Consider the following 56,378-nt stretch of genomic DNA (forward strand, 5'->3'; position numbering starts at 1 on the left):
TGGCCCGCTACATGCAGGTTCTGTCGGATGCGCTGTGCCGGAAAATGTCGGGCCGCATCATCAACATCCACCATTCCTTCCTGCCGTCCTTCAAGGGGGCGAATCCCTACAAGCAGGCCTATGAGCGTGGGGTGAAGCTGATTGGGGCGACGGCGCATTATGTGACAGCCGATCTCGACGAGGGTCCGATCATCGAGCAGGACACGGCGCGCATCACGCATGCGCAGTCGGCCGAGGATTATGTCTCGATCGGCCGCGATGTGGAGAGCCAGGTACTGGCGCGCGCCATCCATGCCCATATCCACTATCGCACTTTCCTCAACGGCAACCGCACCGTCGTCTTCCCGGCAAGCCCAGGCTCCTACGCCTCCGAGCGCATGGGGTGAGGCGCAAGCGCGCGATTTCGGCTGGCTTCTTTCCCTTTTCGCTCCGACACGCGATTTGATATCACCGGTATCGAATCGCCCGGAGATCGAGGAGAGGACATGTCATTCTACCGCAACGGCGCGCTGCTGCTGGCGGCGCTCCTGCTATTTGCGCCGGCATCCCATGCCCAAACGGCAGAACAGGACCCTTCGAAGATCGATCTTGCCAAATTGATCGAATGCACGACCTATGACGTGCCGAGCTACAACAATTTCGCTCTATGGCTGACCGGACCGGAACGCGCCACGGCCATGAAACAGTTCGGCATCAGCGAGCTGCCGTCGGATAATCCGTTGTTGCGCGAATTCCAGCTTTCGATGCCTATGACCGTTTTCGGGCGGCAGACGAACAGGATCGCCTTCGCCTCCACCGGGCCGCTTGCCGTGCTTGACGAGGCGGATCCGCATCGGCTCGCCAAGCAGCTTGGCGTCACAGCTTCCGTCGACCAGCCGAACAAGTTTCTCGGCGAGAAGGTCGTCCTGTCGCGCAAGGACCAGCAGGAAAATTCGGACACCGTACTGGAAACGCGCATCTCGCTGAACGTCTCCACTGTCGATACTCATCCGAGCAAGACGCTAGCCGGTTGCAGCTATTCCATCGAGGTCGAATAGGCTGTTATGCCTGGCTGGCTGCATTCCGTGGCCTATCTTCCTACTCGCTGCTCGACTACCCTATCTGTTTTGGGTAATTTTCTTTAGGATGGAATGGTTTAGTGTCGATGCGAATGAACCATCCGGGGGATGCCATGGCCGACGCCACGCTCGTGAACCGTATGCAACTGCCGAGACCGGACGTGACACCGGAGGAGGCGGCCGAGATCCTGCAGACGCATTACGGTCTGAGCGGAACACTGACCGAGCTCGGCAGCCAGCAGGACCGCAACTATCGCATCGATGCCGGCGAGAACGCCTATGTGCTGAAGATCTGCCGGGCCGAATACGAGCTGGTCGAGCTCGAGGCGCAGAATGCCGCGATCCGCCATCTGCACGCCAAGCCGGATGCGCCGCGCGTACCCGAGGTCATCCCCTCACTGAATGGTCGCGATATCCTCGCCATCACTCTCCGCGAGCAGGATTACCTCGTCCGGCTGCTCCGCTTTCTCCCCGGCCAGACGCTGACGCGGCGCAACTACCTGCCGCAAGCTTCCGTGGCCGGGCTCGGCGCGCTTTCGGCTAGGCTTGCACGCGATCTTGCCGATTTCGATCATCCCGGCCTGCACCGCAGCCTGCAATGGGACCTGCGACGGGCAGGACCCGTTGCCGTGCAGCTGCTGTCGGCCATAACCGATCACGAGGCGCGCGACCGCATCGCCAAGGCAATGGTCGCCGCCGTCAAGCGCATCCAGCCGCTCGCGAGCCAATTGCGTGTTCAGCCGGTGCATCACGATGTCACCGACGATAATGTCGTCAGCCATCCCGATGCGCGCGGACAGCTCGTGCCCGATGGCGTCATCGACTTCGGCGATATCATCCAGGGCTGGCTGGTCGGCGATCTTGCTGTCACCTGTGCGTCGCTGCTACATCATGCAGGCGGCAACCCCTTCCACATCCTTCCGGCAATCAGTGCCTATCATGCGATCTATCCGCTGGAGGAAGTCGAAGCCAAAGCCCTGTGGCCGCTGATCGTCGCGCGGGCCGTCATCCTCACCGCCAGCACCGAACAGCAGCTCGCTATCGACCCCGACAACGACTATGTGCGCGGCAATCTCGATTTCGAGCGCGAAATCTTCGATGTCGCAACCGAGGCGCAGCCGGATGTGATGGAAGCGGCGATCCTGCGGACGATCGGTTTTGATGTCGCCCCGGTCGTGACTGACGGCTGGTCGCCGCTGCTGCCCGACATCGACTCCTCGCAGATTGCCGCCATCGATCTTTCCGCCACCGGGCCTGACTTCACGGACGGCAACTGGCAGAAGCCTGATATGGACTGGCGGCTGCTTGCCCAGACGGCAATCGCTTCCGGGGCTGCGGCGACCCGCTACGGCGAATTCCGCCTCTCCCTTGCTGCGCCGCTTAACATGAGGCAGCCACAGAATTTCGCCCTGCATTGCGATATCTGCCTGCCGGCTGGCGCGACGGTTGCGGCTCCCTTCCCTGGCCTTCTGCAACGGCAGGGCCAGCATTTCGTGCTGGTCGGTGAAGAAATCAGCCTGCATCTCGACGGTATCGAAAGTGCTCTCGAGGACGGAGCGGCTATCGAGCAAGGCGCGACAATTGGAACGATCGGCAGCGAGGGCTCGGCAATTGGAGGATTGCGCATTCAGCTTTGCCGCGTGCCCGGCCTTGTGCCGCCGCTTTTTGCGACGGCGGATCAGGCAGAGGGGTGGTCGGCCGTCTCCCCCTCGCCCGCCGCTCTTTTGAACCCGGCCTGCGAGGCGCCGCGGCCGGACGCTTCCGCGCTGCTGTCACTGCGCAATGCCCGTTTCGCCAAGCCGCAGAAGCACTATTACGAGTTCCCGCCACAGATCGAGCGCGGCTGGCGCGAATTCCTGTTCGACACGCGAGGGCGCTGCTACCTCGATATGGTCAACAACGTCACGACGCTCGGCCACGCCCATCCGCGCCTGACGGCAGCGATCGCCCAGCAATGGTCTCGCCTCAATACCAACTCCCGCTTCCATTATGCCGCCGTTGCCGAATTCTCCGAGCGACTGGCAACGCTGGCACCTGAGGGACTGGACAGCGTCTTCCTCGTCAATAGCGGCTCGGAAGCCAACGATCTGGCAATCCGCCTAGCCTGGGCGCACACGGCCAAGAGAAACATGCTCTGCCTGCTGGAGGCCTATCACGGCTGGACGGTTGCGAGTGACGCCGTCTCCACCTCGATTGCCGACAATCCGCAGGCGCGGACGACACGGCCGGATTGGGTGCACCCCGTCCTCTCGCCGAATACCTATCGCGGGCCGTTCCGCGGCCCGGATTCTGCTCCGCATTATCTCGGCGACGTCATGGCGAAACTGCGGGCGATCGACGAAAAGGGCGACGGCCTTGCCGGCTTCATCGCCGAACCGGTCTATGGCAATGCCGGCGGCATCGCGCTGCCGCATGGCTATCTCGCAGGCGTTTATGACGCAGTGCGCCAACGCGGCGGCCTTTGCATCGCCGATGAAGTGCAGGTGGGCTACGGCCGTCTCGGCGAGCATTTTTGGGGCTTCGAAACGCAGGGTGTCACGCCCGACATCATCACCATCGCCAAGGGCATGGGGAACGGCCATCCGCTCGGCGCCGTCATCACCCGCCGCGAGATCGCCGAATCGCTGGAAAAGGAAGGCTATTTCTTCTCTTCCGCCGGCGGCAGCCCTGTCAGCTGCGTCGTCGGTCTCACCGTTCTCGATATCCTCAAGGATGAAAATCTGCAGGAAAATGCCCGCGTCATCGGTGACCGGCTGAAGGCCGGGCTGATCGCTCTCATGGATCGGTTCCCGTTGATCGGCGCCGTGCATGGCACTGGGCTTTATCTCGGCGTGGAATTCGTGCGCGACCGCGAAAGCCTGACGCCGGCGACCGAAGAAACGGCTGCGATCTGCGAGCACCTGCTCGATCTCGGGGTCATCATGCAGCCGACCGGCGATCACTTGAATGTGTTGAAGATCAAGCCGCCGCTATGCCTCGCAGCCGAGAGCGCCGATTTCTTCGTGAAGGCCCTGGAAAAGGTGCTTGAGGATAGATTTTGACGTTCTCGTCACGCCATTAACCATTGAGGTGTTTTAGCGGCGCGTGAATTTTAATGCTGCCGGGGCATTGTCGAATCTCGCGCCAGTTCCTATCTGTTGCTCGGTGATCGGCGAGCCGTACCGACACGGGTAGCAATCCGAAGGTTTTAAGACAACCTTCCCTGCAACCCGCAAGACTCGGAATTTTATTTTCCCGATCGTCGACATTTTGACATCTTTCGGAATATGTTTCTGAGGATGCAATCGCTATTATCTACTAATGTAGTGGATAATAGTACATCGATCGCGGTGCCCCCTAACGGGCCCCCTAACAAGTACAACGCCAATTGAGGAAGTGACATGCTGAATAGAAAAGTCATTGCTTCGATCCCTAGGCGGTCCGTGCTTGGCAATGACCGCTCGGGCGCGCTCTCCCGCCCGTGCTGTCGAATGTGACGTTCGTCCTCCTTACCGGAATCAAACAGTCAATTCGCCATGTCTGCGCTGTGCTTGCGCAGAGGGAGTCTATTTATGAAGAAGCAAGTCATCGAATACGCTGGCGTCCCCGTCGGCATCGTCGTTCCCGATCAGGATCGGCTCAAGTTCATCGCTGTAAAATATCATGTCCATGATCTGGACGAGCAGCATTTCAGAAATGCGGACGAAGTGAAGCTTGCGATCCGCGACCTTCTTTCCCGCCAGCAGGCAAAACCGATCCATGTTTGATGGGTCGGATCACCTGCGCTTTTACTCATTCCCGTCCCCAGCCCCTCACCCTTTGATAGAATCAGGGTGGGGGCTTTTTTATTTGAGGCCATCGTGTCGCTTCCTGCGAAGGAAGCTTGCGCCGGCTCCCCCGTGAAACGCCGAAGCTCCAAAGCCTCCGGTCCCGGACCGCTCGGGTTGAACAAACCCATCTTGTCTTTTCCCCGTCTTTACGATCCTATCGCCATGGCGACCTCGCGTTGTAAACGGCGAAGGATTTTTCATTGGCTGACCTCCTCAATCTCCTGACCGATGTCGAAGGCGTCGCTGTCGGTCACTCCACCGACCTTACGCTCGGCTCCGGCGTCACTGCCATCGTCTTCGATGAGCCGGCTATCGCCTCCTGCACCGTTCTCGGCGGCGCGCCGGGTGGGCGGGATACCGCATTGCTGGATCCTGCAATGACGGTCGGTGCTGTGGATGGTCTCGTGCTCTCAGGCGGCTCGGCCTTCGGCCTCGATGCGGCCGGCGGCGTGCAGGCAGGCTTGAGGGAGATGGGCCGCGGCTTGAAGGTTGGCGATGCGCTGGTGCCAATCGTGCCGCAGGCGATCCTGTTTGATCTCATCAACGGCGGCAACAAGGATTGGGGGCTGCACTCGCCCTATCGCGACATGGGATATGCCGCCTTCAAGGCTGCAAATAAAGGGCCGTTTGCGCTTGGAAGCGTCGGCGCCGGCACCGGTGCCACGACGGCAACGGTCAAGGGCGGCCTCGGCTCGGCAAGTGCCGTCAGCAGTCGCGGATACAGAATCGCCGCCATCGTCGCCGTCAATGCGCTCGGTTCCGCCACCATCGGCGACGGCCCGCATTTCTGGGCGGCTCCCTTCGAGCAGAATGGCGAATTTGGCGGTCTCGGCATGCCACAGGTGGTCGATTCACGCCTGCGGCTGAAGGGCACCAACATCACCGCCACGACCATCGGCGTCGTCGTCACCGACGCTCAGCTGACTAAGACTGAGGCGCATCGCCTCTCCATCTGCGCTCACGACGGCTTTGCGCGTGCGCTTTTACCGACGCATCTGCCGCTCGACGGCGATACCGTATTTGCCGCTTCCACCGGCAGGCATGCGCGCGACGATATGCCTGGTTTCATGGAGCTCTGCCACCTCGCCACCATTGTCATGGCGCGCGCCATCGCCCGCGGCGTCTACGAAGCGACGGCGCTGCCGGTCGAAGGCGGGCAAGTGGCGTGGCGGGATCGCTTCGCCAAGCCCACCATCTAACGGGAGCTCCCGCGCATGCAGATCCGCGCGCTGATCTATTTCGACGAGCTGGTGCGCACCAATTCGATGCGCCAGGCGGCTGAAAACCTGAACGTGGCGCCGACGGCCATCAGCCGCCAGATCGAGAATCTCGAATATCATTTCGGCACGCAACTGGTCGAACGCAGTGCCCGCGGCATCAAATTGACGGCTGCCGGCGAATTGCTGGCGGAACGCGCCGGCCGGACGCTGCGCGAGCTCGACCATGTTCACCAGTTGATCGAAGACCTGAAAGGCCTGCAGCGCGGGACCGTCAGTATCTTTGCCAATGGCGCGTCCGTCGCCAATATCCTTGCTCCGGCGCTGGCCGAATTCAGTCTGCGCTATCCCGGCCTACGCTTCGAAGTGACCATTACCAGCGCCCGCGGCGCCATCGAAGCCGTCAACAATGCCGAGGCCGATATTGCGGTGACGCTGTTTGCCCCGCCGCTTTCCGGCACAAAGGTGCGCCTGCGCTCCGAGCTCGTCTATGACGTGATCGCTGCCGCCTCTCATCCGCTTGCTGCCGCCAGCGAGATCACACTTGCGGAACTCTCGGCCCACGCGCTTGCCGTCCCCGATCGCTCCTTCGGCGCAAGACAGGCCTTCGACGCACTGTTCGAGCAGGAGGGGCTGAGGCTCGATCCAGTCTTTGAGACCGGCTCGCTTGAAATGCAGAAGGAGCTGGTGCTGCGCGGCGCGGCAATCACCATGCTGCCGGCACTCACCGTTCAAAGGGAGATCGAGGCGGGGCAGCTCGTCGCACGGCCCGTGGCGGGCGGCATGGGGGTGCGGACGCCGGTCGATCTCTGCGTCGCGCCCGATCGCCAGCTCTCCTTCGCCGCCGGCAAGCTACTCGATTTCATCGAACGCTTCATGCATCAGCAACTTTCCGCCAGGAGGAGGCATGATTGAACGAAACGCTGTAACCACGAAAAGAGTGTAGCGATTTCAGCTACACCGAGCACACATTTTCGGAATTGTGTGTGCGCCGATGAGATGACACTATCCTGAAAAAAGACCGCAGGCCGGAAGGGAAGCCGGACGTGCGGGCAAAAGCAAGGGAACCGACATGACCAAGTTTTCACGCCCGAGCCTGGGCGACGTTGCGCGCCGGCTTGCCTATGGCGCCGCAGTTTCTGCCGGCCTGTTGATGATGGGCCTGACGCAGGCTGAAGCCGCGAAGACGACACTCAATCTCGGCATGAGCGTCGAGCCAACAGGTCTAGATCCGACGATCGCCGCGCCCGTCGCGATCGGCCAGGTCACCTGGCAAAACATTTTCGAAGGCCTGGTTGCGATCGACGAAAACGGCAAGATCGCGCCGCAGCTCGCCAAGAGCTGGGAGATTTCACCTGACGGCCTGACCTATACGTTCAAGCTGCAGGCCGGCGTGAAATTCCATGACGGCGAAGCCTTCGATTCGGCTGCCGCCAAGTTCACGCTCGATCGCGCTCGTGGCGCCGACTCCGTCAACCCGCAGAAGCGCTTCTTTTCGACCATCGCCTCGATCGATACGCCGGATGCGGAAACGCTTGTACTGCATCTGTCCTCGCCAACCGGCAGCCTTCTCTATTGGCTAGGCTGGCCGAGCTCCGTGATGGTTGGGCCGAAATCCTCGGCCAATGACAAGACGACGCCCATCGGCACCGGCCCGTTCAAATTCTCCTCCTGGGCGAAGGGCGATCATGTCGACCTCGTCAAGAACCCGGATTACTGGAACAAGTCGGTCGACGTGAAGCTCGAGAAGGTAACCTTCCGCTTCATTTCCGATCCGCAGGCGGAGGCGGCGGCGCTGAAGGCCGGCGATCTCGATGCCTTTCCGGAATTCGCCGCGCCGGAGCTCATGAGTTCCTTCGAGGGCGACGCCAGGCTGACGACCAAGGTCGGCAATACCGAACTCAAGGTCGTGGCCGGCATGAACAACACCCGCAAGCCCTTCGACGACAAGCGCGTGCGCCAGGCGCTGATGATGGCGCTCGACCGGAAGACGATCATCGAAGGCGCGTGGTCCGGTTTAGGCACCGCGATCGGCAGTCACTACACGCCGAACGATCCCGGCTACAAGGATTTGACCGGCACGCTGCCCTACGACACCGCCAAGGCCAAGGCGCTGCTTGCAGAGGCCGGCTATCCGAACGGTTTCACCTTTACCATCAAGACGCCGCAGATGGCTTATGCGCCGCGTAGCGCCCAGGTGATGCAGGCGATGTTTGCCGATATCGGCGTGACGATGAACATCGAGCCGACGGAATTCCCGGCGAAATGGGTGCAGGACGTCTTCACCGGCCGCAACTACGACATGACCATCGTCGCCCATGCTGAGCCGCTGGATATCGATATCTATTCGCGCGACCCCTATTACTTCAACTACAAGAATTCCGCCTTCAACGAGCTGATGAAGAAGATCCAGCTCACGTCCGATGTATCCGAGCAGAACAAGCTCTATGGCGAGGCGCAGAGCATTCTTGCCGAGGACGTGCCGGCGCTCTTTCTTTTCGTCATGCCGAAGCTCGGCGTCTGGGACAAGAAGCTGAAGGGGCTTTGGGAGAACGAACCGATCCCTTCCAACGTGCTGACCAACGTCTCCTGGGAAGACTGACCGCTCCAACAGTTTGATTGGGCATGATCTTGGTATTTCTTTCGCGCACGACGACCAACTCCCTCTCCCCGATGGGGAGAAGGAGGAGTCAAAGGCCGCACCAACTCCGTATTCTTAGCCGAATTAGCCTGGCCATGGACTTGCTATGATCGTACTGCTCACCCGCCGGATTTTCGGACTTGTGCTGACGCTGATTGCCGTCTCGCTGCTGGTCTTTGCCGTCATGGCGCTGCTGCCGGGCGACCCGGCCGCGATCACGCTCGGCACATCGGCGACGCCGGAAACACTTGCCGCGCTCCGGCATGATATGGGTCTCGATCAGCCGCTGATTGTCCGCTACGGCCAATGGCTCGCCGGCGCGCTGGCGGGGGATCTCGGCACGTCCTATACCTATGGCGTTCCGGTCGCAGGCCTGATTGCCGAGCGGCTTGCCGTTACCCTGCCGCTTGCGCTGCTTGCCATCCTGTTGTCGGTTCTTGTCGCCGTACCGCTCGGCGTTGCGGCAGCGGCAAGACGCGGCGGCGTCTTCGATATCATCGCCACGCTGTTTTCGCAGATGGGCATCGCCGTGCCGGGCTTCTGGGTCGGCCTGTTGCTGGTTCTTCTGTTCGCCACCTCGCTCGGCTGGATGCCGGCCGGCGGTTTTCCCGGTTGGGAAAGCGGATTCTGGCCCTCCCTGAAATCTTTGGTGTTACCCGCGATCGCACTTGCGCTGCCGCAGGCGGCAGTGTTGACCCGCGTGACGCGCTCGGCCGTGCTCGACACGCTGCATGAGGATTTTGCCCGCACGGCGATCGCCAAGGGCCTGTCACGCAGCCGCGTGCTGTGGGGACATGTGGTGCCGAACGCCCTGGTGCCGGTGCTGACCATTCTCGGGCTGCAATTCACCTTTCTCGTCGCCGGGGCCGTGTTGATCGAAAATGTCTTCACCCTGCCCGGCCTTGGCCGCCTCGCCTACCAGGCACTCAGCCAGCGCGACGTCATCGTTCTGCAGGATGTCGTGCTGTTCTTTGCCGGCCTCGTCATCGTCGTGAATTTTCTGGTCGATCTCTCCTATCTCGCCATCGATCCACGATTGCGAGCAGGAGGTGCGCGATGACTGCTGTCGAGACCAAAATCGCTGCGACGTCTTCCCGCCGTCGTTTTCGGGCGCTGCGGCGGATGAATCTGATCGTCGGCGCCCTCATCATCCTTGCTCTTGTCGGCGTCGCCATCGTCTCCTTGTTCTGGACACCGGTGCCGCCGGCGAAGATGCAGATCCTCCACAAGCTGCAGCCACCCTTCGGCTTCGGACTTCTCGGCACCGATCAGATCGGCCGTGATGTCCTGTCGATGCTGATGGCGGGCTGCTGGAATTCGCTGTCAATCTCCGTATCGGCGGTTGCGATCGGCGGGACGCTCGGAACGATCATCGGCGTTTCCGCCGCCGCCCAACGCGGCCTGTTCGAGGCGCTGGTTATGCGCGCCTGCGACGTGATCTTCGCCCTGCCACCGATCCTTTCGGCCATGATCCTTGGTGCATTTCTTGGGACCGGGCGCTCCACGGCAATCATCGCCATTGCGGTTTTCATGGTGCCGGTCTTCGCCCGCGTCGCGCTCGGCTCTGCCTTGCAGGCGTGGAGCCGCGACTATGTGCTGGCGGCGCGCGCCATCGGCAATACGCAGCTTTCCATCACGCTGCGCCATGTCCTGCCCAACATCATGGGCAGTATCATCGTCCAGGCGACCATCCAGCTCGGCCTTGCGATCCTGACTGAGGCTGGGCTCGCTTTCCTGGGTTTGAGCGTACCGCCGCCCGCGCCGACCTGGGGTCGGATGCTGGCCGATGCGCAGACCTATTTCCACGTTGCGCCGTGGCTCGCCCTGCTGCCGGGGCTTGCCATTGCGCTCTCCGTGCTCGGCTTCAACCTGCTCGGCGACGGGCTGCGTGATCTCCTCGACCCCCGCGAGGCGACGCGCTGATTGAGACATGAAGAGTATAGATCATGACCGAACCTACCGATCTTTCCATCCGAGACCTCCGGCGCCAATTTGCCAACAAGAGCCTGTCTCCCAGCGAATACTGGCTGGCACTCGAGACGCATATCGAGGCATGGGAGCCGACTATCGCTGCTCTTTACGCCTATGATCCGGAGGATGCTCGCCGGCAAGCCGCGGCCTCCACGGAGCGCTGGACGAAGGGTACGCCGCTTGGAACCCTGGACGGTATTCCAGTAACGTTGAAGGAGCTGATCGCCACCAAAGGCCAGCCGGTGCCGCTCGGCACGGCGGCGGTCGAGCTCGTTCCCGCTGCCGAAGACGCGCCGATCGCCGCGCGGATGCGCGAGGATGGCGCGGTGATTTTCGCGAAAACCACCTGCCCCGATTACGGCATGCTCTCATCAGGCCTATCGAGCTTTCACAAGCTCAGCCGCAATCCCTGGGACCCCAGCCAAAATCCGGGCGGCTCCAGCGCCGGCGCATCCGCCGCTGCCGCTGCCGGCTATGGGCCGCTGCATATCGGTACCGATATCGGCGGCTCGATACGCCTGCCGGCAGGATGGACCGGCATTTTCGGCTTCAAGCCGAGCAATGGCCGTATTCCGATCGATCCCTATTATCTCGGCCGATGCGCCGGACCGATGACCCGCACGGTCGAGGATGCGGCCTTTTCCATGGCGACGCTCTCACGACCCGACTGGCGCGACAGCACGAGCCTGCCGCCGAACGGGATCGACTGGATGGATCTCGATATAGACATCCGTGGCATGAAGATCGGCCTTATGCTGGATGCAGGCTGCGGCCTGCCCATCGAGGACGAGATACGCGATGTTGTCACTGCTGCCGCCAAACGCTTCGAGGAAGCGGGCGCCATCATCGTCGATGTCGCACCGGTGCTGACCAGGCAGATGCTGGATGGCCTCGATGCCTTCTGGCGCGCGCGCTTCTGGGGCGACATGACAGCACTGAGCGAGGAACGCCGCAACAGCATCCTGCCCTATATTTATAGCTGGGCGAAGGGCGGCGCCGGTATCAGCGGCGTCGATGCCGTTCGCGGTTTCAACCAGACCTACGAGATGCGCAGGAGCTGCGCCAAGCTCTTCGCGGAGGTGGATGCCGTGCTTTCGCCAACCAATCCGATCGTCTCCTATCCCGCAGAATGGGCCTCCCCCACCAACGAGCCTGCGCGACCCTTCGAACACATCGCCTTTACCGTTCCGTGGAACATGTCGGAGCAGCCGGCGGCATCGATCAATTGCGGCTTCTCCCGCTCCGGTATGCCGATCGGCATGCAGATCATCGGCCCGCGCTTCGACGACATGCTGGTACTTCGTCTCTCGAAGGCTTTTGAGGACTGGACCGGCGGCGTGACGAACTGGCCGAAACGGCCGTCATGAAGCAAACTTGGAGACAGCCAGCTAGTCCAGCGACAATGGCAGCGAAAGGCCGACCTTGACCCGGTCCATGGTCACGAGCGACTTGAACTTCGTGACATTCGGATTGTCGTAGAACAGACGCCGGGCCACCTCCTCATAGGCGGACATGCTGGGGGCGACGATGATGAGCACGAAATCGGCCTCGCCGGTGACACCGTAGCATTGCTGCACCTCCGGCGCTTCGAGGAAGCTGCGCTTGATCGCGTTGATGAGGTCGTACCGCTCGTTGGCGATATGGACCTCGACGACGATAGTGATCGGCAGGCCTATTGCCGCCGGATCGACGACCGCGATATTGGCCTGGATGACGCCGCTTTCCTGCATGCGCTTGATGCGCCTCTGCACAGCCGGCGCCGACAGGTTGATCCGTTCACCGATCTCCCGTTGCGGAACCGTACTGTCCTTTTGGAGAATCTCGAGAATTGCCAGGTCGAACTCATCGAGATCGGCGGGTTTGCGCATTTCAGTACATCCTTACCGCAAAGAGGAAACAAAATTGCATGAAAGCCATCAAAATGGAGCCAAATCCTCTTCCCCTATGTACTAGCTTTGCGCCACAAATCACCTGACTTGCAAAGGCACGAGAATGTCACAGCCGGACACCGAATACGATATGCGCAGCGCGAGCCTCGGGGAAAGCGAAGATACGAAAGGCTTTCTTCTTGGCGTTGTCGCGATGATCCTCGCGGCGCTGGCCATGAGCATTTCGCCCAGCCTCGTGCGTCTTGCCGATGTCGGGCCTTTCGCCAGCGCCTTCTGGCGTGTCTTTCTGGCGCTGCCGATCCTTTGGATATGGATGCGATATGGCGAGGCTGCGGAACCCGATGCACCTCACGCCAGCTTTACGATACCGACGATTCTCGCCGGCATTGCTTTCACAGGCGACCTGTTCTTCTGGCATCTCTCGATCATGCGGACGACGATCGCCAACGCCACTTTCTTCGCAACGATGGCGCCGCTATGGGTCGTGATCTTCGGCTGGCTTCTGTTGAGACAGCGTGTCAGCCGCGCCACGCTTCTCGGGCTTCTCGTCTGCCTTGCGGGCGGAACGGCACTCGTCGTCCAAAGCCTGGCATTCAATCCAGACCGGGCCGTCGGCGATGCGCTCGCCATCATCACCGGCGCCTTCTTCGGCCTTTATTTCCTGGCAGTCGGCGCGGCACGCCCGGGAACTAATGCCGCGCGCGTTACCTTCGAATTAAGTATCATAACCTCGGCGATCCTGTTCCTGATCGCCTTCTTCTTCGAGCCGCGCATCCTGCCGCAGTCGATCTCGGGGTGGGGCGTGCTTCTCGCGCTCGGCCTGATCAGCCACGCCGGCGGACAGGGACTGCTTTCGGTGGCGCTCGGACGATTGCCAACCGTTTTCTCCTCGCTCGTCATTTTTCTGGAATCGATCGCGGCCGCCGTTTTCGCCTGGTTCCTGTTTGGCGAAAACGTCACCCTGCTGCAGGCGCTCGGCGGCATCGTCATCGTCGCCGGCATCTGGATCGCGCGCCCTCGCACTCCGTAGACTATCGCTATCGGGAGTGCAGAAAGTCGCCACTACAAGGTCGCTGCACCCTTGTGCGAGACATCGGCATCCAGATCGTGCAGCGCCTTTTCAATTACGCGCAAATCATCCTGGAGGCCGTCGTCGGCGCTCATCGAGCTTTCGCTGCCGGCGCGCTGGATAGCCCGAGCCTCGCTGCGCAGCTCGCGAAGCCTGTCGATCTTGCCACTCTTGCGCAGATGATTGTCGAACAGAATATCCCGCACCGTCTTTTCCATGGCCGTGATGGGCATGAGTTTTCTCCTCTCGATAGGATATCTCGATCAAGAAGATAACGAGTGAAAGAAAAGACGGTTCCGGAGCGCAATCAATCGATGAAACGGCGGTAACCTGTCGGCCGCTCATAAAGCCAGCCGATGCGCTCAATAGCTGCAGCAAAATTCTCGCGGGCGACGGTCATGGTATGGCCGTTGGCATGGACGATGGTGTCCGGATCTTCCATGATCGCGACATGACCTTTCCAGAAGACGAAATCGCCGCGCTTCAACTCCTCGCGCTCGATCGGCTGGCCGAGGCTGGCAGCCTGCATGTCGGTATCGCGCGGCGCGGCGCGGCCCGTCATCGACAGTGCCAGCTGGACGAGGCCAGAGCAATCAATGCCGAGACCTGAACGGCCACCCCACAGATAGGGCGTCTCCAGAAAGCGTACGGCGACATCGACGAAGTCGCCGCCCTTATTGTAGCCGATCGGCTCGACATGCTTTGCGAAAATGGCGGTGCCATCCTCCAGGACGACATAATGATTGCCGCGCGCCTCCGCCGTGCCGGCCACATGCACGAGGCTGCCCATGGAGAGAATTGCCACGTGCGGCTTGCGCAGCTCCGGCTCCGGATAGAGGAAGGTGCGCTGCGGGACGACGATGTGGGTCGGGGGTGCCGCACCCTCCTTGATCGCCGTTTCCGGGAGATAGCCGACGTAACCATCGGACAGAGCCTTGACCCAGCACCAGCCGCCGCGGCGCTCGAATATAGTCACCTCTTCGCCCATCAGTAGCTCGGTATCGATGCCCGAGGCGAGATCCGGCTTCGGCCGAAGCGCAATGACCGGGACGGCGATACGCGCGCCGGTACCATCGACGAAGCGCTCGGCCTCGACCTTGCCCTTGAGAGACGCCTCGGCGAGATCGGGCCTGAAAGCATTGAGACGGCGGTCGAGCATCATGACGGAATTCCTGAGGTTACAGTTTGCGGCCATGCTCGATGATGAGATCGCCGAGTTTTTCAAGATAGAGCGCACCGGTGACCGTTCGCTTAATAATGACGTTGCGACGATCGCGATCGTCGCGGACACGATCGACCAACCCCATCACGCCCATGGTATCAAGCGCCCGGGTGATGACCGGCTTGGTAACGCCGAGGGTCGCGGCCAGACCGCGCACGGTATGAGGAGGCGGCACAAGATAGATCTGCAGCAGGATTGCCGTCTGCCGCAGCGTCAAGTCATGATCCTCGCGGCGCACCTGAGCGAGCGTCACGCCATGCCAGAGGCCGAGAGCCTGTGAGGCGGTGAGTTCAAGCGGCAAGGGCAACCCCGGAATTCGTTACGCTGCCGTTCCAGTCTCGGCCAAGATCATGGCGGTTTCAAGGGGTGTTTTGGTTCCAGCTCCTTCGAAGATGAACCATCGCCAATAGTAGTCGTAGAATTCAAGGAGGGTGCGCACCCCCCTCTGTCACTTCGTGACATCTCCCCCACAAGGGGGGAGATTGGTAACTCGCTGCATACACCTGCCACAAGTTGACATCGCGCCTGTTGAAATTGCAGTTCGTTGTTTTACGAACGACAAGCAGCAGACTCCCAACGATCTCCCCCCTTGTGGGGGAGATGTCACGAAGTGACAGAGGGGGGTATCAAACGTGCGGCAGGCTTAAAAGCCCGCTTGCCTTCCTAAGCTGCTGGCCAGGTGAGCCCGACTTTGTTGCGCTTACGTGCCTGGCCCCTCACCCTAACCCTCTCCCCGCAATGCGGGGAGAGGGAATAACAATGACCTACCGTACGCTCTGCCTGATATGATGATACAGAGCCCGGATCGCCTGTGCCTCGCCGCCGCCGGGGGAATGCGGGCGTTCGCTCGGCGCCCAGCCGAAAATATCGAAATGCACCCAGCTCGGCGTCTTTGTCACGAAGCGCTTGAGGAACAGGGCAGCCGTAATGGAGCCGGCCATGCCGCCTGATGGAGCATTGGTGATATCGGCGAATTTGGTCCGGATGTCCTTGTCGTAGCCCATATAGAGCGGCATCCGCCACAGCGGATCATCCGTCTCCAGGCTCGCCTCGGTCAGATCGCTGGCAAGCTCGCTATCGTCTGTGAAGAAAGGCGGCAGGTCGGGGCCGAGCGCAACGCGGGCTGCACCTGTCAGCGTTGCCATGTCGATCATCAGGTCCGGCGCGTCTTCGTCGGCATAAGCCAGCGCATCGGCGAGGATCAGCCGGCCCTCGGCATCCGTATTGTCGATCTGCACGGTCAGGCCCTTGCGGCTCCTGTAGATATCGCCAGGACGGAAGGCGTTGGATGAAATCGAGTTCTCGACGACCGGAATGATGACGCGAAGATCGACCTTGAGCTTGGCGTCCATGATCATCAGCGCCAGGCCCATGACGTTGGCGGCACCGCCCATGTCCTTCTTCATCAGCAGCATGGAGGATGCCGGCTTGATATCGAGGCCACCGGTGTCGAAGCACACGCCCTTGCCGACCAGGGTGATACGGCGATGACCCTTCTTGCCCCAGCGCAGTTCCAGAAGGCGTGGTGCATCGGCGCTGGCGCGACCGACCGTGTGCACGAGAGGGAAATTCTCCTTCAGGAGATCATCGCCGATGATGACGGACATCTCTGCCTTGTAGTGCTCGGCAAGCGCCCGGAAGGCGGCTTCGAGCTGTTCCGGACCCATGTCGTTGGTCGGCGTGTTGATGAGATCGCGGGCAAGGAAGACACCGGCGAGCTGGCGCTTGATATCGGCGGCATCGGCATCGCGCGGGATCATCAGCGTCGGCATCGCGGCTTTTTCCGACTTGTAGCGGTCGAAGCGATAGCTGCCGAGGCCGAAGCCAAGCGAGAGCCGGTTCGCCGTCAGCGGCGCCGTCTCGATATGCCAGTCGCCGGCCGGCAGGCTGCGCGCCAGCTTGCCCGTGAGGAAGGGTTGTTCGGACGGGTTGGAGCCGAGGCCGAAGAGAGCGCCGCCCAGATGCCCTTCAGCGGTCGGAATCAGCAGCAACGAACCGCTCTCTGCCTTGTAACCCGCCTTGCGTGCCCAATCGAGCGCGATGGGATCGATGGTGCCGGTCTCGATATGCGCGGGGGTAACGGCAAAGATCGGCAGGGTCGCGCCACCCTTCGAATTGAAGGGCGTCGCGCGCTCGATGAATTGAAAGGGGGCCATGACTATCCTTTGGCGGTGACTGAGAAGAATCGAGAGTTAACCGTCTGTTAGGGTTAACAGATTATTGCTGGAGCGAACATTGCGTCGAACCTTTCCCTGTTCCGATTCTAGGCCGGGCGCAAGACTATAAGGAATTCAGGGATACGCGACATGCCCGCCGTCTCAGCTGCGTCTTCATTCAGAACCTTTCTTTTCCGCGGAGCTTCGGCTGCGCTTCTGGCGCTCGCGCTCGCAAGCTGCTCGACAACCGGAAAAGACCGGATGACGACGGGCTCAATTCCGAAGACGTCACAATCTCTCGACACGATGAACAGCACTGATCTGGCGCAGGCGACCGCGACGTTCGGCAAGGCCTACGACGCCAATCCCAAAGATCGCGATGCAGGTGTCAACTACGCCAACGCCTTGCGCATGAGCGGCCGCAACGACCAGGCGCTTGCGGTCATGCAGCAGGTGGCGATCGCCAATCCGAGCGATCGCGGCGTGCTGGCCGCCTACGGCAAGGCACAGGCGGCAGCAGGGCAGCTCGACGAAGCGCTCTCGACCATTGACCGCGCACAGCTGCCGGACCGGCCGGACTGGCGGCTGGTTTCCGCGCAGGGCGCCATTCTCGATCAGCTCGGACGTTCCAGCGATGCACGGGCCAAATATCGGGATGCGCTGGTGCTCGCCCCCAACGAGCCGACGGTCCTTTCCAATCTTGGTATGTCCTACGTGCTGACCGGCGATCTCAAGAATGCGGAAAACTATCTCCGCACGGCCGTCGCCCAGCCGGGCGCCGACAGCCGCGTGCGGCAGAATCTGGCGCTCGTCGTCGGCCTGCAGGGCCGCTTTGCTGAAGCCGAACAAATCGCTCGCCAGGAACTGACGCCGCAGCAGGCAAACGCCAATGTCGCCTATCTGCGCGGCATGCTGGCACAGCAGAACTCCTGGCAGAAGCTTGCCGCCAGTGGCGATAACAGGAAAGTAGCCCAGCAATAGAGCGGGAGAGCCGAAACAGCTTCCCTACCCAACTTTCGAAAACGGCACTCGTTAGCGGAGCGGTTGAGGCGCACGCCCGGTAGCCGTAGGCCTTAACGCCAGATGTGGCGCGGCAACCCCTCGGCGACAAGCCGCGCGCCGAGGGCGCCCATCACAACGCCGGCCACCAGATCTATCCATAGTTTCGCACCGAGATAGATGGCGCGCGGCCGGTTCGACGAAAAGGCCAGCGTTACCACCGTGTACCAGCCCACCTCGACAAGGAAGACTGCGGGCGGAACCGTAAACAGCAGCCAGGGAGCCGGAGCCGCCGGCAGAAGTGCGGCAAAGATACTACCGTAGAAAATGGCTGTCTTCGGATTGCTGAGCTGCGTGCCGAGCGCAAAGAGGAAATTGCGCATCACACCGCCTGCAGCCGGCGTCGTTGGTGCATCGATGGGAAGATCGTCCGCGGCGCTGCGCCAGATGCGGATGCCAACATAGATCAGATAGAGGCCACCGGCGACTTTTAGCGCCAGATATAGCCATTCGACTTTCATCAGCAATGCGCTCAAGCCGAAGAGGGCCAAGGTCGCGAAAATGACGCTGCCCGTTCCCATGCCGAAGGCCGCGGCAAGACCTGCCTTGCGTGAGCGGGAAACAGCGATGCGCGAAACGAGCACGAAGCTTGGGCCGGGGCTCACCGCTCCGATGAAGACTGCCGCGATGACGCTGAAAAATATTGCCAAGGATGACATGCGAGACCTCCCAATATGGGCGACATTGCATGGAAGATAACCATGCCCGCATGCCGCGAGCAAGTCGGCGGCTCAGAATTTGTCCATTGCCTGAATGATCGCCGGGCCGAGAATGACCGCCATCAAGACCGGCAGGAAGAAGACGATCATCGGTACGGTGAGCTTCGGCGGCAGTGCGGCCGCTTTCTTTTCCGCCTCGTTCATGCGCTCGTCGCGGCCTTCCTGCGCCATGACACGCAAGGCCTGCGAGAGCGGCGTACCATAGCGTTCCGCCTGGATGAGCGCCTGCGTGACCGATTTGACGAGCTCGATCTGGGTGCGGGCGGCGAGATTGTCGAAAGCGGTGCGGCGATCCTGGAGGAAGGAAAGCTCGGCCGTGGTCAGAACCATTTCCTCGGCGAGTGCCGGGGACTGCTCGGCCATTTCCTCGGACACGCGATGCATGCCGGCTTCGATTGAAATGCCAGACTCCACGCAGATCAGCATCAGGTCGAGCGCATCCGGCCAGGCGCGCTTGATCGATTTCTGGCGCTTGGTCACCAGATTGGAGATATAGATGTTCGGCGCGTAGAAGCCCAGATAGGCGAAGCCGATGACGCCAAGCAGCCGGATCGGCAGGGGCTTCGCGGCAAACCAGCCGAGAACGAAGACGATGACGATCGCAATTGCCAGAAAAAGGAAGGGCAGCAGGAATCGCGCCACCAGGAACATGTTGAGCGCATTTTCAGAACGCAGGCCGGCAGACCGCAAGCGATTAACGGTATTGGCATCGACAAGCGCATTGCGCAGGTTGAACCGCTCGACGATCTGTCTGACGTTTCGATTGTTGTGGCTGCGCAGCGATGCCTTGCCGCCCTCTGCGCTCAGCCGTGCGCGTTCACGGGCGCGAATCTGCTCGCGCTCTGTCGACACAGCCTTCATGCGCTTGCTGAGATCGCCACGCTCCAGCAGCGGTATGGCGATCGTGTAGAAGGTCGCGAAGACGGCGATGGCAACCACAACGGCAAGAAGGGTGCCAGGATCGGTCAAATTGGCTGCCAGATCGGACATGGGCGACGCGGCTCCTTCCGCTCAGATCTCGAAATTGACCATGTTGCGCATGATGAAGATGCCGAGCGACATCCAGATGCCGGCTCCAAGCAAGATCAGATGGCCGCGCGGATCGGTGAACAGGATCAACATGTATTGCGGCGACGTCAGATAGACGAGCAGCATCACGATGAAGGGCAGAGCGCCGATGATGACGGCGGATGCCTTGGCCTCCATCGACAATGCCTTGACCTTCGCCTTCATTTTCTTGCGTTCGCGCAGCACCTTCGAGAGGTTGCCCAGGGCTTCCGACAGGTTGCCGCCCGCCTGCGCCTGAATGGCGATGACGATCGAGAAGAAATTTACTTCCTGCAGCGGCATATGGTTCGCGATGCGTGCGCAGGCGTCCGACATGCTAAGACCGACCTGCTGCGCCTCGACCACCCGCCGAAACTCCGTCTTGACAGGCTCTCGCGCCTCGCCAGCCACCAGCCGCACTGCATCGTTGAGCGGCAGGCCCGAGCGAAGCGAGCGCGTGATGAGGTCAAGCGAGTTCGGAAACTCTTCGAGGAACTTGCCTTGCCGGCGCTTGATGAGAAAGCCTATGACCCAGCGCGGCAGGCCGAAGGCAGACGCAAAGAACATTCCCAAAATGACGAGAGGCGGCGCGCCGACGATGAAAAAGACCAGCATGACGAAAAGACCGAAGAGCACGCTGAAGATGTAGAAGCGCGACGGCGTCAACGACAGGCCGGCCTGCGCCAGACGCGCCTTCAGCGACTGCTTCTTCTTCGTATTTTCGCTCTGTCGCCGCTCCAGGTCCTTGAGGGTGTCCTGCACCGACTTGCGCCGCTTGGACATTTCCTGGACGCGATCGCGCGCAGCCTTGACCTTGACGCGATCGGTCTCAGCCTGCTTGACCCGGTTGACCCGGCTATCGGCCTTTTTCTGTGTCTCGATCCGTGAATAGAGAATGCCGTAGCAGACCGCGGCGGCTGAGACCGCCGTCAGCAGGACAATCAGCAGCACTATCGGATCGATACCAAACATCGCGAGCCCTATTGCGCCTTCTGTTCCATCTCATCGAGGGCGGCTGCCAGACGCCGCTCCTCGTTATAATAGCGAGCACGATCCCAGAAATGCGGCTTGCCGATACCGGTGGAGACGTGCCGCCCGATGATCCGGCCGTTCGCATCCTCGCCCTCGATTTCGTAGCGCATCAAATCCTGGGTAATGATCACATCCCCTTCCATGCCGATCACCTCGGTGATCTGGGTGATGCGGCGCGAACCGTCACGCAGGCGGGCAGCCTGGATGACGACGTCGACGGAGCTGGATATGATCTCACGGACGGTCTTGGCCGGCAGGCTGAAACCACCCATGGCGATCATCGATTCCATGCGGCTCAGGCATTCGCGCGGCGTATTGGCGTGGATCGTGCCCATGGAGCCGTCGTGACCCGTGTTCATCGCCTGCAGCAGGTCGAAGACCTCGGGTCCGCGCACTTCGCCGACGATAATGCGTTCGGGGCGCATACGCAGGCAGTTCTTGACGAGATCGCGCATGGTGATCTCACCCTCGCCCTCGATGTTGGGCGGACGGGTTTCGAGGCGCACCACGTGCGGCTGCTGCAATTGCAGTTCGGCGGTGTCTTCGCAGGTGATGACGCGTTCGTCTCGATCGATATAGTTGGTCAGGCAGTTCAGAAGCGTCGTCTTGCCCGAGCCCGTACCGCCTGAAATGACGACGTTGCAGCGCACGCGGCCGATGATCTGCAAAAGCGTCGCGCCCTCTGGCGTGATGGCGCCGAAGCGGACGAGCTGCTCGAGCGTCAGCTTGTCCTTCTTGAACTTACGAATGGTGAGTGCAGGACCGTCGATCGCCAGCGGTGGGGCGATGACGTTGACGCGCGAACCATCGGGCAGGCGCGCATCGCAGATGGGGCTCGATTCATCGACGCGGCGGCCGACCTGGCTGACAATGCGCTGGCAGATGGATAGAAGCTGGGAATTGTCGCGGAAGCGGATTTCGGATTCGACGGTCTTGCCGCCAACTTCGATGAAGGTCTGGCCGGCGCCGTTGACCATGATGTCGGCGATGTCGTCGCGGGCGAGCAGCGGCTCCAGCGGACCGTAGCCAAGCACGTCATTGCAGATGTCCTCGAGCAATTCCTCCTGCTCGGAGATCGACATCGCGAAATTCTTGATCGTGATGATATCGTTGACGATATCGCGGATTTCCTCACGCGCCGCCTCGTTACCGAGCTTGGAGAGCTGCGAGAGATCGATCGTATCGATCAGCGCGGAGAAAACCTGCGATTTCGTATCGTAATATTCTTCGGTGCGCGCCACGCGACGCCGGCTAGGCGTCTGCATCGGCGGCGGAGCGACCTGCTGACGTGGCTGCGCGGCATCACGGGACGGCTCTATCAGCACAGCCGGCGCCGTTGGCCCGCCAGCGGGAACGGGTGCACGCGCCGGTGCCGGCGGAGGCATTGCGCCGCCGCTCTTTGCAGGACCTTCACTTCCGCGCTTGCCAAACATGTCTTCGATCCAATTCTACTGCTGCTGCATGGCTTTCACGAAAGATTGGCTTTCGGAATCCATGTGAAATCATAGGGTTACTTCCGCTTTAAAAGGCCAAGCAAACCGCCCTTTCTTGCCTTCTTCAAAGCAACACGCCCGGTAACGATGTGCGATATCTGCGAGAAAGTTTCCGCAATCGGCGACTTGGGATCAGTCTCGGAGATCATCTGCCCGCTGTTGGCGGCATTACCGAACAGGTTGATGTCAAAGGGTATGATGGCGATCGGGTCGGTCTCCAGCGGCGCGCAGAATTCCGAAGGATTGATCTCCGGGCGCTTCGGCATGCCGACCTGATTGAGAATGAGGTGCGGTGCCTTATCGTTCGGCCGCAGCTTGCGCAGAGCGTCGATCAGGTTCTTGGCGTTGCGCAGATTGGCAAGATCAGGCGCGGCACAGATGACGACCTCGTCTACGGCACCAAGCACCGAACGCGTCCATTCCGTCCAGACATGCGGCACGTCGAGAACCGCCACCGGCGCGCTGCGCTGGAGAACGTCGAGCACCGGCAGGAATGCCTGCCCTTCGAAATCATAGGCGCGGTCCAGCATCGAGGGCGCGGCGAGTAGCGACAGATGCTGCGAGCATTTGGTCAGGAGCCGGTCGAGAAAGACCTCGTCGAGGCGTTCCGGCGCATAGACGGCCTCGGCTATCCCCTGAGCCGGGTCCTGGTCAAAATCGATATTGGCGGTGCCGTAGGGCAGATCGAGATCGGCGAGAATGGTTTCGGTCGAGAAGAGGCTGGAGATGCCGAAGGCGCAATTATGGGCGATGGTGGATGCGCCCACCCCACCCTTGGCACCGATGAAGGCAATGCTGCGGCCGAGCGGTTCGGCATCGGGGTCGATGAAGATCGATGCCACCGCCGTCATCAGATCGATCATATCGGTCGGCTGTACGATATATTCTGAGATACCGTTGCGGATGAGTTCGCGGTAAAGACCGATATCGTTGTGATAGCCGACGATGATGACCTTGGTGCTCGGATCGCAGACGGCAGCGAGCGGTTCGAGTTCCGCCAGGAGGCCGCGTGGGTTGGCGCGCGTCTCCAGAATGATCAGGTTTGGGGTCGGCGCTGAGGCGAACATGTTCGCCGCAGCCGCCACACCGCCGCTGGTGATCCGCAGGCTGACCTTGGACATGCGCCGATCGTTGGCGCACTGATCCATCACCTGCTGCAGCTGCTCGCTTTCGCAAAAAGCATGTATGGAAATACGCGGCAGCGGCCGCAGATTGTCGAGGTTGCCCGAGCGCGAAGCTTCCTCCGCTTCCGGGGCAGTCGAGCCGATATCGTATTCGATGGCGTTCATGATCTCATCCCGTTGCGCCAGCCTCTTGCGTTCAATTTCCGCTACCGAAGCCGCCGACCGTCGCCGTGCTGGTCGGAGTTGAGCCGCTGCGATAATCGCTGATGACCTTGCTGCGCTGATCGGCATCGATCGGTGTCATCGCGCGCGGCGAAATCAAATCGGTCGGATTAGCGACCTGCGCTGCCAGATTGTGCTGGGTCGCACAGCCGAAATTATAATAGTTCTGATTGTCGAATGCGTTGTCGGAAAGATCGTCCGGCCACTGGCCGCAGGCGTTGGTGGCCGCCGTCGTTGCGGTAAAGCGCAGGCGGATCGGCGCAGCATCGCCCGGGCCGCCCGCCGGGTAATAGCTGTTGACGATTCGCGCCGACGGAATACCGTTCGTGACCAGCTCCCGACGGATTTGTGAGTTGAGCGCCGATGCGGCGAAGGCATTTGGCGATTGCCGCGGCGACAGGATTTCCACCGTGCCACTTGCATGGGCGCGATAATCCTGAACGAAACCGCGAACCGTATCGCGCATGCCTGTTGTCAGGTGCCGGTCACTGGCCGCGACCGGTATATCGACGCTATGCTCCTTTTCGGTGAGCACGATGGGATGCCGTTGGCGATAGTCATCCCTGATGGCGCTCGTCGTCATGCCATCTGGGGAGCCCGCGCAACTGCTGACGGCCGATATCAGCGCCAATGTCGGGAGGATCAGCATCGATCTTGAAAAACGAGGCCGGGCACCGCCGGGTGTATTGCGTTCGAGGCTGGCCATCTCTTGCTCTCTCGTTGACCTCGTTGAAAAGGCTGGCGTCATGATCCCGCTCTTCACTTGTAGATGAAGCCGACTGTGCCGTGGAAATCGGCATCGGCGACCGGCGGACCATCCTTGCGGCCGTAGATCTTGTTGACCCGGTTCATGAAGAAGACACCGGCATCGTTCGTCGGAGAAAAATTGTCGTCGGGGCGAGCAAGCTTGTCGCGCGCTACGGGGCGCACGAGATAGGGTGTCGCGATAATCACAAGCTCGCTCTCATCCCGCTGGAAGCTCTTCTGACGGAACAGGGCACCCAGGATCGGAATCTTCGATGCACCCGGCGTTCCCGAGGTCGTCTGCTGCACGTTATCGCTCAGCAAGCCGGCAAGCGCGATCGATCCCCCGGATGGCAGCTCGACCGAAGTATTGGCGGCACGCTGGTTGTAGGTCGGGGTGGATGACGATGCGACCGGTTCCGAGACCTGGGTCTGCACATGCAGGCTGATGCGGCCACCGGCCAGGACCACAGGCGTGAAGGCCAGCGTAATACCATAGGTATAGGGCGTAATCGTCGTGTTGCCGTCCTTGTCGGTCGTGGAATAGAGCGTCTGACCACCGGAATTGAAGGTAGCAGCCTGTCCGGAAATGGCGGTCAATGTCGGCTCCGCCAAGGTGCGCACGGCACCTGCCTGCTCGAGAGCATTCAGATAGGTGCTGATATTGTATTTGCCGAGCGCATATTTGAAGAGTGTCGAGATACCACCCGCGCCGGTGGCGTTTGTGGGATCGCCGTTTACTCCCAGGAAATTCGTGGTTCCGCTGTTTCCGATATTGCCGAGTTGAGCGACGCCGAGGCCGGAGGAATTGCTGACCAGGTTGTCGAAACCAATCTGCTTCAGGACGCTGCGCTTGATTTCGGCGACGGTCACCTTGAGCGTCACCTGATCCTCGCCTTCGATTTGCAGCATGTTGACGATCTGCGAGGTCTGCCGCCCTTCGGCGAAAATGGCGACTGCGTTGTTGTCGCCGCTGCCGGAGGCGGTCTGGTTTCGTGTCGTCGCTTCGCCGCCCTTCAGGAAGGCTTGGGCGAGCTGCTGTGCGCGGATCGAATCCTGCGGCGTGCGCACGATGCCGGTGAGGACGATGTTGTCGGAGATGATCTCGACGTTGATATCGGAGTCCGGGATGAAGCGCTTGATATTATCCTGCAGGCCAGCAATATCGCGCTCGATCTGGAGATCGAGGCTGACGATCTCCTTGCCGTCGGCGCCGAAGATGAAGATGTTGGTCTGGCCGACCGTCTTGCCGAAAAGGTAGATGCGGCGCGAGGTCCGCGTCACCGCATCGGCCATCTTGGGATCGGAGACAAGGATGTCATGGGCGTCGGCGGGCAGATCGACGACAAGCGCCTTGTTGAGACCAAGCTTCAAAGTGCGCTTGGTGCCGAGGCCGGCTATTGTGACGATACTGTCCGAGCCGCCTGCAAAAGCTGTGGGCGTGCGCAGAAAGGCCGGAACATCTGCCAAGGGCAGGCCGGCAAAGGCAACCGAGAAGGAGAGGCTTACGGCAAGGGGGAGGCTGGCTTTCTTGCTTGTCTTTAACATGGTCTCGCCCCTTCTCATTGCGGTTTCGGCCCGCTGGGGCCGTCGGTCACGATCGCTCCCGATTTGATGACCTGGATCATGCTGCCGCCATTGTCCCCGGCCAGCAGATAATCGGCGGCCGTCGTATCGGGTTGCTGCGCGTCGGCAACGGAGCGCAGTGCCAGCGTCAGGCGATCGGCCATCTGATGCGCGACCGCCAGGACCTTCGTCTGGTCCGGCGTCAGCTCCAGCGTCGCGGTTGCCCCAACGACGGCTTTGCTTCCGTCCTGCTTTTCCTCGATCTGCTGATCGACCGCCAGAACGCGAACGTTGCTGAGCACGGTTTCGGTGACGAGCTGCTGCTGCGAACCCTTGCGCACCATGATGACATCGACGCGGTCATTCGGAAGGATGAAACCGCCTGCGCCGGTGGCGACGGAAATCTCGGTGGCGACGGCGCGCTTGCCCGCCGGTAGCAACGAAGAAAGGATACGGCTGTTGGAATCGGCGACCTTTTCCTCGCGGATCGGCTCGCCCTCGAAGATCGGCAGGCGAACAACCGCGCCGGTCAGATCTTTCAACGCATTAGGGCGCTCGCGTTCAGTGATGAGACCTTTGACGATGCCGCTTTCCGGCCAGGGCATCCAATGGATCGATTGCTCGTTCAGACGCGAACCGACGGGCAGATTGGCACCGGCAACGAGGACATTGATCGTCGCCTCCTTCTCCACCACCGCCGCAATCTGCTGGGGAACGATATCGCGCGAACCAGCCAGGCGCATTGCGAGCAGACCGGCCATCCCGGCCGCGACGGCTGCCACTGCGAGTATCATTATGCGAGCGGGTTTCATGGTCATTCCTTGAGGAACAGGATTCTTCGCCCTGCAGAATGACCGATAATTGGTGTAATTATGGTTAATGGCTGGTTACATTTATTGTTATTTAACCATGATTACTTGGTGTATATTAGAAAATGTATATGTGCGAGTTTGTTTTTACTAGTCGACTCAAGCCAAGGCGCGCGTCGCCGCAATCAACACCGGTGAAGATGGAAAGGCGAGAATGCCAGCAATCGCGATCGCGATGCCGTAAGGAATTTTCTTCGCGATCACCAGAGAGTTCGGCAGAGGAAGACCAATGGCCAAAATCGTGTTGGCCTGCGAGCGGAGCAAGATGATCAAAACCGTCAACGCCCCACCGATAAAGGCTACGTAGATCAAGAACTCTAGGAGGGATGCATCAAAGCCGAACCAAAGCGCGGCCGCGGCCAGGAGCTTGGCGTCACCGCCGCCCATGACATTTAATGCGAACAGTGCGAAGCAGGCGAGGAAGACGGCGATGGCACCGGCGAAATGAATACCGATTTCCGAAAACGACAAGCCGAAGATCTGCGCGAGTACCAGAAATGCGAGTGCGAGTGCCAGTGAAACGCGATTGGGGATCGTCATCGTCAGAAGATCGGAGATCGCCGCGATCGACATGCAGAGCGGAAATATTAACAATGTTGAAGCTTCAATCATTGAAGATACATCGCCTATTGCGAAAGTAAAAACATCGAAAACCGCTCACTATACCGAGCGGTTTTCGCCAAGAATCTGCACTAAATATATACTGGGCTTATTTGTTGACCGCAGCAGCATTAGTCATGTGGTTCGAGATATTCTGAAAGGTGGTGTTCAATGTACTACCGAGGGTCGTCGCGCCGGTGATGATGGCGACCGAGATCAGGGCGGCGATCAGGCCGTATTCAATTGCGGTCGCGCCGGATTCATCCTTCAGGAAACGCGAAAAAAGCTTGGACATAAGTTTAACTCCACTTTGTTGACAGCACGTCCGCCAACTGTTGCCGTTGATCGGATGAGTTGCACGGTAGCTTCCCGCCGTTTCCATCGCTTTAAAGAATTAGGTTAATGTGCAGTAAATACAAAAGCGAAAATAGAATAGTTAATGTGACTTGCATGTTCTTCTGTGCGTTTTTAAAGAAAATCTTCAGCCAAATAGAAATTATTAGATGTATGAATATTAGTACGATATACGATTCGTCTCGAATTAATACACGATCTGCGGAAGAAGGCGACGAGGAGGGTCCGCATGGGACATCTGCGCCATAATTACATGACAGAAGGCGAGCTTAATCGTTCATTCACCATTCTTTCTCATTCTATCGGGAAATTCTTTTCGCCATAGCTTTCCAAGAGGCCAAGCCATGCCAATCGGCGGCAGAACAGCATTCCTTGCCGGCATTGTCGCCATGGCCGGCATGATGCCGCAGCTTTCCCACGCTGCCGGAGAAAGCATGCTGCGCGTCTATATGGATCACGCGCGCGTATTGAAGCTGGACCGCCCTGTCAGCAAGGTCATCGTCGGCAATTCGCAAGTCGCCGATGCCACGGTCGCCGATCCGAAAACCATCGTACTGACCGGCCGCAGCTTCGGGACGACGAATATCATCCTGCTCGATACCGACGGCAATGCCATCGTGGACGAGCAGATCCTGGTATCGATCGACGAAGGCAATACGGTCCGTGTCTTCCGCCAGACGGATCGCGCCGTGCTGTCATGCACGCCCAATTGCGAACAGCATGCCCAGCAGAACAATACGACGACGACCCCAACGGCTGCAGCCGGACAATAGAAACATTCGATAACTCAAATATTCTAAAGTACTTTCAAAGAATTGAGCAGCAAACGATAATCCTTGTTTCCTCTAAATATGAAGAGAGAAGAGAAACGGATTATCAAGAAAGCAATTCTAGTGTCGTCCGCGTGTAAATCGCCGCGGACTTCCCATGACGCCAGATAATACCCCTCACGCCAATACAGGCCGCGCACGTCGCAGTGCCCGAAGCAGCTTGCGTGAATTCCTGCGTTCTCGGGACGGGACAGCAGCGATCGAATTTGCCCTGCTTGCGATCCCTTATTTTCTGATCGTCTTTGCGATCATCGAAACCTTCGTCGCCTTTACCGCGGAGCAAGTCGTCTCAAACGCCGTCGATACTCTGTCGCGCCAGATCCGGACGGGACAGATTACGGCAGCCAATACAACTTCGCAGCAGTTCCGACAGGCATTCTGCAATCAGATTTCCGTGCTCATTACCTGCTCCTCCACCGAAGTACAGACGCCGGCGAACCTCTATCTCGATGTGGAGAGCTATTCGAGCTTCGCATCCATGCCGACGACGATCCCCCGCAAGTCGTCGACCGATCCTTATTCCGATCTCAGCACCACCGGATTCACTTTTACACCCGGCGGCGCCAAGTCGCTGAACATGGTGCGCGCCTATTATCGCTGGCAGATCATAACGGATCTGCTGCGCCCCTATCTTACCAACGTGCATCCAACCGACGGCTCGGCGTCGGTCTATCTCATCGTCGCAACCGCAGCCTTTCAGAACGAGAATTATCCGTGAGCGGCCTCAAGAGCATGATCGGGAAAGAAAGTACGCGCCTTGGCATACTAAGACGCTTCGCTCGCGACAAAGATGGCGTCGGCGCGATCGAATTCGCCATTCTTTTTCCCGTATTGCTGATGCTTTATCTCGGTGCATTCGAGCTTACCGTCGGCCTCAATGCCTCGAAACGTGCCAGCCGTTCTGCAGGTTCCATCGCGGACATCGTCTCGCAGCAGCCGTCTGTCACCAAGTCCGTGCTTGCGGGCATGCCTTCCGTTGCCGGCGCGATCTTCGCGCCCTATAGCACGACGGGCCTGACGCTGAAGATCACCGGCATTGCGATCGACACGGCCGGCAAGGCGACCGTCGCCTGGTCCTGGGCGCAGGACGGAACCAGACCGTATACACCAGGCTCCACGGTCACGGTGCCGGCCAACATGAACCAGGCGAGCACATTCCTCGTCCGTAGCGAGCTTGCCCTGCCCTATCAGCTCCTCAGCTTCGGTGCCAATTTCCTGCCAAGCGGCACAAACCAGATCACCATCAGCCGGCAATATTATTACCGGCAGCGCGTCGGCACTTCGATCAGCTGCAGCGATTGCTGAAAACGCCGAGGAAAGGCGCCTGACGGGTGCTTCCAAACGGAAAATTGCCAAGTCGATGCCTCCGTTATATGGGTGACGTCCAATAACCCGGAAGACCTGCCGGGTGACGGCATTCTATCGGGTGATCTATGGCGCGCGCCTTTCTCTTCGTTCTGGATTCTTTCGGTGTAGGCGGCGGCCCGGATGCGGCAAGCTATGGTGACGAGGGCGCCGATACGCTTGGCCATATCGCCGAGTTCTGCGCCGCTGGTGCGGCCGATCGCGAAGGCCTGCGTCAGGGTCCATTGACATTGCCGATCATGTCCGGCCTCGGCCTGCTGGAGATCGCCAAGGCGGCGACGGGCAATTATCCCGCCGGCATGCCTCTGCCGGAAAAACTCTACGGCCTTTATGGCTGCGCCAGCGAAACCTCGCGCGGCAAGGATACACCATCGGGTCATTGGGAGATCGCCGGTACGCCGGTCATGTTCGACTGGGGTTACTTTCCGGCAGAGGGCGATGCCTTTCCGCCGGAGCTGGTGAAGGCCATCTGCGAAGCCGCCGATCTGCCAGGGATTCTCGGCAATTGCCATGCATCCGGCACGGATATCATCGCCAAGCTTGGCGAAGAGCACATACGTAGCGGCAAGCCGATCTGCTACACCTCGTCGGACTCCGTCTTCCAGATTGCAGCACACGAACAGCATTTCGGGCTCGATCGGCTGATCGGCCTCTGCAAGATCGTGCGCACCCTGCTCGATTCTCACAATATCGGCCGCGTCATTGCCCGCCCCTTCGTCGGCGAGACAGCAGCGACCTTCGAGCGGACCGGAAACCGCCGCGATTTCTCTGTGCTGCCGCCTGAGCCGACGCTGCTCGATCGTCTCGTCAAGGCAGAGCGCACGGTGCATGCCGTCGGCAAGATCGGCGATATTTTCGCCCATCAGGGCATTTCCAGGGTCATCAAGGCCAATGGCAACATGGCACTGATGGATGCGACGCTGAAGGCCATGGACGAAGCCGAGGATGGTGATCTGGTTTTCACCAATTTCGTCGATTTCGACATGGTCTATGGTCACCGCCGCGACGTGCCGGGTTATGCCGCAGCACTCGAGGCATTCGACGCGCGGCTGCCTGAAGTGCACAAGAAGCTGAAGGCGGGCGATCTCGTCATCCTGACCGCCGATCACGGCTGCGATCCGACCTGGCGCGGCACGGATCACACACGCGAGCGCGTGCCCGTCATGGCTTACGGGCCAGGTATTCGATCCCGTTCCATTGGCGTCCGTCAGACCTATGCCGATATCGGCGAAACGGTTGCGAAACATCTGGGAATTGCGGCAGGGCCGCACGGGAGGAGCTTCCTTTGACATCGCATTTGAAGAAAGTGGAACTGCATTGCCATCTGGAAGGCGCAGCTCCACCGGCATTGACGCTCGCACAAGCAGAGAAATACGGGGTAGACACCAGCGCCTTCCTCAAGGACGGTGTTTACCTTTGGAAGGATTTTGCCGAATTCCTCCTCTGCTACGACAAGGTTTCAGAAGTCTATCGCACCGAGGAAGACTATGCGCTGCTGACGGAGACCTATCTGGAAGAGCTGGCCGGCATTGGCACGATCTATAGCGAGCTCATCGTTTCGCCCGATCATGGCGATCGCATCGGCCTCGGCGCCGACGCCTATATGGCAGGCGTTTCCGCCGGCATCCGTGCCGCCAAGGCAAAGACCGGCATCGAGGCTCGGCTGATCGTAACCGGCGAACGCCACTTTGGGCCTGAGCGCGTCATGAAGGCGGCGGAATATGCCGCCAAGAGCGACAATCCGCTGATAACAGGCTTCAACATGGCCGGCGAGGAGCGCATGGGCCGCGTCGCCGATTACGCCCGCGCCTTCGATATAGCCCGCGAGGCGGGACTTGGCATAACCATCCATGCCGGCGAGGTCTGCGGCGCTTTTAGCGTCGCCGACGCGGTGGATCTGGTGCGCCCCCAGCGTATCGGCCATGGCGTGCGCGCCATCGAGGATATGGATCTCGTCAAGCGCCTTGCCGATCTCGGCACCGTGCTGGAAGTCTGCCCCGGCTCCAACGTTGCACTCAACGTCTTCCCGGACTTCCAATCGCACCCACTGCGCAGGCTGCGTGACGCCGGCGTGAAGGTGACGATAAGCTCCGATGATCCGCCCTTCTTCCACACATCGCTGAAGCGCGAATACGAGCTGGCGTCGTCAGCCTTCGGTTTTAGCGACGACGAGATCGATGCCATGACCCGCACGGCGATCGAAGCGGCGTTCGTGGACGAGGCGACGCGGGCGACGCTGCTGGCGAGATTAAAGTAATCAACGCTCAGAATTGAAAAATGCACCATAGGGCGGTACATTAACTCATACCGGAACCAAGGATGATCGTAAGCTTTCGAGATGAGTGGCTGCGTGATTTTTTTGTCGAAGATGTACACTCGAAGAAAATACCGTCTGATCTGGATAGCCGCTGTTTCGTAAGCTCCAGATGATTGATGATGCGGTGACGGACCAAGATCTACGGATCCCTCCCAGCAATCATTTCGAGAAATTGCGCGGCAATCTCGAGGGTTTTTGCTCTGTCCGTGTCAACAAGCAATGGCGGCTTATCTTCCGATGGGATGGTGGTCGTGGCGAAGCGGCGGACATCTATCTGGACGACCATAGCTATCGGTAGGGCAATTGCGATGTTGATGACAAAACGTAAGCCGGCAAGTGTCGGCGAAATATTGGTCGAAGAATTCATGGAGCCCATGGGTCTGACGCAAAGTGCGTTGGCCGAAGCCATGGGCGTCCAGCGCAAGCATGTGAATGAACTATGCAATAATCGCCGCGGCGTGACGGCTGCAACGGCGCTTATCCTTGCTCGTGTGTTCGGCAATAGCCCGGAATTCTGGCTGAACGTGCAACGGCGCAATGACCTGTGGGATGTCATGCACTCTCCGCACGAGCGCGAACGAATCGAGCGGGCCCGTCCGTTGTCTGCGGCATGAGTTTGGGGATGATATCGGGAGTTTTTCCCTATTTTCTTGCACCAGAGGCGATTTCCGTGGAAGAACCATCTCATATCACGGAATTACTGGAAGGCTGAAACCATGGACGGCGTCACTGTCATCGATCACCCGCTTGTGCAGCACAAGCTCACAATCATGCGCAAGAAGGACACGTCGACGGGAAGCTTCCGCCGGCTGCTGCGCGAGATTTCGACGCTGCTCTGTTACGAAGTGACGCGCGACCTCGAACTGACCATCGAGACCATCGAGACGCCGCTGCAGCCGATGGATGCGCCGATCCTCGAGGGCAAGAAGCTGGTCTTCGCCTCGATCCTGCGCGCCGGAAACGGCCTGCTCGAGGGCATGCTCGACCTGGTGCCTTCAGCCCGCGTCTCGCACATCGGCGTCTACCGCGATCACGAAACGCTGCAGCCGGTCGAATATTACTTCAAGGCGCCCGAGGATATCTCAGAGCGCTTGATCATCGTCGTCGATCCGATGCTGGCAACAGGCAACTCCTCGATTGCCGCGATCGAGAAGCTGAAGGAGCGCGGTGCCCACAATATCCGCTTCCTGTGCCTGCTGGCGGCTCCCGAAGGCATCGCCAATTTCCGCAAGGCACATCCGGATGTGCCGGTCTTCACCGCCGCCATCGACAGCCATCTCAACGAGAAGGGCTATATCGTGCCCGGTCTCGGCGATGCCGGCGACCGTATGTACGGCACGAAGTAAATCCGCTCTAATACTTTTTAGGAAGCCCGGCAGTTATTCAACTGTCGGGCTTTTTATTGATTGCATTAGCGTCCTTTCAGCACATTTGGCCTATAGATGGCATGGCCCACAGGAGGGGCCTTGCCGATGCTCGTTCGTGTTCTTGCCTTTGCCGGTGTCATCGCCGTTGCGGCGACCCAGGTGCCGATGCTGGTAAGCAGCTATAGCGAACATGCCGCGAAACCCGCACCGGTCGAAGCGGTTTCGCTTGCTCCACCGAAGGCGGAAGCTCCCGTTTCCTATGGCAGCGTTCAGCTGCGCGCCAATGCGGGCGGTCACTATGAAGGCGATTTCACCATCAACGGCCGCGCCGTGCACGGGATGATCGATACCGGCGCGACCTATGTGGCAATGAACGAGAGCACGGCGCGCAGCCTCGGCTTCAGCGGCGTCGATCTCGACTATCGCTACACGGCCCAGACCGCGAATGGCGCTTCCAAAGTCGCCTACATCAAACTCGATCGTCTGGAAATCGGGACGATCCGCGTTCGCAATGTCGATGCCGTGGTGGCGAAGGACAGTGCGCTCGGTACGACGCTGATCGGTATGAGCTTCATGAAGAAGCTGAACTCTTTCGGGGTTCAGAACGGCAATTTGGTGCTGAAGCAGTAAGACAATCCACCTCATGGGCGCCGCTTACGCCTATCTGGCTGCGTCCGTCAGATCCTGCCGAGGATGACGGGCGACAAAGCCGGCGCCGCCTCCATAAGGCGATAGTTGGCCGAAAGATCGGCCACTGCCTTCTCCGCGCTTGCCTCGTCCGCCGCGTGTACGGTGGCGATGCGGTCACCTTTGCTCACCTTCGTGCCGAGCGGCAGGATGTCGCTAAAGCCGACGCGATGATCGATCCTGTCCTGCGGACGACGGCGACCGCCGCCGAGATCGATGACGCTCATGCCGATCCCGCGCGCATCGCAGGCGCCAAGCCAGCCATCGGCCACGGCGAGAACCGGCTTTTGAATCGGCGCACTCGCCAAATAGCGATCCGGATGTTCCAGCAGATCTGCAGGGCCGCCAAGCGCGTGCACCATGCGGCCGAAGATTTCCGCCGCCTTGCCGGATGCCAAAGCCTCGCGCGCCCTGCCCTCCGCTTCGCCAACGTTCGCGGCAATGCCGGCCTGAACGAGCATTTCGGATGCAAAGGCAAGGACGACCGTTTCGAGCCGCGTGCCCGCCTTGTTGCCCTTCAGGAAATCCAGGCAATTCTGAAGCTCGACCACGTTGCCGGCCGCATCGGCCAAAGGCTGGTTCATGTCGGTGATCAGAGCCGAAGTCTTGACCCCGCCGCCGTTCGCCACCTCCACCAGAGAGCGCGCCAGCGTCTCGGCCTCTTCTAGCGAAGTCATGAAGGCGCCGCTGCCGATCTTGACGTCGAGCACCAGCGTTTCCAGCCCGGCCGCCAGTTTCTTCGACAGAATGGACGCTGTAATCAACGGTACGGAATCGACGGTCGCGGTCACATCGCGCACCGCATAGAGTTTGCCGTCCGCGGGGGCCAGCGCGCCGGTCTGGCCGATGATGGCGCAGCCGACTTCTTCGACGACCTTGCGGAAACGGGCCGCATCCGGCGTGATCCCGTAACCGGGGATGGATTCCAGCTTGTCGAGCGTGCCGCCAGTATGCCCGAGACCACGGCCGGAAATCATCGGCACGGCGAGGCCGCAGGCGGCCGCAATGGGCGCCAGCATCAGTGAGACGTTGTCGCCGACACCACCGGTCGAGTGCTTGTCCGCGATCGGCCTGCCGATGCCGTCCCAGGAGAGTGTATCGCCGGAGCGGGCCATGGCCAGCGTCAGCGCCACCGTCTCCTCGCGCGTCATGCCGCGAAACCAGACGGCCATGGCAAAGGCGCCGATCTGGCTTTCCGCCAGTTCGCCACGCCCCAATGCGCCGATAAACGCATCGATATCGGCGGCCGAGAGGGTGGCGCCGTTACGCTTCCGGCGGATGATCTCCTGCGGGATCATGGATCAGTAGCCTGACGATGCCGTCTTGGACTCGCCGCCGGCCAGTACGTTCAGAATATCGTCGAGCAGGCTCGATGCACCGAAGCGGAAGGTCGACGGCATGGCCCAATCTGGTGCCATGATGGTCTCGGCAAGACTCAGATAAAGCGCCGCATCGGAAACGGAGCCGATGCCGCCGGCAGGCTTGAAGCCGACCTTGCGACCGCTGGCGCGGATGGCCCGCAGCATGATGTCGGCAGCCTCGAGCGTCGCGTTGACAGCAACCTTGCCGGTGGACGTCTTGATGAAATCGGAGCCAGCGTCGATCGCAAGTTCCGACGCGCGCCGGATCAGCGCGGTATCCTTGATTTCGCCGGTTTCGAGGATGGTCTTCAAAAGCACCGGGCCTTTGCATTCTGCCCGCACGGCGGCGACCATATCGGTGACGGCCTGTTCATTGCCGGCCAGGAAGGCACGATAAGGAATGACCAGATCGATCTCGTCGGCGCCATCGGCAATCGCTTCGCGCGCTTCGGCGGCCACATCGGCCACCTCCATATCGCCGCTGGGGAAATTCACCACGGTCGCGATCTTCATGGCATGATCGGTGCCGAGAATGCCGCGCGCCTGCGCGACGAAGCGCGGCCAGATGCAGATGGCGGCCGTATTGCCATAGGGGGATTGCGCGCGGGCGCACAGCGCCTCGATCTGCGCCGGCGTGCAGTCATCCTTGAGATTGGTCAGGTCGAGAAGGGAAAGCGCAACGGCTGCCGTTTCTCTCAGGGAATGGCCCGTCATTCTGAGTCTCCTTCATCCGCGATCATTTCTTTCAGGATGGCGGCAAGGCGTGCGCCGCCGACCGGAGCCATGTCTTTCGTCTCTTCATGCGAGAGCTCTCCGCCGGTCATGCCAGCACCATAGTTAGTGATGACGGAGGCAGCGGCAACCCTCAAACCGAAAAGACGCGCCAAGATGACTTCCGGCACCGTCGACATGCCGACGGCATCGGCGCCAAGGATGCGCGCCATGCGGATCTCTGCCGGCGTTTCGAAGCTCGGGCCGGAAAACCACATATAGACGCCGTGCGAAAGCTTGATCTCGGCCTTTTCCGCCGCCTTGCGCATGCGCATGATGAGGTCGGTATCATAGGCGCTCGTCATGCCGACGAAGCGCCTGTCGCTTTCCTCGCCGATCAGCGGGTTCATGCCGGAATAGTTGATGTGATCGGTGATTTGCATCACCGATCCCGGCGGCATCTCTTCCCGCAGCGATCCGGCCGAGTTCGTCAGGATCAGCGTGTCGACGCCAAGCGCTTTCAGGGTTTCGATCGGCTGGCGCATGGCATTGGCGTCGCCCTTTTCATAATAATGCACACGACCGGAGAGCATGATGACCGGGACATCGCCGAGCTTGCCTGCGACCAGCGTACCGGCATGGCCTGATACGGCGCTGACCGGGAAGCCGGGCAGGTCGGCATAGGGAATGCGCAGCGCCTCTTTGACCTCATCCACGAGAGAGCCGAGGCCGGAGCCCAGGATGATGCCATAGCGCGGCTTCAATTCGCCGAGCTTCTCGGTGAGGATATCGACGGCCGCGCTCATCCGAGCACCTCCGTTTCGAAGCTGAAGGGCAGCATCTCGTCCATGGTCATGGTCTTCCTCACGCCGGTTTCGTCGCAAAGATAGATGCGCGTCTCCTTGCTGGCAAATTCGGCGATCTTCTGCCGGCAGCCGCCGCAAGGCGGGCAGAGCGGCAGTTTCTCGGCGATGACGGCAATCTCGACGATTTTCTTGGCACCGCCCATGATCATCTGGCCGATCGCCGTCGGTTCGGCACACCAGCCCTGCGGGAAGGAGAGATTTTCGATATTGGCACCGATATAGATCTTGCCGTCCTCGGCGCGGATCGCCGCGCCGACCGGGAATTTCGAATAGGGAGCATGCGCGAAAGCCATCGCGCCACGCGCGGCCTCGAACAGATCATGCGACATGGGTTTAGCGCTCCTTGGTATAGGGCACGCCACCGGCCTTCGGAGGCTTGGCGACGCCGATAAAGCCTGCAAGCAGGATGCAGGTGAGGATATAGGGCAGCGCCTGGAAAATCTGTACCGGCACCTCGCCAATGCCTGGAACCGCCTTGCCCTGCATGAAATTGGCGAAGGCATCGAGGAAGCCGAACAGAAGACAGGTGAACATGACCGGCACCGGCTTCCATTTTGCGAAGATCAGGGCGGCGAGAGCGATATAGCCCTTGCCCGCCGACATGTTGTTGATGAAGGCCGCCGACTGGGCAATGGCGAGATAGGTGCCGGAGAAGCCGCAGAGAATGCCGGCAACGATCAGGGAGCGATAGCGCAGCCATTCGACCGAGATGCCGGCGGTATCGACCGCGCCCGGATTTTCACCGACCGCACGCAGCCGCAGACCAAAGCGGGTGCGATAGAGGATCCACCAGGAGATCGGCACCGTGAGGAAGGCGAGATAGGTCAGGATATTGTTGCCCGAGATGACATTCGCATAGAGCGGCCCGATGAACGGAACGTCGCGAAGGGCATCAGCGCCCGGCAGGGTGATACCGGAAAAGCGGGCGGTAGCAGGCAGAGTCGGCGTGCGGCCACCCTGACCGAACCAGGCTTGACCGAGAACGATGGTCAGGCCGGCCATCAGGAAGTTGATCGCGACGCCCGAGACGATCTGGTTGCCGCGATTGGTGATCGAGGCAAAACCGTGCAGCAGACCGACGAGGACGGAGACGAGAACACCGGCGCCAAGACCTGCCCACGGCGAGCCGCTGATCGAGGCGACGCAGGCCGCAGCGAAGGCCGAAGCCAGCATCTTGCCTTCAAGCCCGATATCGAAGATGCCGGCACGCTCGGAAAACAGGCCTGCCAGCGCTGTGAAAATCAACGGAATCGACAGGCGGATGGTCGAGCCCAATATGCTGATGAGAAGATCATAATAATCCATCGTCCGATCCTCACGTCCTGGCGAATGTCTGGTAGATGCGCACAAGCGCAGGTCGGAACATATATTCGAGCGCACCGGCAAACAGGATGACGAGACCCTGGATCACCACGATCATATCGCGCGTGATGTTCGGCATGTCGAAAGAGAGCGCATCGCCACCCTGATAGAGAATGCCGAACAGGATCGCCGCCACGATGATGCCCAGTGGATGATTGCGACCCATCAGCGACACGGCAATGCCAACGAAACCTGCACCGAGCACGAACTCCACCTGCAGACGCGCGGAAGCGCCCATGACGGGATTAAGCGCCATCATGCCGGCAAGGCCGCCGGAAAGCAGCATGGCGATGATGACCGTGCGGGCATAGGGAATGCCGGCATAGACCGCAGCGGTGGGGCTGAGGCCCAGCGTGCGCATTTCATAGCCGAGCTTGGTGCGCCAGATGAGCACCCAGACGAGGAAGCACATGACGAGCGCGATCAGAAAGGAGACGTTGAGCGGCGCAGCACCGATGGTCGAGCCGAACAGATCCATCAACCAGCCGAGCTTCGGCAGCTGGCCGCCCTCCAGAAAGGTGCGGGTCTCGGGAGCCATCTTGCCGGGCACAATCAGCACATGCACCAGCAGGAAGTTCATCATCGCCGATGCGATGAAGTTGAACATGATCGTCGTGATGACGACGTGGCTGCCGCGCTTGGCCTGAAGCCAGGCCGGGATGAAGGCCCAGAGCGCCCCGAAGATCGCCGCGCCGATGACAGCAAACGGCATGGTCACGTACCAGGGCACGTAGCGGTCAAGTGTCAGCGCCACGAGGGCACAGCCGAGACCGCCGAGATAGGCCTGACCTTCCGAGCCGATATTGAACAGGCCGGCATGGATGGCGACCGCGACCGAAAGGCCGGTGAAGATGAAGCTCGTCGCATAATACAGCGTGAAGCCGATGCCTTCGCCGCTGCCGAGAGCACCCTGCAGCAGCAGCACGAGCGCATCGAGCGGGCTCTCGCCGATGAACCAGACGACGAGGCCGGAAATCAGGAAGGCAACAATCAGGTTGAGAAGAGGGATCAGGCCGTAGGTGATCCAGTTCGGGAGCGGAACGGAAGCCGTGCTCATATACGCCTCACGCGGCAATGCCGGCCATCATCAGGCCGAGTGTTTGTTCACCGGCCTCAGCCGACTTTTCACCGACGATGTGGCCGGCGAACATGACGAGGATACGGTCCGAAAGCGCACGGATCTCATCCAGCTCCACCGACACCAGCAGGATCGCCTTGCCGGCGTCGCGCATCTCGATGATGCGGCGATGGATGAATTCGATGGCACCGATATCGACGCCGCGCGTCGGCTGGCCGATTAGCAGCGCCCTCGGGTCGCGCTCGATCTCGCGGGCAACGACGATCTTCTGCTGGTTGCCGCCGGAGAAATTGGCGGTTTTCAGCCGCGCGTTGGGCGGGCGGATATCGTATTTCTCAATCTTCTCGATCGCATCCTTGCGCATGGCGTCGAGATCGAGCATGCCGCCGCGCCCGTATTTGCGGTCGCGATGATAGCCGAGCATGGAATTCTCATATTCCTCGAACTTGAGGACGAGGCCCATGTGATGGCGATCTTCCGGAATATGGGCAAGGCCAAGGTCACGGAGTGCTGCGGGATCGGCGTTGCCGATCGGCTTGCCGTGCAGAAGGATTTCGCCCGAAGCCGGCTTGCGGATACCGGCGATCGCCTCCAGCAGTTCGGACTGGCCGTTGCCGGCGACGCCGGCGATGCCGACGATCTCGCCGGCGCGGACATCGAAGGAGACATTGTCGACCATGGTGACGCCACGGCCATCCTTGACGGTGAGATTGCGCACCGAGAGCAGGATTTCGCCCGGATTGGGAGCGCCCTTCTCGACACGCAACAGCACGCGGCGTCCGACCATCAGTTCGGCCAGCTCCTCGACAGTGGTTTCCGCCGTCTTACGGGTGGCAACCATCTCGCCGCGGCGCATGACTGATACCGTATCGGTGATCGCCATGATTTCGCGCAGCTTGTGGGTGATGAGAATGATCGTCTTGCCCTGATCGCGAAGCACGCGGAGGATGCGGAAGAGATTGTCGGCTTCGGCCGGAGTCAGAACGCCGGTGGGTTCGTCGAGAATGAGGATCTCGGCGCCGCGATACATCGCCTTCAGGATTTCGACGCGCTGCTGCTGACCGACGGGAAGCTCCTCGATCAAGGCGTCCGGATCGACTTCCAGGCCGTAATCCTTCTCCAGCCGGTTGAGCTCGGCGCGCGCGGCCGCAACGCCCTTGGCGAGAAGTGCGCCGCCTTCGGCGCCCAGCATGACGTTTTCGAGGACGGTAAAATTGTCGACCAGCATGAAATGCTGGTGCACCATGCCGATACCGGCTGCTATCGCCGTCTGGCTGTCGCGGATGGCGATCGGGTTGCCGTTGATGCGGATCTCGCCGCTATCAGCATGATAGAAGCCGTAGATGATCGACATCAGAGTCGATTTCCCGGCACCGTTTTCGCCGATGATCCCGTGGATCGAGCCCTTGGCGACGGTCAGGTTGATATCTTTATTGGCGTGGACAGCACCGAACTTCTTGTCGATGCCCACGAGCTCGATGGCGGAGATTTGGTTCACTATAGGGGCTCCAGAAACCGGTTTCCGGATAAGAAAAGGGCGTATGACGTTTTGCTCCGTCATACGCCCTTAATTCATATCAGTTCTTCGGGCAGGCGTTGTCGGTCAGATAGTCGTGGACCTTGATGGTGCCAGCGACGATATCGGTCCGCGCCTTGTCGACGGCAGTCTGCATTTCCGGAGTGACGAGCGGCTTGTTGTTGTCGTCCATGGCGACGGTGACGCCATCTTCCTTCAGGCCCAGTTCCTGGGTGCCGGCCGTGAACTTGCCGTTCTTGGCATCGCTGAAGGCATTGTAGACTGCGAGGTCGACGCGCTTGACGACGGACGTCAGAACGGAACCCGGATGCAGGTAGTTCTGGTTCGAGTCAACGCCGATCGACAGCTTCTTGTTGTCAGCAGCCGTCTGCAGCACGCCGAGGCCAGTGGCACCGGCAGCCGCGTAAACAACATCGGCGCCCTGGTCGATCTGGTTCTTGGTGAGCTCGCCGCCGCGAACCGGATCGTTCCAGGCGGCACCGGTCGTGCCGGTCATGTTCTGGAAGACTTCGATCTTCGGATTGGTGGCGCGTGCGCCAAGCTCGTAACCGCATTCGAACTTGCGGATCAGCGGAATGTCCATGCCGCCGACAAAGCCGACCTTGCCGGTCTTCGAAGCCATGGCGGCCATGACACCGGCGAGATAGGAGCCTTCGTTTTCCTTGAACTTGACCGAGCGGACGTTCGGCAGATCGAGGCTATCGTCGATCAGAACGAATTCGGTCTTCGGATATTCGGCAGCAACCTTCTGCAGCGCGGAGGTCCAGGCGAAAGAAACGGCGATAACCGGATTGAAACCCTTGCTGGCGAAGTTGCGCAGCGCCTGTTCGCCCTGGGTGTCGCCCGTCGGCTCGAAGTCGCGGTAAGCGATGCCGGTTTCCTTCTTGAACTTTTCAGCGCCGTTATAGGCAGCTTCGTTGAAGGACTTATCGAACTTGCCGCCGGTTCCGTAGACGATTGCCGGCTTGATATCGGCCGCAAGCGCCGTTGCCGACATGGCAGCCAGGGCGAAAAGGGTCAAAAGGGATTTTTTCATGTGGTGCAGCCCTATTGTTTCTATCTTGTTGGGTCCTCCCGCAAGCCCGTTGATCGGGCAAGTCTGCGGAACTGCCGGCCTCCCCCGAGGCCAAGCTGGCGCGCATCCTTGCATGGCTGCACGAAAAATTCACGAGAAATTTTTCAGTTGGTAAAGATTTGTGGGAATTGGTGAAAACCCATCCAAACGACCCGTTTTTTAAACAATTTCGGGCCAAAACTGCAATTTTATTGGTCAGAACAGCTGCCGCTCAGCTCTCCGCAACCGCCAGTTCTGCAGCTCGCCGCATTGCGATGGAGCCACCGCCAATTCCTTCCGACGCCATTCAATTCCCTGAATGGCACAGGCCGAAAGTCACGCGCCGAACCCCTCACGCGCTGAAGCGGCCGGCTGCAGGCTGGCGCTTGTAGGCGACCATCCACAGCAACAGGGAAATCACCAGGAAGACGGCGAAGGCCGGCTGAAACAGCAGCCATTGCATCGCCATGTCATAGAAACGGGGATGAACATAATAGGCAATCATCGAGCGGAGGCTTGCGAGCGACGACGGGCTGACATCGTTCCACGCATCGCCCATCGGGGTCATGACCACGGCGGAAGCCGCAACGGACTGAATGGAATCGATGGTGCCGGCGATCACAGCCACCACCAGCGCGACAAGGCTGGCAAAACGCAACAGGAAACGCATAAACTCCTCCCGATACTCACTATGTTCAGCCTTCGCGGGCCGACCGGTCTTATGCCGCCTCATCTATTTCATTAGATAAGTTGCGTGCAAAATAAGCGCAATGGGGAGGAGATGCAGAGTTTTGCGCCAACAAGTCAAAAATCTGTCAGATTCGGGTTGATTGCCAGGAATTCATCGGTATATATCGCGGCCGTTCCGACGATTTGCTTCCTGACCGGGTGCGAAACGCCAAAGGACAGGTGGCCGAGTGGTTTAAGGCGCACGCCTGGAACGCGTGTGTACGTGAAAGCGTACCGAGGGTTCGAATCCCTCCCTGTCCGCCATTAACCGCACTAGAGCTACATCAATCGTCATCATTCCCGTACTCGGACGGTCCGGACGTCCCATCCCGCCATGGCGACATCCGCCACTGCTTCCAGCTCGGCGCGGCTTGCGCCGTCGCGAGCCAGGATCGACATGCCGTTCTGAACGGTCTGGACGAAGCGGGCGAGTGCATGGAGGTCGGTTGAGGCTGGGATTTCGCCCTCGGCCACCGCTTGGTCGAGGCGGGTCAATAGCCGTTCGAGCGTGACGGCGCGCGCGGAGCGGACCAACTCGCCCAACTCCACGTGACCTTCGCTGCCGACCGACGAGAGCGTCACCATGCAACCGCGGGGGATATCCGCGACACAGCCGGTCAGCGCCGCGGCTGAATCCATGAGGAAGGACCGGACGGCATCGCGCGCGGTTGTAGCCGAGTGAAACCCGGCCCAAACGTATCCCTCATTGGTCTCGACATAGTGGCGCAGCGCCTCGGCATAAAGCGCTTCCTTCGACTGGAAGGCGGCGTAGAGGCTGGGCGCACCGATACCCATTGCGTGCGTCAAATCGGCGATAGATGTCGCTTCGAAACCCTTGGTCCAGAACAGGCAGGTTGCCTGCTCCAGCGCTGCGGCCCGATCGAACGCGCGCGGCCGCCCACGCGCGGGCGTAGTGGTAGGGGTGACATCGGACTTCAAGTCAGAATTTTGCATCGATCACTACATAAACTCATTGACCCTTCACCGCAATAACTTTAACAATTCTATATCGAACACTACAGAAAGGTTATGACGATGATGGAACTATCGGGAAAGCGCGCGCTCGTGACGGGTGGGTCACGTGGCATTGGCGCTGCGATCGCAACCGCCCTCGCGGAAAAGGGCGCGGATGTGGCAGTCACCTATGAGAGGTCCGCCGATCGTGCAGCTGGGGTCGTTCGGGCGATCGAGGGTAAGGGACGCAAGGCTGTTGCCATCCAAGCGGACAGCGCTGATCCGGCGGCGGTCAAGCGCTCTGTCAATGAGGCGGCCGAGGCGCTTGGTGGCCTCAACATTCTCGTCAACAATGCCGCCATCGCGCTTTACGCGTCGACTGCCGAAATCAGCGTGGAGATGATCGATGCGATGCTCGACGTCAACGTGTGTGGACCTGTGCTCGCAGCGCAGGCCGCCATTCCGCACCTCACCGCAGGCGGACGCATTGTCACTATTGGTTCTGCCGGCGCCGAGCGCATCGTCGGACATCCCGGCACGTTCTACTTTATGACCAAATCTGCTCTACACTCGTTCACGCGCGGCCTCGCCCAGGAACTCGGACCACGCGATGTCACGGTCAATCTGGTCCAGCCAGGGTCGACCGACACAGACATGAACCCCGCCAATGGCGAGTTTTCCGACTTTCAGCGCAGTCTGAGCCCGCTTGGCCGCTATGGCTCACCGGAAGACATCGCCGCCGCAGTGACTTTTCTGGCAAGTCCCTCGGCGAGACACATCACCGGTGCGATCCTGACGGTAGACGGCGGACAGACGACTTGAGAAACTTGATCGGGCGAGCCGCCCGTTCAATTCGCCTATGGTAGCGTTATAGTCCGGCCAAATCCCGAGAAACATACGAATAGAAAGGAAACGGCCGGAAGCCTTCTGTGATTTCAGCAGGTTCCGGCCAAATTTGAGGCGTCATTTTGTAGGGCTATAGCGTAAACGGAGTTCTCCGATTCATTGCTCTCCGCGCGCCATTAGGTTCTGGAGCTCATAAGCTCTGAGCCACAATCTGGTTGATGCGATGAGGACGGCGGCCAGGAAGTTTCTGGCGAGTTTGTCGAAGCGGGCTGCGATGCGGCGAGGTCGCTGCCAGTGCTTCGAAGATGCGCAGCCGAACACCGGCTTTCGCCCGTCGGTTATAGCGGTTGTGGACGGTTGTGTATGGTCCATACCGGTTCGGCAGCAGCGGTTCGATGACCCGCCACTCTATCTCGCTAAGATCATATCGTCCCATCCAAAGTTCCTTCTCAGAGCGTTGAATCACCTCGGGATAGTTCTGGCAATCTTTATGAATTCACAACTAGGCGCTGATTGCCCTCTATGGCGCGATTTCGCCGTCGATCACCGCATCGCTACGGGCAGTGCTGACAATGGCGATTCCATGCTACGGTCCGATATATCTTGGAGATTGGCAATGACTGCAACCGACCTCATTTCGGACGTTGGCGACAGTCGACTAATACCGAAGAGCCGACTTTGACCGTGTTCATCGCGGTTCTTCCGGTATTTCTCAGGGATTAGGCAATACTGACGACAAGTGTTTGGCCGGATCAGAGCGACAGCCGGACCTGCAGATCGTCAAGGAGCCATCGGCCGGCCGGGCCAGGTTCATGGTCCGCCATGCGGGCGGCGTAGATGGTCAGGGCGTCTGCCGGGTCGCGGGCATCTTCGGCCAGCTCGAGCCGAACCAGATCGCCGGCTGCGAGATGATCGGCAATCAGATGCTCAGGCATCCGGCACCAGCCGAAGCCGGCCAGCAGGAAATCCAGTCTGCGGCCGAGGTCGACAAAGCGCCAACGCGTGGCGCTGGCCAGGCCGTAATTGTTCGCTTCCCGATCGACCGGATCGGACAGGACGAGCTGGATATGGCGCTCCAGGTCGTCGCGGGTTGCCGGACGGCCAAGCGCTGCCAATGGGTGTTCGGCGCTGACCACGGGCGTCAGCGCCACGCGCAGCAGTGGCGAAGCCACGACGTCCTCGGGCACCACCGGCAGCAGCAGACAGAAGGCCAGTGCGACGTCGCCGCTGCGCAAACGACGCAGCGCCCCGCCCAGGCCCTCGGTCGAGAAGCTGACGGCAAGATGCGGATAGGCCTGGTGTAACGCGCGCAGGCTTTCGATGAGCGGGGTGGTGGGCACCAGCGGATCTATGGCCAGGGCAAGCTCGGGCTCGACTCCGCCTCGCGCCCCGGTCGCGACGGCTTCGAAGCGTGCCGCACTCGAAAGCACCAGCCGGGCCTGATCGACCAGAACCCGGCCCGTTTCAGTCAGGCGGGGGCGATGGGAGCTGCGGTCAAAGAGCTGGACGCCCTGGGCGGCTTCCAATGTCGCCACCGACTGGCTGATTGCCGATTGCGCGCGACGCAATTGCCGCCCGGCCGCCGAAAAGCTGCCGGCATCAGCAATGGTCACCAGGATACGCAACTGGTCGAGGCTGAGACTGCCGATCATGATCCATCACGTTGGCCGATAGAGATAATCGATTTATTATCGCTCCCGCCGCTGGATGGAAAGCCCTATTTATCCTCCGTATCGTTCACGGCTGTTCAGCCCAAACCTTGAGGACGCCATGCCCAACCTTCTTGTTGTCGAAACCAGCGCGCGCGGCGAGGCTTCGATTTCCCGTCAGCTGACCAAACGCCTTGTCGCCAATTGGCTTACGGTGCACCCGGATGGCGCAGTCGTGCGGCGCGACCTGGCCGTGGATGCGCTGCCGCACGTGACCATGCCGTGGTTATCGGCCTATTTCACGCCACCGCATGCCCATACCGCGGACATGGCCGAGCAACTGCGTCTCTCGGACGCGTTGGTTGCCGAATTGCTGGCAGCTGACGAGCTTGTCATCGCCACGCCGGTCTACAACTACAATATCCCGGCCAGCCTCAAAGCCTGGATCGATCACATCGTGCGCAAGGGCGTAACGCTTGGCTTCGACGGCAAGGGACTGCTGATCGGCAAGAAAGCCACCGTAGTGCTGGCGTCCGGCGGCATCTATGGCGAGGCCTCGCCCATCCACCACCTCAATTTTGCCCCGCGATACCTCAAGGCCATTCTCAACGTCCTCGGCATCACCGACGTGAGGATTATCCATGGCGAAGGCGCCAAGGCCGTGGATATGGGTGAAGCAACGATGGACACGTTCATCGACGCCGTCATTCCGAAGCTCAATAGCGCTGCGGCGGCCTGATTGATCGGGAGTATGCGGCCCCTCGGCGGAGTCCGCTTGCTTCCACCGAGTTCAGGCGTACCGCAAGATCGCTGCTGCCCGTCGTCGCATCTTGCCTTCGGATCACTGTTCATGCCGAGAAGCAGAACGTGGTCACGCTCGTCCGTTTGGCAGTCTTGCCTTACAATAGCTGACCGTCCGTGCCTTACTTTTGGAGGGCTATAGCGTAGATGTAGTTCTCCGTTTCATCGTTCACGGTCCGCCATTTTTCCTCTTTATAGTGGGACAATGCAGCCCGCCATCACGCGACACCTGATAGGCTGAAAGCATGTTCATCTTGCTCAACGGTTCTTTCGGGATCGGGAAAACGACAATAGCCGGCCTGCTGAAGCACAGCATCTCCGCGGCGGTCATTTACGACCCTGAGAGAGTTGGATTTGTTCTGCGCAGGCTCCCGGCCTGGATGCTCGGGTTAACCCAGCAGCCGCCGGACTACCAAGATCTTGCGATCTGGCGGCATATGATAGCCCAAGGGGCACGGCGTAAGCATAAACATGCGCCTGTCGTGATTGTGCCGATGGCGTTCACCAATCTTGCTTATCTCGACGGCCTCACGCAAGCGCTGAGCACAACGGCGCCGGTGCAGCAGCTATGTCTCGTTGCGCCTCTGGAGGTCGTGCGGGGGCGTCTCACGGAGCGGGCGAACAATGAAGAGAGAGGTATCACGGAGTTTGAGTTACGACGCTCCCGGGAATGCGTTGAAGCTCATCGCGACCCGCGCTTCGGAGTTCCAATAGATGCAACCCAAAAGCCGGCTGAGATCGTCGCAGACATCCGGAAGAAGTTGCATCTTTAGGCGTATCCAGCCATTGGCAGGGTTTCTTTATCTCATTGTCTTTAGGCAAATTCCGGACTCAAAACCGCTGCGTATCTTAGCACGACATGCTTGGGCGCCCTTCTCAGCCAGGTGCATGCTCCTTGCCGGGCTCGCCGAACCATCGCAACGCCGCTTCGGCCGCGGCATCCATGTCAGGCTCTGCCTCGCAGATCCAGGCAACGACGCCATCGGGCCGCACGAGCAAGGCGCTCAAGCCAAGCCGATCCCTGGCGTCGCTGGCGATATAGGTGATCCGGTCGCTCCAGCGGCTTGCAAGCGCTTCAAGGGAAGCACGAGCATTGAAATCCAGAAGCAGACCCTTGCCCGTCCCGAGGAGATTGCCGAGCTTTGTCCCATCGGCGAGCTCAAAATCGGGAGCGCTGCGGCCGATGAGCGGATGGCTCCCGCCAAGTTCATAGCGGAGAGAAACGCCCCAGACGCGCTCGGCGAAATAGGTGGCGCCGTCGCGCGTCTCGATCAGATCGCGGATAATGGCTTCGAGGGCACGCGAGCTCGAGCTTGGCCGCATGAGTGCGACTTGCGCGCGTGACCAATCAAGCACCTGCGCACCAATAGGATGCCGTTCGCTGGAATAGGTATCGAGCAATCCGTCAGGCGCGTCACCATGGATGGTGGCGGCAAGCTTCCATGCCAGATTCATCGCATCGCCAAGTCCAAGGTTGAGCCCTTGGCCGCCCAAGGGGGAATGGATGTGCGCGGCGTCGCCGGCAAGCAAAATGCGCCCTCTGCGATAGCTGGTCGCCTGATAGGCGCGGTCCGTCCATGTGGTGGCAAGCTTGAGCGCCGTTAGAGTGACGTCGGTGACGGAGATGCGCCGCAGCACTGCCTGCACATGGTCGAGCGTGATCGGCTGGGTCCGGTGGAAAGCGCCGCCATCGAAGTCGACCATCGTGATCGTCCCGGGAGGCGCATAGGTGTACATGCCTGTTGCGGTGTAATGGCGGCCGGGACGAAGCTTGTCCGGGTCCACCATCTCAATTTCGGCGGAATAGCCGGTGAATTCGGGATCGGTGCCGACGAACTCGAAGCCACCGGCCTTGCGGACAGTGCTGCGGCCGCCGTCACAGCCAACGAGCCAGCGCCCGCGAAAGGTCTCGTCTCCGGCGCGAACGACAACAGCTTCATCCGACTGCTCGAAGCTCTCGACACCGAAGCCGCGCCTGATCTCGGCGCCCATGGCCTCCGCACGCGCCGCAAGGACAGCTTCGAAGCTTTCCATCTCGACCATCAAGCTGGTGCCGGCCGGGCTTGGCAGACGATAGAGCCACTTGGACGTGTCGATATTGTCGTAAAAGAACTGGATGCCGGCAAAATGGCCGCCTGGGCGGCGCGACTGGTGCATCCAGTGTGCGGCCGATGAAGCGCGATCGCCCGAGCCGTCTTTGGCAGGTTTGGGCGCGGCAACATCATCCAGCAGACCACGACGATAGAAGGCTTCGATGGTTGGCGAGGAAAGGCCGCGCATGCCGAAGGGAAGGCGCTTCAAGGGCGAGCGCGGATCCTCGGCCTGCTCCAACACCGATACGGAGAGACCGGCGAGACGCAGCTCGCAGGCGAGAAACAAGCCGACGGGTCCGCCGCCGGCAATCAGAACATCATAAATCAAGGCAGAACTCCTCAGGCGAACAGCGCCGCAAGGGCGTCAGACATTCCGGCTTCGGCCCATCTCAGCCGGCGCGAGTCGCTGAAAAACGTCCACCCCATTCGGGTGGCGACGTTTCCAGTCACGGAAACAGTCATAAAACCTGTGCCAATTTCACCGATTTCGTGATTGCAATGCAATTTTTACACTCGGTATAAATTTACTTATGGTATAAATATCGTCATGTCAAACCAAATCAAACTCCGGGATCGTAAGAAGGAGATGACGCGTCAAGCGATCTCCAACGTCGCGACACGCCTGTTTGTCGAACATGGCTTCGACAAAGTTTCCGTCGCCGATATCGCCGACGAAGCGGAGGTCGCTAGGAAGACGGTGTTCAACTACTTCCGCCGCAAGGAGGATCTGGTCTTCGATCGTGAAGACGAAATACGGGAGTTGGTCCGGCAAGCGCTCGCCGATCGCGGCCGAGAGCCACCAGTCCGCGCGTTCCAGGCGCTGATGCGGGACCTAGAGGAAACGCAGCATCCCCTGTTCAGGATCACGGAACGACCCATCCAGTTCTGGCGCATGGTGGCGGAGAGCCCGACGCTGACGGCATATGCACGCGGGCTGCAGGTGACGCTTGCTGACGATCTCTCGGGAATGCTCTCCGACGCGGCGGGCCGGCCGCGCTCCGATGCGGATGCACATCTTGCAGGCGCAATGCTGATGGCGACGCTGGTGACCGCCTATGGCGAGGCGCTGCGCGTCTTTCGGGAAAAAGGAGATCCTCAAGCCGCTCTGCTTGGCGTCATGGAGCGCGGCTTTGCCGGTGTCGACGCCGCTCTTGCCGGGACGCCGTATGTCTGACTTTGAAGCTTTCTGGATCGCAGCCTGAAAGACGAAACCCGGCCGAAGGGTCGGCCGGGTCTTCGAATACATGGTCCGTCGGACCATCGACCATCCCGCGGATCGTGGCCGATGGCGCCGGCATCACGCGGCGGAGACCTGCAGCTCTGCAAGATCCTGAAGCAGCGTCGGGCCGCTGGGTTCCCAACCCAGCTTCTGCCGGGTCTTGGCGCTGGAGGCCGGCATGTCGCGGCCGGCGAACATGGCGAGCCAGCCGAAATAATCCTGCGCCTCTTCCCTGGCGATGGATTTGACCGGGAGGTTCAGGCGCCGCCCGATCGTCTCGACGATATCGCGCATGGGCACGCCTTCCTCGGCGGCCGCGTGATATTTGGCATTCGGTTCGGCGCGCTCGACGACGAGGCGGTAAAGACGGCCGACATCGGAAAAATGCGCCGCCGGCCAGCGGCTGAGCCCGTCTCCCACATAGGCGCAGACACCCTTTTCCCGGAATATCTGGATCAAGGGCGTAATAAGGCCCTGGCTGACCGGATCATGCACCTGGGGCAGCCGGACGACCGAGACATTGACCCCGATCTCGCTTGCCAGGATTCCCGCTTCTTCGGAGGCTGCCCGCGGATGCATGTCGGAACCGGCAATCGGGTTATCCTCTCTGGCCGGCTCGCCCGGCACCGTGTTGGCGATCGGCGTGCCCGACGTAATGACCAGCGGGCGGGCGGAACCGGCAAGTGCCGAGGCCAGCGTTGCGATGACCCGGCGGTCATCCTCGCAATTCTGGACGAATCTCGTGAAGTCATGGTTGAAGGCGAGGTGGATAACGCCGTCGGATTGCGAGGCGCCGCTTTTCAGGATTTCCGCATCCTCGATCGTGCCGTGAAGAACTTCGGCGCCGGCAGCAGCGAGCGCGACCGCCTTTTCCTTCGAACGCGAAAGGCCGAGCACCTGATGGCCCGCACCGATCAATTCCCTGACGACATGCGATCCGACATTTCCGGTCGCACCGGTAACGAATATACGCATATGCACTGTCTCCTTATTTCGTCGGAGACAAATCTGTGCCTATCGTTTATTCTGGTAAAGTAGTGACCTTATCATAGTAAAGACACTAACAGGATGACCGATCTCATCGAAACCGAAAACATACTCGGGACCTATCTGAGGGACCGCCGCGCAAAACTCGACCCATCCGCCCTGGGATTTGCCGGCGAACGGCGGCGCACGCCCGGACTTCGGCGCGAGGAAGTGGCGCAGCGCGCCAATATCAGCCCGACCTGGTACACATGGCTGGAACAGGGCCGCGGCGGCGCGCCTTCCGCCGACGTACTGGACCGGATCGCCCGCGCGCTGATGCTGACGGAAGTGGAGCGCGAGCACCTGTTCCTGCTTGGCCTTGGGCGTCCGCCAGAAGCGCGTTACCGCAAAAATGATGGCGTTACGCCGCGGCTGCAGCGCGTGCTCGATGCGCTGGAGCCGAGCCCCGCCATTATCCGGACCGCCACCTGGGACGTCATCGCCTGGAACCGGGCAGCACCCGTGATGCTGATCGATTACGGATCGCTGCCACCGGAAGAACGCAACATTTTGCGCTATATCTTTCTCGATCCGCGTGCGCGCGCCGTGCAATATGATTGGGAAAGCGTCGCCCGTTTCGCGCTGGGCGCATTCCGTGTCGATGCGGCGCGCGCAGGCGCATCGAGTGAAATCGAGCCTTTCGTGGCGGAACTTTGCCGCATCAGCCCGGAATTCAGGGCCATGTGGCGCGAAAACGACGTTCCTGGCACCCATACCGAAGCCGTCAAACATATACGCCATCCCATCCTCGGCCCACTGGCATTCGAGTATTCGGCCTTTTCGGTCGACGGCCGGACGGATCTCAGCATGATCGTCTACAATCCGGCAACGCCTGACGATGCCGAGCGGATCAGATCGCTGCTGCCCCGACCATAAGGATATGCTTGGCGCAACCAACCGTCACTCGCTCATCTTTCGATTGACGGCGGCGAGGAAGGCGTCCTAAATTCCCGTCGTCGAAAATGGCTGGCTTGGTCTCGGTAGGCCCAGGCCCTTCTCCCTTCATGGAGAAGCTCTGTTCCGCGCTTGCGCGGATACCCCGACAGTCCCTGCGCCTCGTGCGCGTTTCGGGTCTGCACGGTAGCCATTAGACGATGCTCCCTCAGCAGACCATGTTCGAAGGAGCCGTACCATGTCCACTATCGATCAGTCCCAGCCCATCCTTGTCTATCTCGCCGCCGGCGTCCAAGGCAGCGCAGCCGTTCACGCAGCACTTCGGCGCGGCTTCAAGGTCCGCGCACTTGTGCGAGACCGAAGACGCGCCTCCGCACTCTCGGCGCTCGGCGTCGAGCTTGTCGAGGGGGATCTTCGCGATGCGGCTTCGCTTCGCGCCGCCAGCACCGGCATTACCCACGCCGTGCTGCAGATTCCGATCGGATCACAAGGCGACATGCGCATCCAGGCGGATAATGCGACATCCGCTTCTCTCGACCAAGGCCTGAAATCCCTTGTCCTCAAGCTCGCCAGCGCCAGCCGCCCGGCACCTTGCCAGGAGCCAAGCTTTGTTGCCAACGCAATGCTCGAAGATGTGGTCCGCGCGTCAGGCCTGCCCTTCGCAATCGTCCGCCCGACCATGTATCTCGATAATCTCCTGAAGCCATCAGCGCGCAAAGACATTGTTGGCAAAGGGATCTTCGCGCCGCCGATTGCCAAAGCCCAGCGTATCGCCTGGACCTCGGTCGATGATTGCGCCCGGGCCGCCATTACCCTTCTGGAACGTGGCATCACCTCCGGCGATCATCGCATTGCCGGGCCGGAAAGCGTTGATGGAAACGAACTCGTCTCGCGGATCGGTGCTGGACTCGGTCGCCTCATCACCTATCGCCAACAGTCGCTCGACGAGTTCGAGCGGGATGTCGATGCGGCAATGGGACCGGGAACGGGACGCCGTGTCGCCTCGAAATTCCGCTTCTTCGCATCGCATCGGGAAGAGGCGGATGCGATGCTGGCCGCGCCGTTCAAGCCGCAAGCCGGCCTTGAGGATTTCAAGCCGACAGGCATTGAGGAATGGGTTCGCCAACATCGGGCACAGTTCTTCGATACGAAACAAGCGCCATCAGGCGGCCGGGGCTGATCGACTGGATACGCCTTCAATCGTAATAGGCCGGGGCCTGCTTGAACCGAGGCCATGCTTCGGGATCATGCCCCGTCACCACCATCGCATCGGTCTGTTCGGCAAGCGTGCGAAGCTTGCCAACGGATCGCACCGTGTCGACGGCGGAAGCCATGAAGCCAGGAAGAGCCTTTTCGTTCCAGTGATCGAGCGTGTAGGCGGCATCGACGGTCAGTAATATTGACCCCGTCTTCGGGAGCCGTACCAGGAAGGATTGGTGGCCGACGCTATGGCCCGGCGTGAAGATCATCCGCAGCACGCCGTCACCATAGAGATCGTAGCCATCGGTGGCGGCACCCTCCAGGAAGTGCCATTTCAAGCAGGGACGATCGAAATCACGACGAACATAGGCGCCGGCGGCGAACCAGTCCGGCGCAAAGGCATATTCATATTCGCGGCGCTGGACGATGTGGGTCGCGTTCGGGAAACGGCCGATCGCGCCGCTATGGTCGGAATGCAGATGAGAAAGCACGACGAAGCGGATATCTTCACCGGATATGCCGAGCTTCGCCAGCTGCGCAACGCATCCTTGCTCTTCGATCATGATGGGCTGATAGCTGTCGACCGCATCGCCCCAATAGCCACGCGGATCGCCTAAACCCTCGCCCGCCAGCCCTCCATCGATGATGACATTGCCCTTCGGATGCGTCAGCAGAAACCAGGGAACCGGAATTTCGTAATCGGCGCCGCCCTGGTTCATCCTGATGTCGTGGGCCTTGCAGCGCTGCGTGCCCGATTGAAACATATAAAGCCTGATGTCGCTCATAAGCATGACCTGTGATTTGCGATTGCGTGCGGAAACACGCATCGTTTTCGGCGATCGAACATCCACCGGCTAGATGGCATCATCCACTTACATTTATCGGCCGAGCCGATATATTGGCCTTCATGGATCTGTTGGTGGCGATGCGCGTCTATGTCAGGGTGGTGGAACGAGGCAGTATGTCGGCCGCCGCCCGCGATCTCGGCATGGGGCAGCCTGCCGTCAGCGAGCGGATTGATCGGCTGGAGCAATATCTCGGCGCGCGGCTGCTGCTTAGAAACACCCGCAAGCTTTCCGTCACCGATGTCGGTGCCACCTTTTATGAGCGCAGCAAGCAGGTGCTTGACAGTGCCGACGATGCCCTGACAGTCGTGGATGGCGATCAGTCACTGCGCGGCACGCTCAAGATCGCCGCGCCGCATGGTGTCGGCGAGATCATCCTTCCGCCGATCCTGCTGCAGATGCGCAAGCGTCATCCGCTGCTCAAAATCGACCTGATCCTCAACGACAGGATCGTCGATCCCGTGACGGAGGGCGTCGACATCTCGCTGCGCCTGGGGGATCTCGGTGAGGGCAGCTTCATTGCCCGCAAGCTCGGCCATGTCGGCCGCGTGCTGGTGGCTTCACCCGCCTATCTCGATGAGCATGGGACGCCGACGACGCCCGATGAGCTTGCCGACCACCCCTTCCTGCGGGTCTCCGGCCTGTTCAACAACGGCCGGCTTCCGTTGATCGATCCGAACGGACAGACCGAACTTGCCGCCGTCGATATCACCTTGAGCACCAGCCATTGGCGGCCGCTGCACCGCCTGCTGCTGGATGGCGCCGGTATCGGCGTGCTGCAGGAGCCGGTCTGCACCGAGGATCTCGCCGATGGCAGACTGATCTGTCTGCTGCCCGGCTTTACCGTGCCGGGCTTCGATCTCAATGCGCTCTATCCGGCGATAAGACCGATTCCGCCGCGGATTCGTGCGATGCTCTCGTTATTGGAAGAACAGTTGCCGAGGATTCTGATCAAGCAAGCCTAAGCGCTGGAAAGCTAGCCGACGCTCTGGGTCGCCACCTTGGGCGTTGCCCGCAATGTCAGCGCCCAGAAAAGCAGCGTTGCGAGACTAATCGCAATGCCGGAGAGGCACACGCCCGGCCAGCCGGCATGGGCATAGATGATCGTCGCTGTCGATGATCCCGCTGCGCTGCCGATGGAGTAGAAGACCATATAGGCGGCGGTCAGCCTGTTCTGCGCGTCCGGCCTCACACGATAGATCATGCCCTGATTGGTGACGTGCACCGCCTGCAGGCCGAAATCGATGACGAGGACACCGAGAATGAGCCAGAGGATCGAACGATCCAGCATCGAAATCGGTAGCCAGGCAACGAGCATCAGCGCGAGCGCTATGCCCGTCGTGCGCTGGCCATGGCCGCGGTCGGCCCAGCGCCCTGCCCTGACGGCGCCGAGCGCGCCCGCCGCTCCGGCCAGGCCGAACAGGCCGACCTCGGTGTGAGACAGCGAGTAAGGCGGCGCGGTCAGCGGCAGCACCAGAGGGGCGAGCAGCGTGGTGATATTGGCGAAGATCAGCATGGCGATCACGGCGCGGATGCGCAGGACCGGTTCTTCAATCAGCAGAGTGCCCAACGAGCGGATGAGGCCGACATAGGAAAGTCCGCGCCTCGGCTTCTCTTGCCTCGGCAGCACGCGCCAGAGGAGAAGCGTGATTACCAATGTTAGCACGGCGGAGACGATGTAGACGGTCCGCCAGCCGGAGAAATCGGTCAGCGTGCCGGCAACGCT

Annotated in this window: 57 protein-coding genes, 1 tRNA gene and 1 pseudogene (1 of these 59 running past the window's edge); 29 read left to right on the forward strand and 30 right to left on the reverse strand. The window is 60.5% G+C overall.

Translation table 11 applies throughout. The annotated features are described in order from the left end of the window. The 10 genes from JJQ51_RS30200 to JJQ51_RS30245 all read left to right on the forward strand — a co-directional run. A partial coding sequence (locus JJQ51_RS30200) for a formyltransferase family protein (RefSeq protein ID WP_269244778.1) occupies positions 1-386 on the forward strand: 386 nt, incomplete at its 5' end. Positions 387-485: 99 nt separating this feature from the next. After that, positions 486-1,037 (forward strand): hypothetical protein, encoded by a 552-nt coding sequence (locus JJQ51_RS30205; protein WP_269245644.1) that lies wholly within the window; start codon positions 486-488, stop codon positions 1,035-1,037. 134 nt (positions 1,038-1,171) lie between these two features. Further along, positions 1,172-4,099, forward strand: a complete 2,928-nt coding sequence (locus tag JJQ51_RS30210; protein ID WP_269245645.1) for an aminotransferase — start codon at positions 1,172-1,174, stop codon at positions 4,097-4,099. 510 nt (positions 4,100-4,609) lie between these two features. Further along, positions 4,610-4,804 carry a hypothetical protein gene (locus JJQ51_RS30215; RefSeq protein ID WP_015338438.1) on the forward strand — a complete coding sequence of 65 codons (195 nt, stop codon included), beginning with the start codon at positions 4,610-4,612 and terminating at the stop codon, positions 4,802-4,804. 263 nt (positions 4,805-5,067) lie between these two features. Then, positions 5,068-6,066, forward strand: coding sequence for a P1 family peptidase (locus JJQ51_RS30220; protein ID WP_269245646.1), 999 nt, complete (start codon positions 5,068-5,070; stop codon positions 6,064-6,066). 15 nt (positions 6,067-6,081) lie between these two features. Continuing rightward, positions 6,082-6,999 carry a LysR substrate-binding domain-containing protein gene (locus JJQ51_RS30225; protein ID WP_269245647.1) on the forward strand — a complete coding sequence of 306 codons (918 nt, stop codon included), beginning with the start codon at positions 6,082-6,084 and terminating at the stop codon, positions 6,997-6,999. A 157-nt stretch (positions 7,000-7,156) separates the two neighbouring features. Next, the gene (locus JJQ51_RS30230) at positions 7,157-8,686 is read left to right on the forward strand and encodes an ABC transporter substrate-binding protein (RefSeq protein ID WP_269245648.1); all 1,530 of its coding nucleotides are present in this window, start codon (positions 7,157-7,159) and stop codon (positions 8,684-8,686) included. Between the two features lie 145 nt (positions 8,687-8,831). After that, positions 8,832-9,785, forward strand: a complete 954-nt coding sequence (locus JJQ51_RS30235; RefSeq protein WP_269245649.1) for an ABC transporter permease — start codon at positions 8,832-8,834, stop codon at positions 9,783-9,785. Beyond that, positions 9,782-10,648, forward strand: a complete 867-nt coding sequence (locus JJQ51_RS30240; RefSeq protein WP_269245650.1) for an ABC transporter permease — start codon at positions 9,782-9,784, stop codon at positions 10,646-10,648. The genes JJQ51_RS30235 and JJQ51_RS30240 overlap by 4 nt, the downstream gene beginning before the upstream one ends. A 23-nt stretch (positions 10,649-10,671) precedes the next feature. Then, entirely contained in the window at positions 10,672-12,063 is a 1,392-nt protein-coding gene (locus tag JJQ51_RS30245; RefSeq protein ID WP_269245651.1) for an amidase, read from the forward strand. A gap of 21 nt (positions 12,064-12,084) precedes the next feature. Here the strand turns inward: JJQ51_RS30245 and JJQ51_RS30250 are convergent, their stop codons facing one another. Next, on the reverse strand, positions 12,085-12,564 hold the full coding sequence (locus JJQ51_RS30250) for an Lrp/AsnC family transcriptional regulator (protein WP_113351439.1): 480 nt from the start codon (positions 12,562-12,564) through the stop codon (positions 12,085-12,087). A 124-nt stretch (positions 12,565-12,688) separates the two neighbouring features. Here JJQ51_RS30250 and JJQ51_RS30255 point away from each other — a divergent pair, with 124 nt between their 5' ends. After that, complete coding sequence (locus JJQ51_RS30255) at positions 12,689-13,615, forward strand: DMT family transporter (RefSeq protein ID WP_269245652.1); 927 nt, start codon at positions 12,689-12,691, stop codon at positions 13,613-13,615. A gap of 32 nt (positions 13,616-13,647) precedes the next feature. Here the strand turns inward: JJQ51_RS30255 and JJQ51_RS30260 are convergent, their stop codons facing one another. From JJQ51_RS30260 to JJQ51_RS30275, 4 genes are all read right to left on the reverse strand, one after another. Further along, positions 13,648-13,887 carry a hypothetical protein gene (locus JJQ51_RS30260; protein ID WP_092714676.1) on the reverse strand — a complete coding sequence of 80 codons (240 nt, stop codon included), beginning with the start codon at positions 13,885-13,887 and terminating at the stop codon, positions 13,648-13,650. Positions 13,888-13,961: 74 nt separating this feature from the next. Then, positions 13,962-14,816: a C40 family peptidase gene (locus JJQ51_RS30265; RefSeq protein ID WP_269245653.1), complete on the reverse strand. Its 855-nt coding sequence runs from the start codon at positions 14,814-14,816 to the stop codon at positions 13,962-13,964. Between the two features lie 16 nt (positions 14,817-14,832). Then, positions 14,833-15,177, reverse strand: a complete 345-nt coding sequence (locus JJQ51_RS30270; RefSeq protein ID WP_041677769.1) for a MarR family transcriptional regulator — start codon at positions 15,175-15,177, stop codon at positions 14,833-14,835. A gap of 463 nt (positions 15,178-15,640) precedes the next feature. Further along, the gene (locus JJQ51_RS30275; protein WP_113330644.1) at positions 15,641-17,032 is read right to left on the reverse strand and encodes a leucyl aminopeptidase family protein; all 1,392 of its coding nucleotides are present in this window, start codon (positions 17,030-17,032) and stop codon (positions 15,641-15,643) included. A 150-nt stretch (positions 17,033-17,182) separates the two neighbouring features. On the opposite strand from JJQ51_RS30275, the gene JJQ51_RS30280 reads away from it, so the two are divergent. Further along, entirely contained in the window at positions 17,183-18,013 is an 831-nt protein-coding gene (locus tag JJQ51_RS30280) for a tetratricopeptide repeat protein (protein WP_269245654.1), read from the forward strand. Positions 18,014-18,105: 92 nt separating this feature from the next. Here JJQ51_RS30280 and JJQ51_RS30285 read toward each other — a convergent pair whose 3' ends face one another. The 10 genes from JJQ51_RS30285 to JJQ51_RS30330 form a co-directional block, all read right to left on the reverse strand. After that, on the reverse strand, positions 18,106-18,750 hold the full coding sequence (locus JJQ51_RS30285; RefSeq protein WP_269245655.1) for a LysE family translocator: 645 nt from the start codon (positions 18,748-18,750) through the stop codon (positions 18,106-18,108). Between the two features lie 72 nt (positions 18,751-18,822). Then, complete coding sequence (locus tag JJQ51_RS30290) at positions 18,823-19,800, reverse strand: type II secretion system F family protein (protein ID WP_113395862.1); 978 nt, start codon at positions 19,798-19,800, stop codon at positions 18,823-18,825. Between the two features lie 21 nt (positions 19,801-19,821). Next, positions 19,822-20,829 carry a type II secretion system F family protein gene (locus JJQ51_RS30295; protein ID WP_269245656.1) on the reverse strand — a complete coding sequence of 336 codons (1,008 nt, stop codon included), beginning with the start codon at positions 20,827-20,829 and terminating at the stop codon, positions 19,822-19,824. Positions 20,830-20,837: 8 nt separating this feature from the next. After that, entirely contained in the window at positions 20,838-22,322 is a 1,485-nt protein-coding gene (locus JJQ51_RS30300; RefSeq protein ID WP_069610976.1) for a CpaF family protein, read from the reverse strand. Between the two features lie 77 nt (positions 22,323-22,399). Then, positions 22,400-23,671, reverse strand: a complete 1,272-nt coding sequence (locus tag JJQ51_RS30305) for an AAA family ATPase (RefSeq protein ID WP_145323358.1) — start codon at positions 23,669-23,671, stop codon at positions 22,400-22,402. 31 nt (positions 23,672-23,702) lie between these two features. After that, positions 23,703-24,434 (reverse strand): CpaD family pilus assembly protein, encoded by a 732-nt coding sequence (locus JJQ51_RS30310; protein ID WP_152094606.1) that lies wholly within the window; start codon positions 24,432-24,434, stop codon positions 23,703-23,705. Positions 24,435-24,487: 53 nt separating this feature from the next. Continuing rightward, positions 24,488-26,020, reverse strand: a complete 1,533-nt coding sequence (locus tag JJQ51_RS30315) for a type II and III secretion system protein family protein (protein WP_113420607.1) — start codon at positions 26,018-26,020, stop codon at positions 24,488-24,490. A gap of 14 nt (positions 26,021-26,034) precedes the next feature. Continuing rightward, positions 26,035-26,850: a Flp pilus assembly protein CpaB gene (gene cpaB / locus JJQ51_RS30320; RefSeq protein ID WP_113351449.1), complete on the reverse strand. Its 816-nt coding sequence runs from the start codon at positions 26,848-26,850 to the stop codon at positions 26,035-26,037. A 156-nt stretch (positions 26,851-27,006) separates the two neighbouring features. Beyond that, positions 27,007-27,519, reverse strand: a complete 513-nt coding sequence (locus JJQ51_RS30325) for an A24 family peptidase (RefSeq protein WP_113351450.1) — start codon at positions 27,517-27,519, stop codon at positions 27,007-27,009. Between the two features lie 97 nt (positions 27,520-27,616). Then, positions 27,617-27,802, reverse strand: a complete 186-nt coding sequence (locus JJQ51_RS30330) for a Flp family type IVb pilin (RefSeq protein ID WP_113351451.1) — start codon at positions 27,800-27,802, stop codon at positions 27,617-27,619. A gap of 403 nt (positions 27,803-28,205) precedes the next feature. Between JJQ51_RS30330 and JJQ51_RS30335 the strand changes: the two genes are divergently transcribed. The 9 genes and pseudogenes from JJQ51_RS30335 (at position 28,206) to JJQ51_RS30375 (ending at position 34,370) form a co-directional block, all read left to right on the forward strand. After that, positions 28,206-28,634: a pilus assembly protein N-terminal domain-containing protein gene (locus tag JJQ51_RS30335; protein WP_145323346.1), complete on the forward strand. Its 429-nt coding sequence runs from the start codon at positions 28,206-28,208 to the stop codon at positions 28,632-28,634. Between the two features lie 154 nt (positions 28,635-28,788). After that, on the forward strand, positions 28,789-29,409 hold the full coding sequence (locus tag JJQ51_RS30340) for a TadE/TadG family type IV pilus assembly protein (RefSeq protein ID WP_113351453.1): 621 nt from the start codon (positions 28,789-28,791) through the stop codon (positions 29,407-29,409). Positions 29,410-29,423: 14 nt separating this feature from the next. Beyond that, positions 29,424-29,996: a TadE/TadG family type IV pilus assembly protein gene (locus tag JJQ51_RS30345; RefSeq protein WP_269245703.1), complete on the forward strand. Its 573-nt coding sequence runs from the start codon at positions 29,424-29,426 to the stop codon at positions 29,994-29,996. A gap of 128 nt (positions 29,997-30,124) precedes the next feature. Beyond that, a complete protein-coding gene (locus JJQ51_RS30350) occupies positions 30,125-31,345 on the forward strand; it encodes a phosphopentomutase (protein ID WP_269245657.1) in 1,221 nt (406 codons plus the stop codon). Continuing rightward, on the forward strand, positions 31,342-32,313 hold the full coding sequence (locus tag JJQ51_RS30355; protein WP_269245658.1) for an adenosine deaminase: 972 nt from the start codon (positions 31,342-31,344) through the stop codon (positions 32,311-32,313). The genes JJQ51_RS30350 and JJQ51_RS30355 overlap by 4 nt, the downstream gene beginning before the upstream one ends. A gap of 62 nt (positions 32,314-32,375) precedes the next feature. Further along, positions 32,376-32,671, forward strand: a pseudogene (locus tag JJQ51_RS30360) (type II toxin-antitoxin system RelE/ParE family toxin). A gap of 10 nt (positions 32,672-32,681) precedes the next feature. Continuing rightward, positions 32,682-32,987, forward strand: a complete 306-nt coding sequence (locus JJQ51_RS30365) for a HigA family addiction module antitoxin (RefSeq protein ID WP_113330628.1) — start codon at positions 32,682-32,684, stop codon at positions 32,985-32,987. Positions 32,988-33,089: 102 nt separating this feature from the next. Next, positions 33,090-33,719 (forward strand): uracil phosphoribosyltransferase, encoded by a 630-nt coding sequence (gene upp / locus JJQ51_RS30370; RefSeq protein ID WP_015338410.1) that lies wholly within the window; start codon positions 33,090-33,092, stop codon positions 33,717-33,719. 126 nt (positions 33,720-33,845) lie between these two features. Further along, positions 33,846-34,370, forward strand: a complete 525-nt coding sequence (locus JJQ51_RS30375; protein ID WP_113351456.1) for a TIGR02281 family clan AA aspartic protease — start codon at positions 33,846-33,848, stop codon at positions 34,368-34,370. Between the two features lie 47 nt (positions 34,371-34,417). Here JJQ51_RS30375 and deoA read toward each other — a convergent pair whose 3' ends face one another. The 9 genes from deoA to JJQ51_RS30420 form a co-directional block, all read right to left on the reverse strand. Then, positions 34,418-35,725, reverse strand: coding sequence for a thymidine phosphorylase (gene deoA / locus JJQ51_RS30380; RefSeq protein ID WP_269245659.1), 1,308 nt, complete (start codon positions 35,723-35,725; stop codon positions 34,418-34,420). A gap of 3 nt (positions 35,726-35,728) precedes the next feature. Further along, complete coding sequence (gene deoC / locus JJQ51_RS30385; RefSeq protein WP_183812511.1) at positions 35,729-36,502, reverse strand: deoxyribose-phosphate aldolase; 774 nt, start codon at positions 36,500-36,502, stop codon at positions 35,729-35,731. Next, positions 36,499-37,305: a purine-nucleoside phosphorylase gene (locus tag JJQ51_RS30390; RefSeq protein WP_183812513.1), complete on the reverse strand. Its 807-nt coding sequence runs from the start codon at positions 37,303-37,305 to the stop codon at positions 36,499-36,501. The genes deoC and JJQ51_RS30390 overlap by 4 nt, the downstream gene beginning before the upstream one ends. Then, positions 37,302-37,694 (reverse strand): cytidine deaminase, encoded by a 393-nt coding sequence (locus JJQ51_RS30395; RefSeq protein ID WP_183812515.1) that lies wholly within the window; start codon positions 37,692-37,694, stop codon positions 37,302-37,304. Before JJQ51_RS30395 ends, JJQ51_RS30390 begins: the two co-directional genes overlap by 4 nt. Positions 37,695-37,698: 4 nt before the next feature. Then, a complete protein-coding gene (locus JJQ51_RS30400; protein ID WP_113330647.1) occupies positions 37,699-38,670 on the reverse strand; it encodes an ABC transporter permease in 972 nt (323 codons plus the stop codon). A gap of 10 nt (positions 38,671-38,680) precedes the next feature. After that, positions 38,681-39,784, reverse strand: a complete 1,104-nt coding sequence (locus JJQ51_RS30405) for an ABC transporter permease (protein WP_113330623.1) — start codon at positions 39,782-39,784, stop codon at positions 38,681-38,683. A gap of 7 nt (positions 39,785-39,791) precedes the next feature. Next, the gene (locus JJQ51_RS30410; protein WP_113330622.1) at positions 39,792-41,303 is read right to left on the reverse strand and encodes an ABC transporter ATP-binding protein; all 1,512 of its coding nucleotides are present in this window, start codon (positions 41,301-41,303) and stop codon (positions 39,792-39,794) included. Between the two features lie 79 nt (positions 41,304-41,382). After that, entirely contained in the window at positions 41,383-42,378 is a 996-nt protein-coding gene (locus JJQ51_RS30415) for a BMP family lipoprotein (protein WP_092714625.1), read from the reverse strand. Between the two features lie 370 nt (positions 42,379-42,748). Next, a complete protein-coding gene (locus JJQ51_RS30420) occupies positions 42,749-43,066 on the reverse strand; it encodes a hypothetical protein (RefSeq protein ID WP_069610959.1) in 318 nt (105 codons plus the stop codon). Positions 43,067-43,299: 233 nt separating this feature from the next. Here JJQ51_RS30420 and JJQ51_RS30425 point away from each other — a divergent pair. Next, positions 43,300-43,389, forward strand: a tRNA-Ser gene (locus JJQ51_RS30425). A gap of 30 nt (positions 43,390-43,419) precedes the next feature. Here JJQ51_RS30425 and JJQ51_RS30430 read toward each other — a convergent pair. Next, entirely contained in the window at positions 43,420-44,079 is a 660-nt protein-coding gene (locus tag JJQ51_RS30430; protein ID WP_183812519.1) for a TetR/AcrR family transcriptional regulator, read from the reverse strand. An 81-nt stretch (positions 44,080-44,160) separates the two neighbouring features. On the opposite strand from JJQ51_RS30430, the gene JJQ51_RS30435 reads away from it, so the two are divergent. Next, on the forward strand, positions 44,161-44,901 hold the full coding sequence (locus JJQ51_RS30435) for an SDR family NAD(P)-dependent oxidoreductase (RefSeq protein ID WP_269245660.1): 741 nt from the start codon (positions 44,161-44,163) through the stop codon (positions 44,899-44,901). A gap of 776 nt (positions 44,902-45,677) precedes the next feature. Here the strand turns inward: JJQ51_RS30435 and JJQ51_RS30440 are convergent. Beyond that, positions 45,678-46,577, reverse strand: a complete 900-nt coding sequence (locus JJQ51_RS30440) for a LysR family transcriptional regulator (protein ID WP_269245661.1) — start codon at positions 46,575-46,577, stop codon at positions 45,678-45,680. Between the two features lie 118 nt (positions 46,578-46,695). On the opposite strand from JJQ51_RS30440, the gene JJQ51_RS30445 reads away from it, so the two are divergent. Beyond that, positions 46,696-47,313 (forward strand): FMN-dependent NADH-azoreductase, encoded by a 618-nt coding sequence (locus JJQ51_RS30445; RefSeq protein WP_113330617.1) that lies wholly within the window; start codon positions 46,696-46,698, stop codon positions 47,311-47,313. 307 nt (positions 47,314-47,620) lie between these two features. Next, positions 47,621-48,148, forward strand: coding sequence for a hypothetical protein (locus JJQ51_RS30450; protein WP_269245662.1), 528 nt, complete (start codon positions 47,621-47,623; stop codon positions 48,146-48,148). Between the two features lie 103 nt (positions 48,149-48,251). Here JJQ51_RS30450 and JJQ51_RS30455 read toward each other — a convergent pair whose 3' ends face one another. Continuing rightward, entirely contained in the window at positions 48,252-49,796 is a 1,545-nt protein-coding gene (locus JJQ51_RS30455) for an FAD-dependent monooxygenase (protein WP_269245663.1), read from the reverse strand. A 258-nt stretch (positions 49,797-50,054) separates the two neighbouring features. Here JJQ51_RS30455 and JJQ51_RS30460 point away from each other — a divergent pair, with 258 nt between their 5' ends. Next, the gene (locus tag JJQ51_RS30460) at positions 50,055-50,642 is read left to right on the forward strand and encodes a TetR/AcrR family transcriptional regulator (RefSeq protein WP_269245664.1); all 588 of its coding nucleotides are present in this window, start codon (positions 50,055-50,057) and stop codon (positions 50,640-50,642) included. 123 nt (positions 50,643-50,765) lie between these two features. On the opposite strand, the gene JJQ51_RS30465 is transcribed toward JJQ51_RS30460, so the two are convergent. Beyond that, entirely contained in the window at positions 50,766-51,662 is an 897-nt protein-coding gene (locus JJQ51_RS30465) for an SDR family oxidoreductase (RefSeq protein ID WP_269245665.1), read from the reverse strand. A 93-nt stretch (positions 51,663-51,755) separates the two neighbouring features. Here JJQ51_RS30465 and JJQ51_RS30470 point away from each other — a divergent pair, with 93 nt between their 5' ends. Together JJQ51_RS30470 and JJQ51_RS30475 are read left to right on the forward strand one after the other, a co-directional pair. Then, positions 51,756-52,589 (forward strand): helix-turn-helix transcriptional regulator, encoded by an 834-nt coding sequence (locus JJQ51_RS30470; RefSeq protein WP_269245666.1) that lies wholly within the window; start codon positions 51,756-51,758, stop codon positions 52,587-52,589. A 256-nt stretch (positions 52,590-52,845) separates the two neighbouring features. Beyond that, a complete protein-coding gene (locus JJQ51_RS30475; RefSeq protein ID WP_269245667.1) occupies positions 52,846-53,787 on the forward strand; it encodes an SDR family oxidoreductase in 942 nt (313 codons plus the stop codon). A 16-nt stretch (positions 53,788-53,803) separates the two neighbouring features. Here JJQ51_RS30475 and attM read toward each other — a convergent pair whose 3' ends face one another. Continuing rightward, the gene (gene attM, locus JJQ51_RS30480) at positions 53,804-54,592 is read right to left on the reverse strand and encodes an AttM family quorum-quenching N-acyl homoserine lactonase (protein ID WP_269245668.1); all 789 of its coding nucleotides are present in this window, start codon (positions 54,590-54,592) and stop codon (positions 53,804-53,806) included. A gap of 122 nt (positions 54,593-54,714) precedes the next feature. On the opposite strand from attM, the gene JJQ51_RS30485 reads away from it, so the two are divergent. Next, positions 54,715-55,617, forward strand: coding sequence for a LysR family transcriptional regulator (locus tag JJQ51_RS30485; protein ID WP_269245669.1), 903 nt, complete (start codon positions 54,715-54,717; stop codon positions 55,615-55,617). Between the two features lie 11 nt (positions 55,618-55,628). Here the strand turns inward: JJQ51_RS30485 and JJQ51_RS30490 are convergent, their stop codons facing one another. Then, positions 55,629-56,378, reverse strand: the 3' portion of a protein-coding gene (locus JJQ51_RS30490) for an MFS transporter (RefSeq protein ID WP_269245670.1). 549 nt of this gene lie beyond the right edge of the window; only the last 750 of its 1,299 coding nucleotides appear in the window; its start codon lies beyond the right edge, outside the window; its stop codon occupies positions 55,629-55,631.

The sequence above is a fragment of the Rhizobium sp. AG207R genome (assembly GCF_027109195.1).
Classification (GTDB): Bacteria; Pseudomonadota; Alphaproteobacteria; order Rhizobiales; family Rhizobiaceae; genus Rhizobium; species Rhizobium dioscoreae.

Bases quoted from the DNA above. Each gene is read 5' to 3' on its own strand.
- JJQ51_RS30235 (WP_269245649.1), top strand. From the start codon at position 8,832: ATGATCGTACTGCTCACCCGCCGGATTTTCGGACTTGTGCTGACGCTG.
- JJQ51_RS30390 (WP_183812513.1), bottom strand. From the start codon at position 37,305: ATGAGCGCGGCCGTCGATATCCTCACCGAGAAGCTCGGCGAATTGAAG.
- JJQ51_RS30340 (WP_113351453.1), top strand. From the start codon at position 28,789: ATGACGCCAGATAATACCCCTCACGCCAATACAGGCCGCGCACGTCGC.
- JJQ51_RS30280 (WP_269245654.1), top strand. From the start codon at position 17,183: ATGCCCGCCGTCTCAGCTGCGTCTTCATTCAGAACCTTTCTTTTCCGC.
- JJQ51_RS30445 (WP_113330617.1), top strand. From the start codon at position 46,696: ATGCCCAACCTTCTTGTTGTCGAAACCAGCGCGCGCGGCGAGGCTTCG.
- JJQ51_RS30400 (WP_113330647.1), bottom strand. From the start codon at position 38,670: ATGGATTATTATGATCTTCTCATCAGCATATTGGGCTCGACCATCCGC.
- JJQ51_RS30245 (WP_269245651.1), top strand. From the start codon at position 10,672: ATGACCGAACCTACCGATCTTTCCATCCGAGACCTCCGGCGCCAATTT.
- JJQ51_RS30335 (WP_145323346.1), top strand. From the start codon at position 28,206: ATGCCAATCGGCGGCAGAACAGCATTCCTTGCCGGCATTGTCGCCATG.
- deoC (WP_183812511.1), bottom strand. From the start codon at position 36,502: ATGACGGGCCATTCCCTGAGAGAAACGGCAGCCGTTGCGCTTTCCCTT.
- JJQ51_RS30260 (WP_092714676.1), bottom strand. From the start codon at position 13,887: ATGCCCATCACGGCCATGGAAAAGACGGTGCGGGATATTCTGTTCGAC.
- deoA (WP_269245659.1), bottom strand. From the start codon at position 35,725: ATGATCCCGCAGGAGATCATCCGCCGGAAGCGTAACGGCGCCACCCTC.
- JJQ51_RS30350 (WP_269245657.1), top strand. From the start codon at position 30,125: ATGGCGCGCGCCTTTCTCTTCGTTCTGGATTCTTTCGGTGTAGGCGGC.
- JJQ51_RS30365 (WP_113330628.1), top strand. From the start codon at position 32,682: ATGTTGATGACAAAACGTAAGCCGGCAAGTGTCGGCGAAATATTGGTC.
- JJQ51_RS30285 (WP_269245655.1), bottom strand. From the start codon at position 18,750: ATGTCATCCTTGGCAATATTTTTCAGCGTCATCGCGGCAGTCTTCATC.
- JJQ51_RS30240 (WP_269245650.1), top strand. From the start codon at position 9,782: ATGACTGCTGTCGAGACCAAAATCGCTGCGACGTCTTCCCGCCGTCGT.
- JJQ51_RS30215 (WP_015338438.1), top strand. From the start codon at position 4,610: ATGAAGAAGCAAGTCATCGAATACGCTGGCGTCCCCGTCGGCATCGTC.
- JJQ51_RS30255 (WP_269245652.1), top strand. From the start codon at position 12,689: ATGTCACAGCCGGACACCGAATACGATATGCGCAGCGCGAGCCTCGGG.
- JJQ51_RS30295 (WP_269245656.1), bottom strand. From the start codon at position 20,829: ATGTTTGGTATCGATCCGATAGTGCTGCTGATTGTCCTGCTGACGGCG.
- JJQ51_RS30275 (WP_113330644.1), bottom strand. From the start codon at position 17,032: ATGGCCCCCTTTCAATTCATCGAGCGCGCGACGCCCTTCAATTCGAAG.
- JJQ51_RS30465 (WP_269245665.1), bottom strand. From the start codon at position 51,662: ATGCGTATATTCGTTACCGGTGCGACCGGAAATGTCGGATCGCATGTC.
- JJQ51_RS30485 (WP_269245669.1), top strand. From the start codon at position 54,715: ATGGATCTGTTGGTGGCGATGCGCGTCTATGTCAGGGTGGTGGAACGA.
- JJQ51_RS30345 (WP_269245703.1), top strand. From the start codon at position 29,424: ATGATCGGGAAAGAAAGTACGCGCCTTGGCATACTAAGACGCTTCGCT.
- JJQ51_RS30310 (WP_152094606.1), bottom strand. From the start codon at position 24,434: ATGGCCAGCCTCGAACGCAATACACCCGGCGGTGCCCGGCCTCGTTTT.
- JJQ51_RS30440 (WP_269245661.1), bottom strand. From the start codon at position 46,577: ATGATCGGCAGTCTCAGCCTCGACCAGTTGCGTATCCTGGTGACCATT.
- JJQ51_RS30420 (WP_069610959.1), bottom strand. From the start codon at position 43,066: ATGCGTTTCCTGTTGCGTTTTGCCAGCCTTGTCGCGCTGGTGGTGGCT.
- JJQ51_RS30250 (WP_113351439.1), bottom strand. From the start codon at position 12,564: ATGCGCAAACCCGCCGATCTCGATGAGTTCGACCTGGCAATTCTCGAG.
- JJQ51_RS30475 (WP_269245667.1), top strand. From the start codon at position 52,846: ATGTCCACTATCGATCAGTCCCAGCCCATCCTTGTCTATCTCGCCGCC.
- JJQ51_RS30470 (WP_269245666.1), top strand. From the start codon at position 51,756: ATGACCGATCTCATCGAAACCGAAAACATACTCGGGACCTATCTGAGG.
- JJQ51_RS30225 (WP_269245647.1), top strand. From the start codon at position 6,082: ATGCAGATCCGCGCGCTGATCTATTTCGACGAGCTGGTGCGCACCAAT.
- JJQ51_RS30435 (WP_269245660.1), top strand. From the start codon at position 44,161: ATGATGGAACTATCGGGAAAGCGCGCGCTCGTGACGGGTGGGTCACGT.
- JJQ51_RS30305 (WP_145323358.1), bottom strand. From the start codon at position 23,671: ATGAACGCCATCGAATACGATATCGGCTCGACTGCCCCGGAAGCGGAG.
- JJQ51_RS30315 (WP_113420607.1), bottom strand. From the start codon at position 26,020: ATGTTAAAGACAAGCAAGAAAGCCAGCCTCCCCCTTGCCGTAAGCCTC.
- JJQ51_RS30230 (WP_269245648.1), top strand. From the start codon at position 7,157: ATGACCAAGTTTTCACGCCCGAGCCTGGGCGACGTTGCGCGCCGGCTT.
- JJQ51_RS30375 (WP_113351456.1), top strand. From the start codon at position 33,846: ATGCTCGTTCGTGTTCTTGCCTTTGCCGGTGTCATCGCCGTTGCGGCG.
- JJQ51_RS30210 (WP_269245645.1), top strand. From the start codon at position 1,172: ATGGCCGACGCCACGCTCGTGAACCGTATGCAACTGCCGAGACCGGAC.
- JJQ51_RS30405 (WP_113330623.1), bottom strand. From the start codon at position 39,784: ATGAGCACGGCTTCCGTTCCGCTCCCGAACTGGATCACCTACGGCCTG.
- JJQ51_RS30300 (WP_069610976.1), bottom strand. From the start codon at position 22,322: ATGTTTGGCAAGCGCGGAAGTGAAGGTCCTGCAAAGAGCGGCGGCGCA.
- JJQ51_RS30395 (WP_183812515.1), bottom strand. From the start codon at position 37,694: ATGTCGCATGATCTGTTCGAGGCCGCGCGTGGCGCGATGGCTTTCGCG.
- attM (WP_269245668.1), bottom strand. From the start codon at position 54,592: ATGAGCGACATCAGGCTTTATATGTTTCAATCGGGCACGCAGCGCTGC.
- JJQ51_RS30415 (WP_092714625.1), bottom strand. From the start codon at position 42,378: ATGAAAAAATCCCTTTTGACCCTTTTCGCCCTGGCTGCCATGTCGGCA.
- JJQ51_RS30265 (WP_269245653.1), bottom strand. From the start codon at position 14,816: ATGATGCTCGACCGCCGTCTCAATGCTTTCAGGCCCGATCTCGCCGAG.
- upp (WP_015338410.1), top strand. From the start codon at position 33,090: ATGGACGGCGTCACTGTCATCGATCACCCGCTTGTGCAGCACAAGCTC.
- JJQ51_RS30290 (WP_113395862.1), bottom strand. From the start codon at position 19,800: ATGTCCGATCTGGCAGCCAATTTGACCGATCCTGGCACCCTTCTTGCC.
- JJQ51_RS30205 (WP_269245644.1), top strand. From the start codon at position 486: ATGTCATTCTACCGCAACGGCGCGCTGCTGCTGGCGGCGCTCCTGCTA.
- JJQ51_RS30430 (WP_183812519.1), bottom strand. From the start codon at position 44,079: ATGCAAAATTCTGACTTGAAGTCCGATGTCACCCCTACCACTACGCCC.
- JJQ51_RS30330 (WP_113351451.1), bottom strand. From the start codon at position 27,802: ATGTCCAAGCTTTTTTCGCGTTTCCTGAAGGATGAATCCGGCGCGACC.
- JJQ51_RS30450 (WP_269245662.1), top strand. From the start codon at position 47,621: ATGTTCATCTTGCTCAACGGTTCTTTCGGGATCGGGAAAACGACAATA.
- JJQ51_RS30460 (WP_269245664.1), top strand. From the start codon at position 50,055: ATGACGCGTCAAGCGATCTCCAACGTCGCGACACGCCTGTTTGTCGAA.
- cpaB (WP_113351449.1), bottom strand. From the start codon at position 26,850: ATGAAACCCGCTCGCATAATGATACTCGCAGTGGCAGCCGTCGCGGCC.
- JJQ51_RS30325 (WP_113351450.1), bottom strand. From the start codon at position 27,519: ATGATTGAAGCTTCAACATTGTTAATATTTCCGCTCTGCATGTCGATC.